Source organism: Sphingomonas sp. CFBP8993, from assembly GCF_034044895.1.
GTDB lineage: Bacteria > Pseudomonadota > Alphaproteobacteria > Sphingomonadales > Sphingomonadaceae > Sphingomonas.
The window spans coordinates 1-57,671 of the sequence record NZ_JAXCWU010000008.1 but is presented as its reverse complement, the minus strand read 5'-3'; the positions used below and the strand labels follow the sequence as shown (position 1 = coordinate 57,671).

The 57,671-nt window shown below is 63.3% G+C and carries 51 protein-coding genes and 2 pseudogenes (1 of these 53 running past the window's edge); 36 read left to right on the top strand and 17 right to left on the bottom strand.

Annotation, left to right across the window (positions count from 1 at the left end):
- The 4 genes from SOM26_RS16030 to SOM26_RS16015 form a co-directional block, all read left to right on the top strand.
- Positions 1-881, top strand: the 3' portion of a protein-coding gene (locus SOM26_RS16030; RefSeq protein WP_320453720.1) for a LysR family transcriptional regulator. It extends 58 nt beyond the left edge of the window; only the last 881 of its 939 coding nucleotides appear in the window; its start codon lies beyond the left edge, outside the window; the stop codon is at positions 879-881.
- Between the two features lie 226 nt (positions 882-1,107).
- Positions 1,108-1,737: an OmpW/AlkL family protein gene (locus tag SOM26_RS16025; protein WP_320453719.1), complete on the top strand. Its 630-nt coding sequence runs from the start codon at positions 1,108-1,110 to the stop codon at positions 1,735-1,737.
- Between the two features lie 29 nt (positions 1,738-1,766).
- Positions 1,767-2,552, top strand: a complete 786-nt coding sequence (locus tag SOM26_RS16020; RefSeq protein WP_320453718.1) for an alpha/beta fold hydrolase — start codon at positions 1,767-1,769, stop codon at positions 2,550-2,552.
- An 18-nt stretch (positions 2,553-2,570) separates the two neighbouring features.
- Positions 2,571-3,770 (top strand): FAD-dependent monooxygenase, encoded by a 1,200-nt coding sequence (locus SOM26_RS16015; RefSeq protein ID WP_320453717.1) that lies wholly within the window; start codon positions 2,571-2,573, stop codon positions 3,768-3,770.
- Positions 3,771-3,895: 125 nt separating this feature from the next.
- Here SOM26_RS16015 and SOM26_RS16010 read toward each other — a convergent pair whose 3' ends face one another.
- Complete coding sequence (locus SOM26_RS16010; RefSeq protein WP_320453716.1) at positions 3,896-4,303, bottom strand: GntR family transcriptional regulator; 408 nt, start codon at positions 4,301-4,303, stop codon at positions 3,896-3,898.
- Positions 4,304-4,409: 106 nt separating this feature from the next.
- Here SOM26_RS16010 and SOM26_RS16005 point away from each other — a divergent pair, with 106 nt between their 5' ends.
- Positions 4,410-5,252: a PhzF family protein gene (locus tag SOM26_RS16005; protein WP_320453786.1), complete on the top strand. Its 843-nt coding sequence runs from the start codon at positions 4,410-4,412 to the stop codon at positions 5,250-5,252.
- Entirely contained in the window at positions 5,252-5,857 is a 606-nt protein-coding gene (locus SOM26_RS16000) for a DJ-1/PfpI family protein (RefSeq protein ID WP_320453715.1), read from the top strand. The genes SOM26_RS16005 and SOM26_RS16000 overlap by 1 nt, the downstream gene beginning before the upstream one ends.
- A 39-nt stretch (positions 5,858-5,896) precedes the next feature.
- On the opposite strand, the gene SOM26_RS15995 is transcribed toward SOM26_RS16000, so the two are convergent.
- On the bottom strand, positions 5,897-6,928 hold the full coding sequence (locus SOM26_RS15995) for a zinc-binding alcohol dehydrogenase family protein (RefSeq protein WP_320453714.1): 1,032 nt from the start codon (positions 6,926-6,928) through the stop codon (positions 5,897-5,899).
- A 100-nt stretch (positions 6,929-7,028) separates the two neighbouring features.
- Here SOM26_RS15995 and SOM26_RS15990 point away from each other — a divergent pair, with 100 nt between their 5' ends.
- From SOM26_RS15990 to SOM26_RS15965, 6 genes are all read left to right on the top strand, one after another.
- Complete coding sequence (locus SOM26_RS15990; protein ID WP_184110653.1) at positions 7,029-7,376, top strand: winged helix-turn-helix transcriptional regulator; 348 nt, start codon at positions 7,029-7,031, stop codon at positions 7,374-7,376.
- Positions 7,377-7,532: 156 nt separating this feature from the next.
- Complete coding sequence (gene dinB, locus SOM26_RS15985; RefSeq protein WP_320453713.1) at positions 7,533-8,615, top strand: DNA polymerase IV; 1,083 nt, start codon at positions 7,533-7,535, stop codon at positions 8,613-8,615.
- Positions 8,615-9,175: an alpha-ketoglutarate-dependent dioxygenase AlkB gene (locus SOM26_RS15980; RefSeq protein ID WP_320453785.1), complete on the top strand. Its 561-nt coding sequence runs from the start codon at positions 8,615-8,617 to the stop codon at positions 9,173-9,175. Before dinB ends, SOM26_RS15980 begins: the two co-directional genes overlap by 1 nt.
- A gap of 148 nt (positions 9,176-9,323) precedes the next feature.
- Positions 9,324-12,167, top strand: a complete 2,844-nt coding sequence (locus SOM26_RS15975) for a class I SAM-dependent DNA methyltransferase (protein ID WP_320453712.1) — start codon at positions 9,324-9,326, stop codon at positions 12,165-12,167.
- Complete coding sequence (locus tag SOM26_RS15970; RefSeq protein WP_320453711.1) at positions 12,164-13,219, top strand: endonuclease NucS domain-containing protein; 1,056 nt, start codon at positions 12,164-12,166, stop codon at positions 13,217-13,219. Before SOM26_RS15975 ends, SOM26_RS15970 begins: the two co-directional genes overlap by 4 nt.
- Positions 13,216-15,303 (top strand): DEAD/DEAH box helicase, encoded by a 2,088-nt coding sequence (locus SOM26_RS15965; RefSeq protein ID WP_320453710.1) that lies wholly within the window; start codon positions 13,216-13,218, stop codon positions 15,301-15,303. The genes SOM26_RS15970 and SOM26_RS15965 overlap by 4 nt, the downstream gene beginning before the upstream one ends.
- On the opposite strand, the gene SOM26_RS15960 is transcribed toward SOM26_RS15965, so the two are convergent.
- Entirely contained in the window at positions 15,293-15,553 is a 261-nt protein-coding gene (locus tag SOM26_RS15960) for a hypothetical protein (RefSeq protein ID WP_320453709.1), read from the bottom strand. The genes SOM26_RS15965 and SOM26_RS15960 overlap by 11 nt on opposite strands.
- Between SOM26_RS15960 and SOM26_RS15955 the strand changes: the two genes are divergently transcribed.
- The 3 genes from SOM26_RS15955 to SOM26_RS15945 all read left to right on the top strand — a co-directional run bounded on the left by SOM26_RS15955 (position 15,542) and on the right by SOM26_RS15945 (position 19,171).
- The gene (locus SOM26_RS15955; protein WP_320453708.1) at positions 15,542-16,504 is read left to right on the top strand and encodes a GIY-YIG nuclease family protein; all 963 of its coding nucleotides are present in this window, start codon (positions 15,542-15,544) and stop codon (positions 16,502-16,504) included. The genes SOM26_RS15960 and SOM26_RS15955 overlap by 12 nt on opposite strands.
- A gap of 372 nt (positions 16,505-16,876) precedes the next feature.
- Complete coding sequence (locus SOM26_RS15950; RefSeq protein ID WP_320453707.1) at positions 16,877-18,073, top strand: hypothetical protein; 1,197 nt, start codon at positions 16,877-16,879, stop codon at positions 18,071-18,073.
- Positions 18,074-19,171, top strand: coding sequence for a hypothetical protein (locus tag SOM26_RS15945; RefSeq protein WP_320453706.1), 1,098 nt, complete (start codon positions 18,074-18,076; stop codon positions 19,169-19,171).
- A 1,126-nt stretch (positions 19,172-20,297) separates the two neighbouring features.
- Here the strand turns inward: SOM26_RS15945 and SOM26_RS15940 are convergent.
- A protein-coding gene (locus SOM26_RS15940; protein ID WP_320453705.1) for an IS3 family transposase occupies positions 20,298-21,397 on the bottom strand; the annotation gives its coding sequence in 2 pieces (ribosomal slippage) (positions 20,298-21,136 and positions 21,136-21,397; 1,101 coding nt in all).
- 115 nt (positions 21,398-21,512) lie between these two features.
- Here SOM26_RS15940 and SOM26_RS15935 point away from each other — a divergent pair.
- Positions 21,513-22,658 (top strand): annotated as a pseudogene (locus tag SOM26_RS15935) (IS3 family transposase).
- A gap of 100 nt (positions 22,659-22,758) precedes the next feature.
- Here the strand turns inward: SOM26_RS15935 and SOM26_RS15930 are convergent.
- Entirely contained in the window at positions 22,759-23,400 is a 642-nt protein-coding gene (locus SOM26_RS15930) for a TetR/AcrR family transcriptional regulator (protein ID WP_320453704.1), read from the bottom strand.
- Between the two features lie 162 nt (positions 23,401-23,562).
- On the opposite strand from SOM26_RS15930, the gene SOM26_RS15925 reads away from it, so the two are divergent.
- The 12 genes from SOM26_RS15925 (at position 23,563) to SOM26_RS15870 (ending at position 36,166) form a co-directional block, all read left to right on the top strand.
- The gene (locus tag SOM26_RS15925) at positions 23,563-24,744 is read left to right on the top strand and encodes an amine dehydrogenase large subunit (protein ID WP_320453703.1); all 1,182 of its coding nucleotides are present in this window, start codon (positions 23,563-23,565) and stop codon (positions 24,742-24,744) included.
- Positions 24,741-25,229 carry a MauE/DoxX family redox-associated membrane protein gene (locus SOM26_RS15920; protein WP_320453702.1) on the top strand — a complete coding sequence of 163 codons (489 nt, stop codon included), beginning with the start codon at positions 24,741-24,743 and terminating at the stop codon, positions 25,227-25,229. The genes SOM26_RS15925 and SOM26_RS15920 overlap by 4 nt, the downstream gene beginning before the upstream one ends.
- Positions 25,229-25,816 carry a redoxin family protein gene (locus tag SOM26_RS15915; protein ID WP_320453701.1) on the top strand — a complete coding sequence of 196 codons (588 nt, stop codon included), beginning with the start codon at positions 25,229-25,231 and terminating at the stop codon, positions 25,814-25,816. The genes SOM26_RS15920 and SOM26_RS15915 overlap by 1 nt, the downstream gene beginning before the upstream one ends.
- Before the next feature lie 3 nt (positions 25,817-25,819).
- Positions 25,820-26,368 (top strand): methylamine dehydrogenase light chain, encoded by a 549-nt coding sequence (locus tag SOM26_RS15910; RefSeq protein WP_320453700.1) that lies wholly within the window; start codon positions 25,820-25,822, stop codon positions 26,366-26,368.
- Positions 26,365-26,814, top strand: coding sequence for a c-type cytochrome (locus tag SOM26_RS15905; RefSeq protein WP_320453699.1), 450 nt, complete (start codon positions 26,365-26,367; stop codon positions 26,812-26,814). Before SOM26_RS15910 ends, SOM26_RS15905 begins: the two co-directional genes overlap by 4 nt.
- Positions 26,811-27,290 carry a cytochrome C gene (locus SOM26_RS15900; RefSeq protein WP_320453698.1) on the top strand — a complete coding sequence of 160 codons (480 nt, stop codon included), beginning with the start codon at positions 26,811-26,813 and terminating at the stop codon, positions 27,288-27,290. Before SOM26_RS15905 ends, SOM26_RS15900 begins: the two co-directional genes overlap by 4 nt.
- Before the next feature lie 63 nt (positions 27,291-27,353).
- Entirely contained in the window at positions 27,354-29,549 is a 2,196-nt protein-coding gene (locus SOM26_RS15895) for a TonB-dependent receptor (RefSeq protein WP_320453697.1), read from the top strand.
- A 37-nt stretch (positions 29,550-29,586) separates the two neighbouring features.
- Positions 29,587-30,990: an aldehyde dehydrogenase family protein gene (locus SOM26_RS15890; protein ID WP_320453696.1), complete on the top strand. Its 1,404-nt coding sequence runs from the start codon at positions 29,587-29,589 to the stop codon at positions 30,988-30,990.
- Positions 30,987-32,669 carry an AMP-binding protein gene (locus tag SOM26_RS15885; RefSeq protein WP_320453695.1) on the top strand — a complete coding sequence of 561 codons (1,683 nt, stop codon included), beginning with the start codon at positions 30,987-30,989 and terminating at the stop codon, positions 32,667-32,669. Before SOM26_RS15890 ends, SOM26_RS15885 begins: the two co-directional genes overlap by 4 nt.
- Before the next feature lie 389 nt (positions 32,670-33,058).
- Entirely contained in the window at positions 33,059-33,838 is a 780-nt protein-coding gene (locus SOM26_RS15880; RefSeq protein ID WP_320453694.1) for a response regulator, read from the top strand.
- Positions 33,822-35,171 (top strand): ATP-binding protein, encoded by a 1,350-nt coding sequence (locus SOM26_RS15875; RefSeq protein WP_320453693.1) that lies wholly within the window; start codon positions 33,822-33,824, stop codon positions 35,169-35,171. The genes SOM26_RS15880 and SOM26_RS15875 overlap by 17 nt, the downstream gene beginning before the upstream one ends.
- Positions 35,172-35,260: 89 nt before the next feature.
- Positions 35,261-36,166, top strand: a complete 906-nt coding sequence (locus tag SOM26_RS15870) for an intradiol ring-cleavage dioxygenase (protein WP_320453692.1) — start codon at positions 35,261-35,263, stop codon at positions 36,164-36,166.
- Positions 36,167-36,296: 130 nt separating this feature from the next.
- Here the strand turns inward: SOM26_RS15870 and SOM26_RS15865 are convergent, their stop codons facing one another.
- Positions 36,297-37,331 carry a cellulase family glycosylhydrolase gene (locus SOM26_RS15865; RefSeq protein WP_320453784.1) on the bottom strand — a complete coding sequence of 345 codons (1,035 nt, stop codon included), beginning with the start codon at positions 37,329-37,331 and terminating at the stop codon, positions 36,297-36,299.
- A 64-nt stretch (positions 37,332-37,395) separates the two neighbouring features.
- Between SOM26_RS15865 and SOM26_RS15860 the strand changes: the two genes are divergently transcribed.
- A protein-coding gene (locus SOM26_RS15860; protein WP_320453691.1) for an IS5 family transposase occupies positions 37,396-38,153 on the top strand; the annotation gives its coding sequence in 2 pieces (ribosomal slippage) (positions 37,396-37,729 and positions 37,729-38,153; 759 coding nt in all).
- Between the two features lie 122 nt (positions 38,154-38,275).
- Here SOM26_RS15860 and SOM26_RS15855 read toward each other — a convergent pair.
- Positions 38,276-39,506, bottom strand: a pseudogene (locus SOM26_RS15855) (IS3 family transposase).
- A gap of 397 nt (positions 39,507-39,903) precedes the next feature.
- On the bottom strand, positions 39,904-42,375 hold the full coding sequence (locus SOM26_RS15850; RefSeq protein ID WP_320453690.1) for a TonB-dependent receptor domain-containing protein: 2,472 nt from the start codon (positions 42,373-42,375) through the stop codon (positions 39,904-39,906).
- A 457-nt stretch (positions 42,376-42,832) separates the two neighbouring features.
- On the opposite strand from SOM26_RS15850, the gene SOM26_RS15845 reads away from it, so the two are divergent.
- Both SOM26_RS15845 and SOM26_RS15840 read left to right on the top strand, forming a co-directional pair.
- The gene (locus tag SOM26_RS15845) at positions 42,833-43,168 is read left to right on the top strand and encodes a hypothetical protein (RefSeq protein ID WP_320453689.1); all 336 of its coding nucleotides are present in this window, start codon (positions 42,833-42,835) and stop codon (positions 43,166-43,168) included.
- 125 nt (positions 43,169-43,293) lie between these two features.
- Complete coding sequence (locus SOM26_RS15840) at positions 43,294-43,551, top strand: hypothetical protein (RefSeq protein ID WP_320453688.1); 258 nt, start codon at positions 43,294-43,296, stop codon at positions 43,549-43,551.
- A gap of 63 nt (positions 43,552-43,614) precedes the next feature.
- Here the strand turns inward: SOM26_RS15840 and SOM26_RS15835 are convergent, their stop codons facing one another.
- The 4 genes from SOM26_RS15835 to SOM26_RS15820 form a co-directional block, all read right to left on the bottom strand.
- Entirely contained in the window at positions 43,615-44,220 is a 606-nt protein-coding gene (locus tag SOM26_RS15835) for a DedA family protein (RefSeq protein WP_320453687.1), read from the bottom strand.
- Positions 44,217-44,603, bottom strand: coding sequence for a hypothetical protein (locus SOM26_RS15830; protein WP_320453686.1), 387 nt, complete (start codon positions 44,601-44,603; stop codon positions 44,217-44,219). The genes SOM26_RS15835 and SOM26_RS15830 overlap by 4 nt, the downstream gene beginning before the upstream one ends.
- A gap of 135 nt (positions 44,604-44,738) precedes the next feature.
- Positions 44,739-45,137: a VOC family protein gene (locus SOM26_RS15825; protein WP_320453685.1), complete on the bottom strand. Its 399-nt coding sequence runs from the start codon at positions 45,135-45,137 to the stop codon at positions 44,739-44,741.
- 160 nt (positions 45,138-45,297) lie between these two features.
- Positions 45,298-48,852: a hydantoinase B/oxoprolinase family protein gene (locus tag SOM26_RS15820; RefSeq protein WP_320453684.1), complete on the bottom strand. Its 3,555-nt coding sequence runs from the start codon at positions 48,850-48,852 to the stop codon at positions 45,298-45,300.
- Between the two features lie 95 nt (positions 48,853-48,947).
- On the opposite strand from SOM26_RS15820, the gene SOM26_RS15815 reads away from it, so the two are divergent.
- Genes SOM26_RS15815 through SOM26_RS15800 form a run of 4 tightly spaced genes read left to right on the top strand, consistent with a single transcriptional unit; the run spans position 48,948 to position 52,083 of the window.
- Complete coding sequence (locus tag SOM26_RS15815) at positions 48,948-49,457, top strand: winged helix DNA-binding protein (protein ID WP_320453683.1); 510 nt, start codon at positions 48,948-48,950, stop codon at positions 49,455-49,457.
- A gap of 15 nt (positions 49,458-49,472) precedes the next feature.
- The gene (locus tag SOM26_RS15810; protein WP_320453682.1) at positions 49,473-50,141 is read left to right on the top strand and encodes a DUF969 domain-containing protein; all 669 of its coding nucleotides are present in this window, start codon (positions 49,473-49,475) and stop codon (positions 50,139-50,141) included.
- Entirely contained in the window at positions 50,138-51,100 is a 963-nt protein-coding gene (locus SOM26_RS15805; protein WP_320453681.1) for a 5-oxoproline transporter, DUF979 family subunit, read from the top strand. Before SOM26_RS15810 ends, SOM26_RS15805 begins: the two co-directional genes overlap by 4 nt.
- Positions 51,097-52,083: a DUF2891 domain-containing protein gene (locus SOM26_RS15800; RefSeq protein ID WP_320453680.1), complete on the top strand. Its 987-nt coding sequence runs from the start codon at positions 51,097-51,099 to the stop codon at positions 52,081-52,083. The genes SOM26_RS15805 and SOM26_RS15800 overlap by 4 nt, the downstream gene beginning before the upstream one ends.
- A 341-nt stretch (positions 52,084-52,424) precedes the next feature.
- Here SOM26_RS15800 and SOM26_RS15795 read toward each other — a convergent pair whose 3' ends face one another.
- The 3 genes from SOM26_RS15795 to SOM26_RS15785 form a co-directional block, all read right to left on the bottom strand.
- Complete coding sequence (locus SOM26_RS15795) at positions 52,425-53,462, bottom strand: sensor histidine kinase (protein WP_320453679.1); 1,038 nt, start codon at positions 53,460-53,462, stop codon at positions 52,425-52,427.
- A gap of 110 nt (positions 53,463-53,572) precedes the next feature.
- Complete coding sequence (locus tag SOM26_RS15790; protein ID WP_320453678.1) at positions 53,573-54,700, bottom strand: metallophosphoesterase; 1,128 nt, start codon at positions 54,698-54,700, stop codon at positions 53,573-53,575.
- 146 nt (positions 54,701-54,846) lie between these two features.
- Entirely contained in the window at positions 54,847-55,581 is a 735-nt protein-coding gene (locus tag SOM26_RS15785) for an SDR family oxidoreductase (RefSeq protein WP_320453677.1), read from the bottom strand.
- 131 nt (positions 55,582-55,712) lie between these two features.
- Between SOM26_RS15785 and SOM26_RS15780 the strand changes: the two genes are divergently transcribed.
- A complete protein-coding gene (locus tag SOM26_RS15780) occupies positions 55,713-56,024 on the top strand; it encodes an ArsR/SmtB family transcription factor (RefSeq protein ID WP_320453783.1) in 312 nt (103 codons plus the stop codon).
- Between the two features lie 28 nt (positions 56,025-56,052).
- Here SOM26_RS15780 and SOM26_RS15775 read toward each other — a convergent pair whose 3' ends face one another.
- The gene (locus SOM26_RS15775) at positions 56,053-56,949 is read right to left on the bottom strand and encodes a polysaccharide deacetylase family protein (protein WP_320453676.1); all 897 of its coding nucleotides are present in this window, start codon (positions 56,947-56,949) and stop codon (positions 56,053-56,055) included.
- A gap of 42 nt (positions 56,950-56,991) precedes the next feature.
- A complete protein-coding gene (locus SOM26_RS17630; protein ID WP_414712078.1) occupies positions 56,992-57,162 on the bottom strand; it encodes a hydroxyisourate hydrolase in 171 nt (56 codons plus the stop codon).
- Between the last annotated feature and the right edge of the window lie 509 nt (positions 57,163-57,671).

Sequence of the window (57,671 nt, the reverse complement as noted above, 5' to 3'; positions counted from 1 at the left end):
GTGCCGCCGAGCGTCTCCACATCGCGCAACCGCCGCTCAGCCGCCAGATCCAGCAGATCGAGGAGCGGGTCGGCGCGACCCTGATCGATCGCTCGGCCAAGCCGCTGCGGCTGACGCCGATCGGCCATCTCGTCTATGACCAGGCGATCAGCATCCTGGCGCGCATGGCCGATATGGATGCGATGATCGCGAAAGCCGTAGTGTCGCAGCAGCGGCGGTTCGCGATCGGCTTCGTCGCCTCCACCATCTATTCGCGCCTCCCCGCGATCATCCGGGCCTATCGGGAGGCGATGCCCTCGGTTGACCTGTCGCTGATCGAGGGCGGCACGCTGTCGCAGATCGCTGCGCTGAAGGACGGGCGGATCGATGTCGGCTTCGGGCGAATCCGGTTCGAGGATGACGCCGTGGCGCGGGTGGTGCTGCGCGAGGAGCCGTTGATCGTCGCGCTTCCGGCCACGCATCCGCTGTCGGCGGGGGGCGGGGTGTCCCTGGCGTCGCTGGCGACCGACCCGTTGATCCTGTATCCCAACGCCCCGCGGCCCAGCTATGCCGATCAGGTCGTCGGCCATTTCCGCGACCTTGGTGTGACCCCGGTGATCGCGCACGAGGTCAGTGAGTTGCAGATCGCGATCGGGCTGGTCGCGGCCGGGGAGGGGGTCTGCATCGTCCCGGCCTCGGTTCGCCGGTCGCGGGTCGACGGCGTCCGCTATCGCCCGCTGGTCGAACCGGTCGCATCGCCGATCATCATGAGCTTTCGCAAGGACGACCGCTCGCCCGAACTGGTCGCCATGGCGGCGGTGATTCGCGAGCGGTACGGCGCCTGGGATTATCCCGTGCCCGACGCGATCCTGCGGATGACCGGGGGCGGCGAAGAGGCGTGATCCGGCCAACCTTTTGGGTATGGCCATCATATGGAGTTGGTGTTGGACGCACGATGCGCGCCCCGACATTCTGCCCCTCACGAAAGCGAAGTCGCTTCGGGACAAGTCGCACGACAGATAGCGACGGCAGATGGAGAGGAAGCGGAAAATGGCTTCAATACCATATGGATATACGCGAGCCTTGCGAAAGGGCGGGGTGCTCGCCGGTGTTGCGGGATTGTGCCTGATGCTGCCGAGCGTGGCGCAGGCCCAGCAGTCGCAGGACGGCAAGGAGCGGCGATTCTATGTCCGGCTCGGCGCGGCGCGTGTCATGTTCGACGAAAAGGCCGATGTGAAGCTCGCCGGGCAGCCGCTGCCGGGCGCCAACGCCACCGCGTCGAACAACAACGGCGTCAGCCTCGATATCGGCTATTTCCTGACCTCCAACGTGTCGGTCGCGGCGACCGTCGGCGTGCCGCCGACCAGTACGCTGACCGCATCGGGAACGCTGGCGGGGGCGGGCACGCTGGGTAAGGTGACCTATGGTCCTGGCCTCTACAGCGTGCGTTATCATTTCGGGCGTCCGGGCGGGGTGCGGCCTTATATCGGCGGCGGGCTGAACTGGACGATCATCTTCAAGACCGAAGACGGCGTGCTGAAGGATTTCCGCACCAGCAATACCGTCGGTCCCGCGATCACGGGCGGCATCGATGTGCCGCTCAACGAGCGGATCGGTGTGTTCGGCGCGGCCAGCAAGGTCTGGACCAGCACCAACGCCCGCTTCCGGCTCGGCACGCCGAACGGCTTCGTGCCGGGTACGGCGCGCGTCCAGCTCAATCCCCTCATCGCGCAGGTCGGCCTGCAATATCGCTTCTGATCTCTTCGGCTCGAACAGGAAGACATGTCATGACCGTCACCGATATCATCCTGATCCATGGCGCCTGGAATCGCGGCGCCTGCTATGACGCGGTCGTTCCGCTTCTCGAGGCGCGCGGCTACCGCGTCCATGCGCCCGACCTGACCGGCCATACGCCCGGCGATGGCGGCCATTTGTCGGTCGTCGACATGGAGCATTATACCCGCCCCGTCGCTGACATCCTGGCACGGGCCGAGGGGCAGTCGATCCTTCTGGGCCACAGCATGGGCGGTGCATCCATCTCGTGGCTGGCGCACCACCATCCCGACAAGGTGGCCGGGCTGATCTACCTGACCGCGTTCCTGACCGCGCCCGGTGTTACGCCGGAAACCTTCGTCCTGCCCGGCGAGCCCAACCGGGGCACGCCGCACGCGCTGGACCTGATCCAGCCGGTCGACGAGGGACGTGGGCTACAGGCGGATTTCTCGCGACTGGAACGGTTCCGCGAAGTTTTCATGGGCGATTATCCCGGCGAGGGAATGCCGCCTGCCGAACAGTTCATCCAGACCCAGTCGACCGTGCCCTTCGGTACGCCCAATCCGATGGAGGGCCGCGCGCTGGAGATCCCACGCCTCTATATCGAGGCGCTGGACGATGTCGGGATTCCGATCGCCGTGCAGCGTCAGATGCAGAAGGAGTTCCCCGGTCCTGTCACGGTCGTGTCGCTCCCGGCCAGCCATGCCCCCTATTACTCGATGCCCGAACGGCTGGCCGAGGCGATCGCCGATTTCGCCGATGCCCCGGCTGGGTATCGCCAGACGGCGACGGCCGCGTAAGGACCACGGAGGCTATCCATGAAGATCGCGATCATCGGCGCCGGTATCGGCGGATTGACCCTCGCGCTGGCGCTGCGGGCGCGAGGGATCGAGGCGACGCTGTACGAACAGGCGGCGGAACTGAGCGAGATCGGCGCGGCGGTCGCCCTGTCGGCCAATGCCACCCGTGAGCTGCAAAGGCTGGGCCTGATCGATCAGCTGGAGCGGACGGGGGTCGAGCCGACCGAGCTGATCTACCGCGACGGGCTGTCCGGTGATCGCCTGGCGGACCATGCGGTGCGCAAAGGTGGTGCCTATCGCGATCGTTTCGGCGCGCCCTATCTCGGCATCCACCGCGCCGATCTACAGACGACGCTGGGCCGCGCGGTCGGGGCGGAGCATATTCACCTGGCGCATCGGCTGGAGCGGATCGAGACGGTGGGCGAACGGGTGGCGCTCCACTTCGTCGGACGCGATCCCGTCGAGGCCGATATCGTCGTGGGTGCCGACGGTGTGCGCTCCATCACCCGGCAATGGGTCGGCGGACAGCCGCTGCGCTACTCCGGGACGAGCGCGTTTCGCGGCATCGTGCCGGTCGAGCGGCTGGACGCTTTGCCCGATCCCCAGGCGATTCAGTTCTGGATCGGCCAGGATGCCCATCTGCTGCATTATGCGATCGGCAGCGATGGCGGTCACGTTAACTTCTTCGCGGTGGTGGAGGGCCCCACCGCTTGGTCCGGTAGCGCCGGGACGGTGCCGATCGAGCCGGGTGAGGCGGTGGCCGCCTTCGCCGGCTGGCACCCGGCCGTCCGGCAAATGGTCGCGGCGGGCGATGTGGAGCGTCGCTGGGGCCTGTTCGTCGCGCCGCCGCTTCGCCATTGGCATCGCGGGCCGGTCGTGCTGATCGGCGATGCCGTCCATGCGATGCTGCCGCATCACGGACAGGGCGCGAATACGACCATCGAGGATGCCATTACCTTGGCCACGATGCTCGATGGACTGACGTCATCCAACCGCGACGCGCGCTTTGCCGCCTATCAGAAGGAACGCGCGCTGCGCACCCGCCTCATCCAGCGCAGTTCATGGGACGCCAATCGCGCGCTCCATACCGATGCGGGCCTTCCCGATGCGACCCGGCACCGCGCCATGCACCACTTCCCTGAACGCTATGGCTGGATTCACAAGTTCGATGCGTCCGCGCATTTGTCGAGTGGCCCAGCCGTCCGTGCGATGCGCTAGCGACGGCATCCGCCGCCGCTTTGTCAAACCGGCGGCGGATTTCCATGGCGAATGAGCATGGGAAAGACAGGCTGTCAGGGGAACCCGGTTCGTTGATGGATTTGAAGCGAACCCCTGCATCGCTCCTAATTGCTTCGACGGGCGCGCCCGAGGCTGTGTGTCAGTCCACTTCTCGTGTGATCGGATAGCCAGCCGCATCCCGGCATCAGTTCGTGCCGCCGCTCGCCCAGCGACTGGCGCAGCATCCAGAGCGGGTCGACCTCGCGCTCCTTTGTGCTGGCGAGCCGATCCAGCGCCAGTGGCGCCAAGGGCGCGGCAACATAAAAGCCCGACCCAGGTCGTGATCGGATCGCTCCTTCGGCGGCGAGGCGATCATAGGCCTCGACCACCGTCGAGCGCGCGACGCCGCTCGTCTCGGCCATGGCGCGGATAGACGGCAGCCGTGCGCCTGGCGTCAGCGCGCGACTATCGATCCGGTCGCGGATCGCGCGGACCACCATGCCGGTGCGGGTTTCGTCGGGGGCGCTCGCCATCGTACTGCCAATCTCACCAATACAGTTCGGCATGATCGTACCGATGTGTATCTTTCAGCGCCAGTCGTCGCGCGTTACGACCAGCCATCAGCAACAGGAGATGCTCGTGACCCGCCCCTTCCGCCTGATCGACGTGTTCGGCACCGATCCGCTGACCGGCAATCCGCTGGCCGTCATCGCCGATGCCGAGGGTCTGACGACGGACGAGATGCAGGCGATCGCAAGCTGGCTGAACTTCTCGGAAACGACGTTCCTGCTGCCGCCGACCGATCCATCGGCTGACTATCGCGTGCGCATTTTCACCATGGCGCACGAACTGCCCTTCGCCGGTCACCCGACCTTGGGGAGCGCTCATGCGTGGGCGGAAGCGGGCGGGCAACCGAAGCAGGACGGCGTGATCGTGCAGGAATGCGGCGTCGGGCTGGTCACGATCCGGCGCGATGGCGACCAGCTTGCTTTTGCCGCGCCACCGCTGCTGCGCGGGGGTACGCCAACCGAGGCGGAGATCGCTCAGGTCGTTGAGTTGCTGCGGATCGACCGCGCGGCGATCGTCGACGCCGCCTGGGCGGACAATGGCCCCGGCTGGATCGCGGTCATGCTGGAGTCTGCGGAGGCAGTGCTGGCGGTCGAACCGGCGCGGTACCACCCCGACCATATCGACATCGGGATCGTCGGCCCGCATGCGCCCGGCAGCGAGGTCGCGTTCGAACTGCGCGCGCTCTTCACCGACGCGCATGGCGGGCTGATCGAGGACCCGGTCACCGGCAGCCTCAACGCCTCGGTCGGCCAGTGGCTGTTCGCCAGCGGTCGGGCCAGCGGCAGCTATGTCGCCGCCCAGGGCACGCGCCTCAAACGGAGCGGGCGCATCCATGTCTCGCAGGACGAGGCCGGGCAGGTCTGGGTCGCCGGCGCGACGCGGACTTTATTCTCCGGCCGGACGCAAGGGTGATGCAGGTCGCGGTCTTGACCTTCGACGGCTTCAACGAACTGGATTCGTTCGTGGCCGCTGCGATCATCAACCGGCTGCGCCCGCATGGCTGGGCCGCGCACATCACGGCGCCGACCGAGACGGTGACGTCGTTGAACGGCGTCACCGTCCATCGCCAACGGCCGCTCGCATTCCTCGAGGAGGCGGATGCGGTGCTGGTCGGCAGCGGTGTCCGCACGCATGAGATTGCCACCGATCCGGCGATGCTCGCCCGGCTTCGTCTCGATCGGACGCGGCAGTTGATCGCGGCGCAATGTTCGGGGACGCTGTTGTTGGCCAGGCTCGGCCTGATCGGTGATTTGCCCGCGTGCACCGACCTCACCACCAAGCCATGGGTGGTGGAGGCCGGTGTTACCGTCATCGACGCACCGTTCGCCGCTCATGGCAATGTCGCGACGGCGGGCGGTTGTCTTGCCGCGCCCTATCTCGCCGCATGGCTGATCGCGCGCGGAGGCGAGCCCGAACTGGCGCGCGAGGCCCTTCATTACGTCGCGCCGGTCGGCGAGAAGGCACGCTTCGTCGACCATGCCATGGCGATCGTCGCGGGCGAGTTGGCATTCGCCTGACCCGCCTGCGCGCGCATTTCGTAGGAACCCGCGTCGAGCTTACGCCTGCGGGCTGGCCCAGCCTTCGAGGACGATCTTGCCCCGCGTGGTGGCGCTCTCGATGCGGCGGTGCGCTTCGATCAGGTTAGCGGCGTTGATCGGCGAGAGCGTGTCGGTCGCCGTGGTGCGAATGCGCCCTTCGTCCACCAGTTCGGCCACCGCGTCCAACAGTCGACCCTGCTCGCCGACGTCCGGTGTGTCGAAGAGCGACCGGGTGAACATCAATTCCCAATGGACCGACACCGCCTTGCGCTTGAAGGCGACGATGTCGAGGATGGCGGGATCGTCGATCAGCGCGAAGCGCCCCTGCGGCGCGATCAGCTCGGCGATATCGGCCAGATGGCGATCGGTATGGGTGGTCGAGAAGACGAAGGCGGGCGCGCCGATCTCCAGCGCGGCGATCTGCGGTGCCATCGGCCGGGAATGATCGATGACATGATGCGCGCCTAGGTCACGCACCCAGTTCTGCGTCTCGGCGCGCGAGGCGGTGGCGATCACGGTCAGGTCGGTGCGGGCCCGCGCGATCTGGATCGCCGCGGAACCGACGCCGCCCGCGCCGCCGATGATCAGGATGGCGCGGGCACCGCCGGCTGGCTGGTCGTCGACCTCCAACCGATCGAACAGAGTTTCCCAGGCCGTGATGGCCGTCAGTGGCAGCGCCGCCGCCTCCGCGAAGCCGATGCTGCGGGGGCGATGGCCGACGATCCGCTCGTCGACCAGCTGATATTCCGCATTGCTGCCGTCGCGCATCAGGTCGCCCGCATAGAAGACCTCGTCACCCACCTTGAAGCGGGTGGCCTCCGGGCCGACCGCTTCGACCACGCCCGCCGCATCCCAGCCGAGAATGCGCTCGTCACGGCCGTCGAATGGCGCAGCGCCGGTGCGAACCTTCGCGTCGACGGGGTTCACCGAGATGGCCCGAACTGCGACCAGAATGTCGCGCCCGGTCGGAACGGGTTGCGGCAGTTCGACCTCGACAAGGGCTTCGTCTCGGTCAATCGGGCCGGGCTGGCGATAGGCTATGGCGCGCATGGGTCTTGCTCCTTCTGCTGACGCACGCGAGATAGAGACGGTGTCAGCTTTTGTCGTAGGCACAAAAAACGCTCATAGTGTCGAAAAGGATACCGTTCCGATGGCGAAAGCCCGCCACTCCCGCCTTGATTGTACCCCGGGCTGCGCCGTCGAGGCGGCGGTGAGCCTTATCGACGGCAAGTGGAAGGCGGTGATTCTCTACCATCTGCAGGACGGACGCACGCGCTTCAACGAATTGCGCCGCCGTGTCGGTGACGTGACGCCGCGCATGCTGACCAACCAACTGCGCGAGCTGGAGGCCGATGGCCTGATCGAGCGCGAGGTCTTCGCTCAGGTGCCGCCGCGCGTCGAATACAGCCTGTCGGATCGTGGACGATCCCTGTCGCCGATCATCGCGGCGCTGAAGGCTTGGGGCGATGCGAATATGGACCTCTTCGCGCGGCGGTGATCATCCGGCTGATGCGGCGGCGACGTTCGCGGCGTCGCTCGAACGGCGTCGTGCCCGGATCTACGCCAAGAGATGGGCAGGTGGGGCAAGCGACGGGTTTTCAACGTTTTTGCACATTATGTTCACATCCTGTTCTGCATGCGTTAAAAGGTGCGCATGGCGGTGCGTAAGATCATTCACGTCGACATGGACGCCTTCTTCGCCTCGGTGGAGCAGCGTGACGATCCGTCGCTGCGCGGCAAGCCGGTTGCGGTCGGTCATGCCGCCGCGCGGGGCGTGGTCGCGGCGGCCAGCTACGAGGCGCGCACGTTCGGCGTTCGCTCCGCTTTGCCCTCGGTCACCGCGCTGCGTCGCTGTCCCGACCTGATCTTCGTGCCGCCCCGCTTCGAAGTGTACCGCGACGTCTCGCGCCAGATCCATGACGTGTTCGCGCGCTATACCGACCTGATCCAGCCCTTGTCGCTCGACGAGGCCTATCTCGACGTCACCGCGAACAAGCGCGGCCTGGAAACCGCATGGCTGACCGCCAAGGCGATCCGCGCCGATATTCTCGCAGAGACCGGCCTGACCGCATCGGCGGGCATCTCGTACAACAAGTTCCTGGCCAAACTCGCCTCGGATCATCGAAAGCCCAACGGCCAGTTCGCGGTCACGCCGGATATGGGTGCCGCTTGGGTCGAGACGCTGCCCGTCAGCCGCTTCCACGGCGTCGGACCGGTGACGGCGGAGAAGATGAAGCGGCTGGGGATCGAGACCGGGGCTGATCTGCGCGCCAAGTCGCTGGCGTTCCTGCAGCAACATTTCGGCAGTTCCGCCGAATGGTATCACGCCATCGCGCGCGGGGAAGACGACCGTCCGGTCAATCCGAACCGCGTGCGCAAGTCGTCGGGGTCAGAAACGACGTTCAACCGCGACCTGACCGAACCCGGGGAGATTGAGGCCGGCGTACTGAAGATGGCGGACGATGTCTGGGACTGGTGCGAGGGACGGCAAGCCTTTGGCCGCACCGTCACGGTGAAGGTCAAATACGCTGACTTCCATCAGATCACCCGGCGGCGCAGCCAGCCCGTGGCGGTCATCAGTCGCGAAGGCCTCCACCACGCCGCGCTCGACCTGATCAGGTCGGTCCTGCCGACCCCGAAGGGGATACGACTGGTCGGCGTAACGGTATCGAACTTCGTCGAGGCCGGGGCAGCGGCGCCGACCGAATTGCCGATCTTCGCGGAGGCGGCGGCGTGATGCTCGACCTCTTTGACGCGCCGCTACTGGCGGGGCTCGCCACGCGGGCGAACCTGATCACGGCGGACGAGGAGCGCATGCTGATAGAGCGGATCGACGCGACCGATCTCGAACCGTTCCGCTTTCAGGGCTGGACGGGCAAGCGGCTGACAACGTCCTTCGGATGGAGCTACGACTTCAAGGTCGGGCGCCCGAAGGATGCGCCGCCCATGCCGGACTGGCTCGTACCTATTCGCGACAGGGCGGCCGATTTCGCCGGCCTCGCGCCCGAGGCGCTGATCCAAGCGCTGCTCATCCGCTACGACCCAGGCGCCGGGATTGGCTGGCATCGCGACCGGCCGATCTACGGCCATGTGCTCGGCATCTCCCTCGGCGAACCGGCGACGATGCGCTTCCGGCGGCGGCGCGCCGATGGCTTCGACCGGGTGTCGGTGCCGCTTGACCCGCGTGGCGGCTATCACATGAGCGGACCTGCCCGCCACGATTGGGAGCACAGCATCGCTCCAATGGAACGGCCGCGCTGGTCGATCACCTTTCGGAGTCTAGCGGAGAATCGGTGAGCAGGGACGAGCGCACTCGCGCTATGGGGATCGGTGCATCGATTTGGCCGCAATGACAGGCGATGACTATCGCACTGACCTATCCTATCGTCCGCCCGATGAATCAGTCCCGCCAGTGCGGGCCAGCCTGTTGGACCTGACGAACCGAATGAACGCCGTCGAAATTGAAGAAGCCGTATCCGACCTCGTCCAACAGCCGTTCGACGCCGCCGAATTCCCGTTCCAGTTTATCACTGCGTTCGGCGCCAAGAAGGCGACCGTCGACCGCCTGCGCGCGACGAAGAACGGCACCAACCAGTCGGATGTCGGCGGCGTCCTGCAGCGGAACAACATCCATATCGGCATCGCCCCCGTCGGACAGGTCGGCGCGATGCTCGCAACCTTACGCGCCAGTCCCAAGACCATCAGCGCGAAGGCCAAGTTCCTCCTCGCCACCGATGGCGAGACGGTGGAGGCCGAGGATCTGGTCGGCGGCGACGTCATCGCCTGTTCTTACGCCGACCTGCCGCGCCATTTCGCGACCTTCCTGCCGCTGGCGGGCATCTCCACGGTCAAGGAGATCAAGAACAACCCCATCGACGTCAAGGCGACGGGGCGGCTCAACAAGCTGTATGTCGAGCTGCTGAAGGACAATCCGGACTGGGCGACCGAGGAGCGGCGGCATGAGCTGAACCAGTTCATGGCGCGGCTGATCTTCTGCTTCTTCGCCGAGGATACCGGCATCTTCCGCGAGAACCAGTTCACCGCCACCATCACCCAGATGAGCCATGCCGGGCACGGCACCGGCGAGGAGCAATGGGGCAACACGCACGAGGTGCTGACCGAGCTGTTCCGCGCGATGGATACGCCAGTCACGCATGAGGGCAATCTCGACGACCGCTATCGCCGCGCGGCGGGCATCCGGCCCTATGCGGACGTCTTTCCCTACGTGAACGGCGGCCTGTTCACCGGCGCGACCGAGAGTCCGCGCTTCAGCCGCACCGCGCGCGCCTATCTGCTGCGCGCGGGCGAGCTCGACTGGAAGGAAATCAACCCGGACATCTTCGGATCGATGATCCAGGCCGTCGCCGACGATGGCGAGCGCGGCGAGCTCGGGATGCACTATACCAGCGTGCCCAACATCCTGAAGGTGCTGAACCCGCTGTTCCTCGATGGCTTGCGCGAGCAGCTGGAGGCGGCGGGCGACAGCCGCCAGAAACTGCGCAACCTGCGGCGGCGGCTGGGGAGCATCCGTGTGTTCGACCCGGCGTGCGGATCGGGCAATTTCCTGGTCATCGCGTACAAGGAGATGCGGGCGATCGAGGCGGTGATCGTCGAGCGGCTGGGTGGCGAGGCCAATCTGAAGCTGGATGAGCGGCGCAGCGTCATCCCCTTGAGCAACTTCTATGGCATCGAGATCAAGGGCTTCGCCGCCGAGATCGCCCGCCTCGCGCTGCTGATCGCCGAGTTCCAGGCGGACTGCCTGTACCTCAGCCAGCAGGAAGCCCGTGCGATGGTGTTGCCGCTGCATAAGACGGGGCAGATCACGGTGGGGAATGCCTTGCGGCGGGATTGGTTAGAGGTGTGTCCGCCGGTCCGCGTGGGGAGCGGTGCAGAGCAAGATTTGGGTGGGCCGACCGGGCGGCTGGCGCTGGAGGCAAACGGGTTGGGAGAGGTCGCGGGGGTTGAAACATATATCTGCGGCAATCCGCCCTATCTCGGCAGCACTTGGCAAACCGCAAGCCAAAAGGCGGACCTAGAGGCAATCTTCGGCAGTCGAACCGATCTCTGGAAGTCACTAGACTATGTCGCGGGCTGGTTCATGAAGGCCGCCGACTTCGGCACAAAAACGACCGCGGCTAGCGCCTTCGTAAGCACCAATTCTATCTGCCAAGGTCAGCAGGTACCTATCCTGTGGCCCCTCATCTTTGCAACCGGCCGATCGATCGCCTTTGCACATACGTCTTTCAAGTGGGCCAATTTGGCGAGCCACAATGCGGGTGTGACTGTCGTCATCGTCGGCTTGGCCGAAGAGCGTAAAGGTGCTATTCTTTTCGCGATAGACGACAATGGTATTGTCACTACCAAGGCGGCGGGCCACATCAACGCCTACCTTGTTGACGGTCCTGATGTTGTTGTCGAGAAGTCATCATCGCCAATCAGCGGTCTCGCGCCGATGGATTTCGGCAGCAAACCGGTAGATGGTGGGCATCTTCTGCTGGACTCCAAGGAGGTCGCCTCACTGAGCCTTACCCCGGATGAGCAGGCGCGTTTCATTCGCTGCCTCTACGGCTCGTTCGAGTTCATCAACGGCGTCATCCGTTACGCTATCTGGATCAGCGACGCAGACGAGAAAGAAGCTCGCCTGATCCCGACCTTGGTGGAACGCTTTGCCAAAGTGTCGGAAATGCGCGCCGGGAGTTCCAAGTCTCGGACAAGAGACGGTGCTCGCTGGCCTTACCGATTCGATGAAAGGCGGCAGAGCGGACGCGAGCAATTGATAGTTGTGCCAGCAATAAGCTCGGAAAATAGAGATTACCTGCCCTGTGGAGTTCTTCCATCTGGTGCGATCATAAACAACAAGTGCTATGCGCTTTATGATGCACCCGTGTGGAATATGGCTTTAGTCGTATCTCGGATGCACTGGGTCTGGATCGCCACCGTCTGCATGCGCATGCGCACCGACTTCTCTTACTCTAACACCCTTGGCTGGAACACATTCCCGGTACCCAAGCTCACCGGGCAGGACAAGGCCAACCTCACCCGCACGGCCGAGAACATCCTGCTCACGCGCGAGGCGCATTTCCCCGCGACCATCGCGGACCTCTACGACCCCGACGCCATGCCGGACGACCTGCGCCGCGCGCATGACGAAAATGACGAGGTGCTGGAGCGCATCTATATCGGCCGCCGCTTCCGCAACGATACCGAGCGGCTGGAAAAGCTGTTCGACCTCTACACCAAGATGACGGCGAACCAGCCGAAACCGAAGAAGGGCAAAAAAGCCGCATGACCCGCCTGTTCCGCATCACCGAAACCGGGTTGGTCGAAAGCCGCCGCAAGCCGCTCGATCTGGAAAGCCGGATCGAGGATTGGGTGGCGCGCGACCTCAGCCTTGTCGGCGTCGACGGCTTCGTCATTGGCCGCCAGGTCGCGACCGATCACGGCACGCGCATCGACCTGCTGGCGATGGACGAGGACGGCAACCTCATCATCATCGAACTGAAGCGTGACCGATCCCCCCGCGACATCGTCGGGCAGGTGCTCGACTATGCGTCCTGGGTGCGACACCTGACGACCAAGGACGTGCATGATCTCGTCCGCGCCGCCACCGGCCGTTCGCTGCCGGACTTGTACCGCGATCGTTACGGGAAGGCGGTGCCGGAAACGCTCAACGCTTCGCACCAGATGATCGTGGTCGCGAGCGAGGTCGACGAGGCAACCAAGCGGATCATCGAATATCTGTCCGAAGAACATGACGTCGGCATCAACGCCAGCTTCTTCAACATTTTCGGCGACCAGGGCCACGAATGGCTGACCACCGACAGCCTGCTCGACCAGGAAGAGGTGAAGGACCGCGCCGTCAAGAAGGCGAGGGCGCCGTGGTCGGGGTTTTATTATGTCACCGGCGGGGCGGAGGAGGATCGGCCGTGGGAAGAGCTGCGCCGCTACGGCTTTTTCACCGCCTGTGGTGGCCGCCGCTACAGCAATGCACTGGACCGGCTCGAAATCGGGGCACCTATCTTCTATTACCAGAAGAATAGGGGGTATTTGGGCTACGGGCTGGTGACGACCGCCAAGATGCCGGCGGCGGAGTTCAGGCTTGCGTCCGGTGATCTTCTTCCTGACGTGCTGCCCAGCGGATATGTGACCGATTATGCCGATGATCCCGACATCGCGTCCTATGTCGTCGGCGTAGATTGGAAGAGGACATTCGATCGCGACGAAGCCCGATGGTTTTCGGGGATTTTCGCCAACCAGAACGTCGTCTGCAAAATCTATGACCAGCAAACCGCCGATTTCCTGCGCGAGCAATTCGGCGTGACGCATGAGGAAAGTGAATGACCGATCACCGCCCCATTCCGGCCGTGCGTCTCGTCACCGGCCAGACCGGCGCATCCTCGAGCGCCAACGAACTGGGCATGCGGCCGATGCAGGCGCGCGCCTATGCGCATCGCGGCGAGCAGTATCTGCTGATCAAGTCGCCGCCCGCGTCGGGCAAATCCCGCGCGTTGATGTTCATCGCGCTCGATAAGCTGCACAACCAGGGCGTCAAACAGGCGATTATCGTGGTCCCGGAGCGCTCGATCGGCGGCAGCTTCGCCGACGAGCCGTTGTCGGCACACGGCTTCTGGGCCGACTGGACGGTGAAGCCGCACTGGAACCTGTGCAACACGCCCGGCGCCGACGACGTGAAGGTCGCCAAGTCGAAGGTGAAGGCGGTCGGCGAATTCTTGGCCAGCGACGACACGGTGCTGGTCTGCACCCACGCCACCTTCCGCTTCGCGATCGACGAGCTGGGGATCGCAGCGTTCGACGGGCGTCTGATCGCGGTGGACGAGTTCCACCACGTCTCGGCGAACCCGGAGAACCGGCTGGGTGCGCAACTGGGCCAGCTGATCGCGCGCGACAAGGTCCATCTGGTCGCGATGACCGGCAGCTATTTCCGCGGCGACGCGGTCGCGGTGCTGTCGGCGGAGGACGAAGCGAAGTTCACCACCGTCACCTACACCTATTACGAGCAGCTCAACGGCTATCGCTATCTGAAGACGCTCGACATCGCGTACAGCTTCTACACCGGGCGCTATATCGACAAGATCAACGATCTGCTCGACCCGGCGGTGAAGACGATCGTCCATATCCCCAGCGTCAACAGCCGCGAAAGCACCAAGGACAAGCATCGCGAGGTCGAGGAGATCATGGATCACCTCGGGCGATGGAAGGGCACCGACGCGCAAACCGGCTTCCACCTGATCGAGACGGCGGCGGGCGCGACGATCAAGGTCGCCGATCTGGTCGACGACGATCCCGCCAAGCGCGACCGCGTGGCGGCGGCCTTGAAAAGCCCGGAGGCGCGGAGCAATCGTGACCATGTCGACGTCATCATCGCGCTGGGCATGGCGAAGGAGGGGTTCGACTGGATCTGGTGCGAACATGCGCTGACCGTCGGCTATCGCTCCAGCCTGACCGAGATCATCCAGATCATCGGCCGCGCCACCCGCGACGCGCCGGGCAAGACGGTCGCACGCTTCACCAACCTGATCGCCGAACCCGCCGCCGCCGACGACGTGGTGGCCGAGGCGGTCAACGACACGTTGAAGGCGATCGCGGCTAGCCTGCTGATGGAGCAGGTGCTGGCGCCCCGCTTCGAGTTCACGCCGAAGGACGTCGGGGCGAAGGACGGGTTCGATTATGGTCCCGACGGGTATCAGGAAGGTCGCACCAATGTCGGCTTCAACGAGGAACGCGGCCAGTTCCACTTCGAACTGAAGGACCTAGTGCTGCCCAGCTCGACCGAGGGCAAGCGCATCTGCGCCGACGACATCAACGAGGTCATCACCAGCTTCATCCAGGACAAGCAGGCGATCGAACGCGGGCTGTTCGACCCGGAGGTGGTCCCGGAGGAACTGACCCAGGTCCGCATGGGCAAGATCGTCCGCGATCGCTATCCCGACCTTAGCGAAACCGATCAGGAGGCGATCCGCCAGCACGCCATCGCCGCGCTCAACATCACCCAGCAGGCGGCGAAGATCGTCACCGAGACGGCGAGCGATGACGGCAGCGGCGAGCTGAAGGCGAACACTTCGTTCGTCGATGGCGTGCGCAAGTTCATGAATGTGCGCGAGCTAGACATCGACCTGATCGATCGGATCAACCCGTTCGAGGCCGCCTATGCGATCCTCGCCAAGGCGATGAACGAGGGCGCGCTACGCCAGGTGCAGGCCGCGATCTCGGCGCGCAAGACCACGCTGACCGAGGAAGAGGCGCGCGCCTTCGCGATCCGTGCCGTCCAGTGGAAGCGCGAACGCGGTCGCGCGCCCGAGGCGACATCGCAAGACCCGTGGGAGCGCCAGCTGGCGGAGGGCGTCGCCGCCTTCGCCCGCTTCCGCGCGAAAGCCCAGGCCGCGGAGGCCGCCGTTAATGGCTGACATGACCGACGACGATATCCTTGCCGAACTCGGCGTCGACCTGACCCCCAAGAAGGTCCGCGCCCGCACCCCGCGCGAGGAACGGATCATAGCCGGCTTCGAGGATATCGTCCGCTTCCATGACGAACACGGCCGCGTCCCCCAGCATGGCGAGGGCCGCGACATCTTCGAGCGGCTCTACGCGGTGCGCCTCGACCGGCTCCGCGCGCAGGCCGAATGCCGCGAACTGCTGGCGGATATGGACGTGCATGGCCTGCTGGACGGCGCGAACAATGCCGATGCGATTGACGATTTGGACGACAGCGCGCTGCTGGCCGAACTGGGGATCGAGCCCGATGCGTCGAACGACATCACCCAGCTGCGCAACGTCCGCTCCAACGCCGATCGCCAGGCCGCCGAAGAGGTCGCCAGCGCCAAACGCTGCGCGGACTTCGTGACCTTCAAGCCACTGTTCGACCAAGCCCAGGCTGATCTCGACGCAGGCGTCCGCACCACGCGGCCCTTCGTCCGCGATCTCGGCATGTCGAAAGCCGATATCAAACCTGGCGAGTTTTTCATCGTCGGCGGGCAGATCGCCTATGTCGCGAGCATGGGCGAACCGATCGCGGCGCCCAACGGCGACACCGATGCCCGCCTACGCGTCATCTATTCCAACGGTACCGAAAGCGACCTGTTGCTCCGCTCGCTTCAACGCGCGCTGTACAAGGACGAGGGCGGTCGTCGATTCACCGAGCCGACCGCTGGGCCGCTGTTCGATAACGCCGCGAAGGCCGAGGTCGAACCCGACCACCTGCCGACCGGCACGCTCTATGTCCTGCGCAGCCGCTCGACGCACCCGACCATCGCCGCGCACCGCGATCTCGTCCACAAGATCGGCATCACCGGTGGATCGGTCGAGGCGCGCATCGCTAATGCCTCAAACGACGCCACCTATCTGCTCGATGATGTAGACGTGATCGCTACGTACAAATTGTTCGATATCAATCGACCTCGCTTGGAAGCATTGATCCACCGTGTTCTCGAAACGGTTCGCTTCGACATCGAGATACCGGATCGTTTCGGCAAGTTGGTCCGACCGCGCGAATGGTTTCTCGTGCCACTACCTATCATCGATCAGATTGTTGAGCGGATAATGGATGGAACTCTCGCGAACGTCAGTTATGATCCTAAGACGGCTTTGCTCGTCCCGACATCGGGATAGTCCGATCAGCGAGCAATAAATTCTATGTTCGTAACTGGACTTTCTGCAGGTACTCGTTCCGTGTGCTGGAACGAGTTAGCCGCCATCGCTGTGTGACACAGTCGAAAGGCATTTTGCGACCACAATGCGCCGTTTGTGGGAAGGCGCGGGAACGTCGGCTTGCGCCGCAACCCGCCGTTCGGCGGACGTCAACCTGCCAGTCTGCAACGCGCCCATTCCGGCCGCTCATCATTCCTTTTGACGCATCCAACATCGGACGTCCGGCTGCACCGCCGTCTTCAGGATCGCGCCGTCTAATCACCTTGCGCGATTCATAGAATGCGTGTTTGATGAGGCTCAAATTTGTACCCGCTCTAAGGTGTCGGAGAATTTATGCCCCTGGATGTGTTAGGGCTTACCCGCGATCTGCGATCCAATACGCCGGTCGTTTATTGCCAAATGGACATCCCCCAGTATCTCGAGATTGTTGGCGAAGATTTTGGAAATTTCACAATCCAGCGCCGTCGCGAATCCCATAAGGCTTACCAAAGGCTGTCGCACGATATCCGTAATGGCGCACTTCTCCCGTCCATCACGCTTGCTGTGAAACCGGAATTTGTTAGAGAGATCATCCCTATCCTCGCGGATAAGGATCGTACGGCGGAAGCACTGGTTCTGCCTGGCCGGGTTGATATCCTAGACGGATTGCAACGCACCTACATCATGCACGATCTTAAAGAAGCCGAGCACCAGTTCAGTGAAGATCAGAAGATTCTCGTCGAATTCTGGCTAGAAGATGATATAAAGAAATTAATTTATCGAATAATCGTTTTAAATGCTGGTCAGAAGCCTATGTCAATTAGGCATCAGGTAGAGCTCTTATTTATGTCGTTGAAGACATCTATTGAGAGCGAGATTGACGATCTTCAGATATATACTGAGAGAGATACAACCCGGCGTCGTCGTTCGCGAAAATTTCCTTTGAACGTGGTCGTGTCAGCCTATCAGGCCCACATAACCGCGTCATCGGAATCGCAAAAAGAGAATATCATTGCTAATAAGATGCAAATAGAAGCAGCGCTTGACGCGTCTGAGCAAGATATATCTGAGCAATTCCAATCATTCATCAAATATCTGAAGATTTATGCTCGTTTGGACGATCAAGTATTTCGAGTTTATCAAGGTGACGTGGGCGAAGATCCACTTGAAGACCCGATTGATCAGGTTGAAGTTGTTTCCGCTGTGAAGCCTTCGCGCAATGTGCATTGGTTGGCAACAGAAAATGTTTTCGTCTCTTTTTTCGCTGCTGCTGCGCAATTTACATCAAGTGAGTTGCCGGAAAATGTGGCCCTGAAAGCCGAGCGGCTAGATAAAGCGCTTGAAAAGCTATGTGCGAAAATGAGTGAGGCAGAGCCAGGGACTGACCCTCTGGACCTTGATGTGTTTGATCGCCTTCGGATGGGCAACAATCCTCGGAAGGTCAACGTCGGCGCTGCCACGAGAAAATTGCTCGTAAATGGTTTCAAAGAATTTTTCCGCGATGAGGGTGACAGCTCCTTAGGGCGCGCGTGGCAACTCGCCTCCGAATAAATGACTGTTGATGAGATCATTGAAGCTGTGCTCCTTGAGCACATTGGTCCGCACGAGGGTTTTCGTGTCAACAATCCGCGAGAGATCAACGGTTATTTGGCAATTGATCAATTTGCCATTTTACCAATCGCCGCAGTTTCCAGCGGGGTTTCGCAAGAAACGGACTTGGAGGTTATCGATTCCGCAGGGGGTTCACTCGGAACCCTCTGCTTTTCTCGATCTCTTGGCAACATTTCGATAGCCGAATTAACTATTTGGCAGTTTGTCGCTTTTTTAAGCGATGCAGAGCCCACAGAAATTTTAGATAGCCATTATAGTTTTAAGAGGGACTATCTTGTTCTTGAAATTGATATGCTGGATGACTATTTGAATAATTATATTTTGTCTGCCCCTATTTGGGGCAAGTTCAGTCATTTTCCAGTCGATAACCTCGAGCACGTTACTACTGTCGATAAAATAGTAGCAGTTCCGGGCATAAAAATTGCATCCCCGTACCATCAACAAACGCTGAACCGCTATTTGTATGCGAACAATCCATTTGAGAGGTTTTTGCGAATATATCACAGCATAGAACTTCTCTTTGACTACGTTTTAGTAAAAAAGATAAAAGCATTAGATGATAATATATTTGGATTTAGTCAAATATATTCAGACTTTGGGCGCACGGAAATTGATCGTCTTCGGGGGATAATTAGGGAATTTTGCGGAAATGCCTCTTCAATCGCTTCAATATTAGAGAATTCGTCACGTTTTTATTATGATAGAGAAGACATCTTTTTTAAATATAGCAAAAGCGCGAACCCCTTTGGAGATTCAGAAAAATGGGAGAAGCTGACTGAATGTTTAGATGGGTCATCGCTAAATGCTTCGACTTCAAAGCAAAAAAAGCTAATAAGTAAAGAAGATCTTTTTCCAACAATGGTTTTTGACTTGGCTGCTTATTGGATTTATAGAATAAGGTGTTCTATTGCTCATAATCGGGTCGGAGAATTTGTATTTGAGGATCGGCATAGAAACTTTGTCGCAGAGTTCGCTGAGCCATTGATTTTAGAAATTGCAAAGCAAGTCTTCGCTAGCCCTAATTTTGCGGCTTTATAGATTCAAATGCTTGCCGTGCACAAATGCTTGCTGGACGGTTTGGCAAGCATTGTGCAGCAGAGAAGACAATCTGAACGACTACTTGCGGAAATACTCCATCCAGAGCGGACCGCCCCCTACCAGTCAGGGTTGCTCATTCCGGTGACGATCGTTCCGGAACCCCAGAGGTCCGCTTCGACCGAAATATGCCGTTCCTCAGCATGATCTCGGGTGGCGGGTTTGTCCCAACATCGGCCACGTCAAGGGGAATACGATGATCGAGATCTATCGCTCGCCTGCTCAGGCATCACGCCTTGAGCAATGCGTCGGGGCATGTCGCACAGCTATGGCTGACCCGCGAACTGCGACGATCGTCAAGCACGACTACGGCTTGAGGTATCGCCAAGTCGACAAGCCCGTTTGATGGCCTTGCCACGCTGTACCCCTTCTTGTACCCATCACTGTGCAACCCGCCGACAGACGGGGTGAGCGTCGACGCAAAATCAATAGCTTAGCGCACGGAAAAAATTGGTCAGGAATCCTGTCTCCCCGACCATTTCCAAAAAACCGCAGTTTTTCACCGTTTTTTGAGGACCGAGTCGACGCTCTACATAGCACATTCACGTAGCAGTCTAGCCGCCTAAATTTGATGCGCTAAAATCGGCATCGCTCCGCCAACAGTCTATTGAACCGTAGGTCAACCGGGCGTCTGCTAGCATAGGCATCCGCTTGCGGTGAAGCACGATTGAGGTGCCCTGGCTCATGCAAACGCCATTGCGCATCCGGGTATGGTCAAGCGTTCGCCAATTTCGTGCTCAACGTAGGCATTCAGTCTGACGCAACCCTATGACAAGATGCCTCGTGTATAAAACGCGCGGGCGACTTTGACTGGCGAGTATCCTCCGGTAGCTAGGCGATGCCTGGCACTAGTACAAAGGGGTGCCAAATTTGCCACGTGTTAATGGGAGTTCCAGTTAGCTGGGCCCAGCGATCCATATTGGCTAGAAATGCTTGGCCAGTAACGCTACCTTATTCTGCACTGACGTCCCCCCTGTTTTTTCATCCATCTTGAGTGAGAGTTTTCCGGCCCTTGAGCCTCACCCCATCTTAGGTCCGGTCTTTATGAGAAAACCGGCTCTCTTTTTCATCAGGGCAGGCATGCCTGCCCTGATGAAAAAGCGCGCTCCATCGGGGTCTGGTTGCCGAGGGAGCTATGCGGACGGTGCTCGTTGTAATCGCGCCGCCACGCCTCACATTTTATCCGTGCGTCGTCCAAGCTCAAGAACCAGTATGCGTTGAGGCATTCGGCCCGCACCCGGCCGTTGAACGCCTCCGCGAACGCATTGTCGGTTGGCTTTCCAGGCCTGCTAAAGTCCAGCACCACGTCATGCTGGTGTGCCCACAGGTCGAGATCCTTCGAGATGAATTCCGGGCCATTATCCAGACGAATGCGCTTGGGACGACCATGTACCGCGGCAATGCGCTCAAGCGTCTCGACCACGTCAGAGCCGTGGTAGCTCGTCCGTACGTCGAGCGCTGGCGACACACGGGTGAAGTTGTCGACGATCGACAGCACGCGGATCTTGCGCCCGTCGGACAGCTGGTCCGATAGAAAATCCATCGACCAGCACTCGTTGGGCGCCGTCGCTGGCGTCCGGTCATCGCGCAGCTTCGCCTTCACCTTGCGCTTGGGCGTCTTGTTGCGCAGCTGCAGCCCGAGTTCGCGATACAGCCGATGAGTGCGCTTGTGGTTGATCTCCCAGCCCTCCCGTCGGAGAAGCACATGGATGCGTCGATACCCGTAGCGAACACGGGTCGCAGCCAACTCCTTGATCCGCATCTTGAGGCCGGCCTGATCGAGGCGGCGGGACTGATAGCGCTGGGTCGATCGATTGATCGGAAACGCGCTACAGGCTCGCCGTTCGCTGACCTGGTAGCTCGCCTGCAAATAGCCGACGATCTCCCGGGCTCGACCAGGCCCTACATTTTTCGGCGGATGACGTCCTGCAGCATCTCCTTGTCCAGGCTGAGGTTAGCCACCAGCCGCTTCAGCCGGACGTTCTCCTCCTCCAGCACCTTCAGGCGTTTCATCTCCGACGGCATCAGCCCTCCGTATTTACTACGCCATCGGTAGTAGGTCTGGATTGATATGCCGGCCTTCCGGCACACTTCCTCGACGGTTGTTCCATCCTCGGCCTGCTTGAGTATGAACGCTATCTGCTGCTCGCTGAACCTCGACTTCTTCATTGGCGGATTCCCTCGTCCGGCACCTGCCAAACCTAACCGGGAATTTCTCACAAAAAACGGACCAATCCGGAGGGCTCAGGTCACCCTTTGAAGCCTGCGGTCAAGAAGCTGGGACATGAAAAAGTCGAGGTACACGGAAGAGCAGATTGCGTTTGCGCTGAAGCAAGCGGAGATGGGCACGGCCGGTGGCCGAGGTCATCCGCCGCATGGGCGTGTCGGAGCAGACGTTCTACCGCTGGAAGAAGGTGTATGGCGGGCTGGGCGTCGGTGAGCTGCGGCGGGTCAAGCAGCTCGAGGACGAGGATCGCAAGCTCAAGCAGCTCGTTGCGGATCTGAGCCTGGACAAGCATATCCTGCAGGACGTGCCCGCAAAAAAGCTCTGACGCCTGGGCGACGGCGCGAGATCGTCGCGCACGTCCAGGCGTCCCACGGCGTCAGCGAGCGGCGCAGTTGCCTCGCGCTGGGTGTCGACCGCTCGTCGGTGCGATACGTGTCGCACAAGCCGGACCAGGCGCCGCTGCGGCTGCGCATCCACGATCTGGCGGCGACACGGGTGCGCTACGGCTATTTCCGGATCTACATCCTGCTGCGCAGGGAGGGCTGGCTGGTGAACCACAAGCGCGTCTATCGGCTTTACCGGGAAGGCGGGCTGAGCCTCCGGTTCAAACGTCCCCGTCGCAACGTCAGCGCTGCAAACCGCGAGCGCCAGCCAGCAGCTTCGGGCCCTAACGAGATGTGGTCGATGGACTTTGTCTCGGATGCCTTGTTCGATGGCCGAAGGCTGCGGGCGTTGACGGTGGTCGACGCGTTCACCCGCGAGGCGCTGGCGATCGATGTCGACCAGGGCATCAAGGGTGAGCGGGTCGTGGCGACAATGACGCGGATCTCGGCGATACGCAGTGCGCCCAAGACCATCCGGGTCGACAACGGTCGGGAGTTCATCTCGAAAGCATTGGATCGGTGGGGGTACGAGAACGGCGTCACGCTCGACTTCTCGCGACCGGGCAAACCGACCGACAACGCCTTCGTGGAGTCGTTCAATGGCCGCCTGCGTGACGTGTAACCGCATGCGGTTACACTGAACAGCCACTGGTTCCTGTCACTGGCGGACGCAAGAACCAAGATCGAGGCCTGGCGTCGAGACTATAACGAGAGACGTCCTCACACGGCGCTTGGCTGGCTGACGCCAGCCGAATATGCTGCATCCGCCGGGGTTAACCCCGGCGGATGCAGTCCGGAAGCTCGCATCACACCCGGATGAAAAATCGGGGGACCGTCAGCAGTCGCCGGCTTCTACCTTCGTCCACTTCAGTCCAAATACAAGTTGACCGTAGCCTATTCTAAAGGTGGACCCAAAACAATCATCCCCGTTTGAAGTTGCGGACAAGGCCGGTGAATGCCTGCACCGATACTTCGGTCAGACAGGCCATTCGTGACGCGAATGGTTTCTCATGGCCTACGAAGATCGTTGCTCCTTCCATCGCGGACGAAATGAACAGCGTGAGCGCTTCTTGCTCGTCAGATGACAAGTCGGGGCGGAGTTCGTTGATTATCTCGAACAGTGGCTTGCGCGCTCTTCTGTAAAGTTCATGCAACCGCTCAAGCACGAACGGGTCGTGGTTCGTCAGGGCCCACAGCTCGGGGAACAATCGCGTCGTTTTCTTGGTGCCGATGTCGTCCAGTATGAGCAGGCAATATTGCCTCAGCCTGGCTTCCGGCTCGAGATCCGGACGCCGCACGACGGCGTCGAATGCGATCTCGTAGCTGGTGATGACCGCATCGAGCAGCTCGCGCACCAAGTCCTCGCGCGTCCGATAGTGATAGGTGAGATTGCCGAATTTCATCCCGCAGATGAGCGCGACTCGGCGCATGGACATCGCGCGATAGCCCTCGTCGATGAGGATCGACAGCGCCGCGCGCAATATGATCTCTCGTGTCTCGCGGCCCTTGGAATAGCCACCATCGCGCTCCGGAACGACAAAGTCGGCGACGACCGCGTGCACTGTATCTGACTGTTTCAAGGCAATTACTTCCCCAGCAGAAACCCTAACATAACAGCATTCCGAAAATAGGTCACTTGGCATATTTAGGTCAATTGACAAGATTGATCCCTCCTCGTCATTATTTCACCAATGCCGAGCAATCGGCGGATTGAGGGGGACTCAATGAAAGTGTTCGTCCGTCTGTTGGCGACAGCGATTGGCTTCGCAACGCTTCCGGTCCATGCCGTGGTGCAAGCCCAATCCTTTCCAAGGCCGCTGCCCGAGGAATCCATCCCAAGCGTTACGCCGCTGCCGGCGCAATGGCCGAAAAGCTGGGTTCTCATCAACGATCTGCACTTCAACTCACTCGTCGACGGGCGCGTGGTCGTTGTCGATACCGCCTCGGCCGACCAACCGCTGAAAGGGATCATCCGCGCGGCGCAGTTTGCCAACATGCTGATCTCCAAGAAGCGCGGCGAGATACTTACAAGCGAAACCTTTTATTCTCGACTGACGCGTGGCGACCGCACCGACGCGATCACCGTCTGGAACATGGCCGATCTCCAGCCGAAGGGTGAGATCGTGCTGCCGTCCGGCAAGCGCCAGCAGTCGGTGACCTATCCGAACCTGTTCCAGTTCACCAACAACGACAAATGGGCGCTCGTCGCCAACTTCACGCCGGCCCAATCGGTTAGCGTTGTCGATCTCGACGGCCGAAAGGTGCTGAACGAGATCGACCTGCCGGGCTGTTCCCAGATCTATCCGACGGGCGAGCGCGGCTTTTCCAGCCTGTGCGCCGACGGTTCGATCTTCTCGGCGACGCTGGACGATCAAGGCAAGGTCGCGACCTCCAAGACCATCAAGGCGGTGCAGGACATCGACCGTCAGCCGCTGTTCAGCGCGCCGGCGATGGTCGGCAAGACGGCGTGGTTCGTCAGCCTGTACGGCATGCTGCAGGGCTTCGATCTGTCCGGGCCGGTAGCGCGACCAATTCCCGGCGCGTTCAGCGTCGGCGCGGCGCCGGGCGGCGCACCCGAATGGCGCCCGGGCGGATGGCAAGTCATCAACGCTGACGGAGCGGGGCGACTCTACGTCCTGATGACTCCCGCCGGCAAGGAAGGAAGTCATAAGGACGGCGGCACCGAGGTGTGGGTGATCGACCCCGCAACGAAGTCACGGGTCGCGCGCTATCCGCTCAAGGGTCAGTCGATCGCCATCGCCATCACCCGTGAGGAGCGGCCGCATATGGTGCTGTCGCGCGCCGATGGCGTGATCGACATCTATGATGCGGCCGATGGTAGTTTCGTGCGCACGCTCGGCGCGACGGTGGCGTTCAACCCGATCGTCATCACCCCGGTGCAATGATGGCGCCGCTCACCCTTTTCATTGCGCTGGTTCTGGCCATCTCCGCTGCGCACAAGGCCCATTCTCCGGCGCGGCTGAGCAACGCTGCCGCGCGACTGGCGGGCGTCTCCCCGCCGATCGGCCAATTGTTGCTGGTGCTGGCCGGTGCGATCGAGGCGGTCGCCGCCCTGTGCCTGACGATCCCCGGTATGGGGTCGGTCGGTGCCGCGATCGCCGCTGCCGTGTGGGCCACGTACGCGATGGCGCTGTGGCGTCGGCGAGGAGAAGTGCTCGATTGCGGCTGCGACCTGGTAAACCGGCCACGGGCGGTCGATGCGGGACAGATACTTCGGGCCGCGCTGATGGCGACAATCGCTCTCGCCCTGGTGGCTTGGCCCTCCACCCTGTCGCTGGAAGCGCTGATCCCCGCGTTCGCCCTCCTCGCGCTGTACGTCGGCGCGTCTGAAATCCTTGCCATTCCCCGTCCCGCCTGGAGGAAAGCCTGATGTTATCGCAATTGCTGTTGTGGACGGCGGTGATCGTCGAAGGGCTGCTGATCGCCGCCCTGGCACGCCAAGTCGGCATCCTGCATGAACGGATCGCCCCCGCCGGCGCGCTGACGCTGCACCAGAAGGTGGACGTGGGCGACGTGGCGACGCCGATGACCGTCGTCACCACTGATGGCCAACCGCTGGAAGTGGGTGGCCGGCGCGATGGGCGCAGCCAGCTTCTGTTCTTCGCATCGCCCGACTGTCCGGTGTGCAAATCGCTGTTGCCGGTCGTGCGCTCGGCAGCACGCGCCGAACGCAGTTGGCTCGACGTCGTGATCGCCGGCGACGGTGCGAAGGCGGGCTATATGCGTCTGGCGAAGGACCACGGGCTGACCGATCTGCCGCTGGTCCTGTCCGAAGCGCTAGGCCGGGCATTCGGCGTCGCCAAGCTCCCTTACGCCGTGCTGCTGGACGAAGAGGGCCGCGTCGCCTCGCTCGGCCTCGTCAACAATCGCGAGCATCTCGAAAGCCTGTTCGTCGCCAAGGAGCATGGCGTCGCGTCGATCCAGGACTTTCTTTCCCGCCGCCAGAAGGAGGCCTGATCGATGGCCGGTTTCGACAAGATCACCGAAGGCCTCACCCGCTCCATCGCACGCGGCACCTCGCGTCGCAGCCTGCTGGCGACACTGGGTGCGGGCATCACGGGAGCTGGCCTTCTGCCGGTCCTGCCCGTCGCGCGAGCATCGACCCATCCGGCCGGGGCCGCACGCCCGCCGGTCACGTCCGGCCTGGCGCAGGATCCCGGTGACCGGACGAGTTGCGACTATTGGCGTTATTGTGCCATCGACGGCTTCCTGTGCACCTGCTGCGGCGGATCGGTGAACGTCTGTCCACCGGGAACCGAGATGTCGCCGATCACGTGGATCGGCACCTGCACCAATCCCGCCGACAATCGCGCTTATGTCATCAGCTACAATGATTGCTGCGGCGTAACGTCGTGCGGTCAGTGCCTGTGCAATCGCAATGAGGGCGACCGGCCGCAAGTCCGCACCCAGTCAAACAACGACTACAACTGGTGCCTGGGGACGGAAAGCAGCGTCTACAACTGCTCGACCGCCATCGTGGTCGGCGTCGCGCTGGAGCAACCGAAGTGAGGGCGCAGGCGCTGGCAATCTTGGCGCTGCTGCCCGCCACCGCTGTCGCGGCTCAGGATGGTCGAAGTATCTTCAACCGCTGCGCTGCCTGTCACACCGCCACGGGGGCGGGCGTGCCGGGTGCCTATCCGCCGCTGCGCGGCGAGGTCCGTACATTAGCGGCAAAGCCGGCCGGACGGCGCTATCTGGTACTCGCGGTCGTAAAGGGGCTTTCCGGACCGTTGACGGTCGAGGGCAAGACGTACCGCAACTTCATGCCGGCACAGGGCGGGCTGGACAATGCGGCGGTGGCAGCGGTGCTCAACCATGTCGGCACCGCCATCGCGACGGCCGGACCGCCCTTCAAGCCGTTCACCCCCGCCGAGGTCGCCGGCTACAAGGCCGGAGCGGGTTCGATGACCGGGGCAGATGTCGCCAAGCTGCACGGCGCGATAACCGGCAAGTGACATTTCGCTGGGCCTTGCTGCTTCCAGGCTTCACCGCAGCATTGGTCGGAGCGGCGGGTCTGGCCCGTCAATCGGGACCGATGCGTGGAGTAGCGGATGCGGCACAGGCACGCGTCGACTACCAGCTAAAGTGCCAAGGTTGCCACCGCATCGATGGTGGCGGTGACGATCGCAGCAACCCACCGATGCGAGATATGGTGGCCCGTTTCCTGACCGTGCCCGGCGGGCGGGAGTTTCTCGCCCGGGTACCCGGCGTCGCCACCGTCGACCTCGACGATCAACGTCTCGCCAACCTCGTCAACTGGACGATCTACACATTTGATCCGCAGCACGTTCCCAAAGACTTCCGGCCTTACACGTCGGTGGAACTTGGGCGGCTGCGACAAAACCCTCTCCTCCTCGAACGCGCCGAAACGAGAGCGCGTCTGGTGGCGAGGCTCACACTCGCAGGAAGACATGGGGACATCATGAAATAGGGGGATTCTATAGTGGAGATGTATCTGCTTTCCCGAGCCGGCACGGTCGCGCTCGCTGCTTCCATGGCACTCGCGGCGTCACCGGTATCCGCGCAAACGGCACCGGATGCCACCGTTTCCCGAACCACCAAGACGGATTCGTCCCCGACAGGCGAAATCATCGTCACGGCGTCCAAGCGATACGAAAGCCTGCAGTCGGTGCCGATCTCGATCTCTGCCATCGGCGGCGACACCCTGGCGAAATCGCACACGACGCGGATAGATGACCTCACCAGCAAGGTCGCCAATCTCCAGATGACCGGCATCGTCGGCGACAATACGCCGATCTTCAGCCTGCGTGGCGTCTCGATGTCGGATTACAGCCTCAACCAGTCCAGCCCGGTCGCGACCTATTATGACGAGGTCTACAAGGGCAATTTCGCATTCCTGGGCGTCGCGATGTACGATCTGGAGCGGATCGAGGTGCTGCGCGGGCCACAGGGTACGCTGTACGGCAAGAACACCACCGGCGGCGCGGTCAATATCATCAGCCACAATGCGACGCTGGGGGAGAATAGCGGCTACCTCAACCTCGGCTATGGCAACTACAACCGCGTGGACGCGAACGGCGCGATCAACCTCGCCCTGGGCGCCAACGCCGCGCTACGGGTTGCCGGCACCTATTCCCGTGCCGATGGCTGGTTCAGAAATGTGCTTCCCGGCTTTCCCGACCTCAATTCGACGCGGGAGTTCGCCTTTCGCGGCACCTTGCGATGGGACCCGAGCGACAGGCTGAAGCTGGTGCTCCGCGGTTCGGTCAGCCAGCAGACTCCGCAGAATTACGGCATCTACGCCCAGAACGCGGACCAGTCGCGCATCGGCGGGCTCGACCGATATCAGATCGCCTCCGACGTCGCGGTCCGTCGCATCGCGCGCACGCAAGCGGTGTCGCTAACCGCCAATTACGAACTGACCGATACGCTGGCGTTGACCAGCATCACCTCTTACGATCACGGCACCCTCTTCTTCACCGAGGATACCGACGGCCAGGCGAGCAAGACGCTCGAAATACCCTATGGGGATCGTGCCAACCAGTTCGCACAGGATCTGCGGCTGACCAGCAGCAACGCAGGCCCCTTCGATTTCATTCTCGGGCTTTATTACAATCGCGAGAAGGTGTTCAACAGCACGTCCTTCAACATATTCAACGATGTCGATCTGACCGGCGACGGCAGGATCAACTCTGCCGATTGCGCGGCCGGAGTCGCCGCGGCCAATTTCGTCGCCTGCCAGGTGCGAAATCGTTTCGACCAGCTGAAGAAGAGCTTTGCGGCCTATACCGACCTCAAATTCAGAGTCACCGACGCCGTGACGTTGCGCGGCGGGCTTCGCTATACGCATGATACCGGTCGGCAGACCGGCTTCCGCTCCGATGCCTATGGCGTCGACGACGTTCTGGTGGCGAACCTGATCCCGCTCACCTCGGCTGCGTTTGCCACCGACAATCTCTCCGGCAAGATCGGCCTCGACTACAAGCTGGCCGATGGCAATCTCCTCTATGCCAGCGTCAATCGCGGCTATCGCGCGCCGAGCTTTAATGCGCAGGCCTTTTTCCAGCCGAACGAAGTGTCGGTGGCCAAGGACGAACGGATCACCGCTTACGAAGTCGGCGCCAAGACACGCCTGTTCGGCCGCCGCGCCACGCTCAATCTCGCGGCCTTCTACTACGACTATCGCAACCAGCAATTCATCAACGTTGATCCGGCGACTGCCGCGCAGATGCTGCTCAACATTCCAAGATCGCGCATCTTCGGTGGAGAAGCCGAATTCAATGCGCGCATTGCCGATGGTTTCCAGCTCCGCGCTGGCCTTGGCCTGCTTTCGACCAAGATCATCGACGGCAGCGTCAGCGGCAGGAACGTCAACGGCAACAAGCTTGCGAACGCGCCGTCCTTAACCTTCAATCTCGGGCCGGACATCACGCTGGCGCGTGGCGATTTCGGGACGATCAGCGTTCACCCCTCGGTCTCGTATCAGTCGAGCCAGTTCTTCGAGGTCATCAATCAGCCGATCCTGAGGCAGAAAGGCTATGCGCTACTCGATGCCCATCTCGATTACGAAAACGCCAACGGAAAATTCTCTGCGTCGGTATGGACGAAGAATGCGGCGCAGCAATTCTACTTCACGTCGCGCGTCGACCTGCTGGCGGGCTTCGGATTCATCTACAATCACATCGGCAATCCGCGCACCTATGGTGTGACGCTGGGCTATAAGTTTTAAAAAATATAACTTCAAATTGGAGAGGATGGAGATGGTCATGGTGGATTGCCAAATGCTGATCGGCGGCAAATTGGTCGATGCGGCGAAGCGTCTGGACGTCGTCAACCCCGCGACGGGCCAGACGTTCGCCACCGTGCCGCACGCCAGCGTCGCCGATGCCGATGCCGCGATCGCCGCGGCCCGCGCTGCGCAGCCGGCCTGGGCAGCGCGTCCGCTGGCGGAGCGCCGTGCCGCGCTCGTCGCGCTCGCCGATGCGATCGCGTCCCATGGTGACGAACTCAGCCGGCTGCTGACGATGGAACAAGGCAAGCCGCTGGCCGAGGCCAAGGGTGAGGTCGCATGGACCGAGGGCTATCTGCGTCATTACGCGACGCTGGAACTGCCCGATCGGATCATCCAGGACGATGCGAGCGGCTATATCGCCGTCCGGCACCAGCCGCTCGGGGTCGTCGTCGGGATCATCGCCTGGAACTTCCCGCTGCTGGTGGCGTGCTGGAAGATCGGCCCCGCCGTGCTGGCCGGAAACGCCATCGTCCTCAAACCGGCGCCGACCACCCCCGTGACGGCACTCCGGCTGGGCGAGATCGCGAAGGACATCTTCCCCGCCGGTATCGTCAACATCATCACCGACGACAATGATCTGGGACCACATCTGACCGCCCATCCCGATGTGGCCAAGGTCGGTTTCACCGGCTCGACCGCCACCGGCAAGCGGATCGCGGCCAACAGCGCCGAGACGCTCAAGCGCCTCACGCTGGAACTCGGCGGCAACGACGCGGCGATCGTGCTGGCGGACGTCGATGTCCGCGAGACGGCGCGTGGCATCTTCGACAGCGCCTTCCTCAACTGCGGCCAGGTCTGCCTCGCGGTGAAGCGGGCCTATGTCCATGCCGACATCTACGATGCGATGTGCGCCGAGCTGGTGCGCCTCGCCCAAGAGGCGGTGGTGGGCGACGGACTGGAACAGGGGGCGACCATCGGCCCGATCCAGAACCGGGCCCAGTTCGAGAAAGTGAAGGGTTTCCTCGACGCGGCCCGTGGCGAAGGCACGATCGTCGCCGGCGGCAATGCCATGGAACGCGCCGGCTATTTCATCGAGCCGACGATCGTCCGCGACGTGACCGATGGCGCCAGGATCGTCGATGAGGAGCAGTTCGGTCCGATCCTGCCCGTGATCCGTTTCGACGATGTCGACGACGTGATCGCACGCGTCAACGCCTCCGACTACGGCCTCGGCGGCTCGGTGTGGAGCGGCGACGTCGATCGCGCGACGGCCATCGCCGGCCGGATCGCCGCGGGGCAGGTATGGGTGAACCAACATATCGCGATCGGCCCGCACATCCCGATGGCGGGCTTCAAGCAGTCGGGTCTCGGTGCGGAGCAATCGGTCGAGGGGCTGGCGGAGTACACGCAACTCCAGGTCGTGAACGTCAAGCGATGAGCGGCCTGTCGATCGCGTGCGGTCCGACCGACACGCCGCTGTTGGAGATCACCATCGGCGACGCGCTGCGCGACGCGGCGGACCGGTGGGGTGACCGGCTGGCGCTGGTTTCGCGCCATCAGGCGATCCGCTGGACATGGGCCGCGTTCGACGCCGAGGTCGATCGCATCGCGTCCGGCTTGCTCGCGAGGGACGTCAAGGCGGGCGAACGGGTCGGGATCTGGGCCCCCAATTGCGCCGAATGGGCCGTCATCCAGTTCGCCACGGCCCGGATCGGCGCGATCCTTGTGAACATCAACCCGGCGTATCGAATCAGCGAGGTCGAATATGCGCTGAACAAGGTCGGCTGCTCGGTGCTGGTCACCGCGGCGCGCTTCAAGAGCAGCGACTATCTTGCGATGCTACGGGAACTGGGGCCGACCAAGCTGCCGGATCTGCGGCTGATCGTTACGCTTGGCGATCAGCCGCATGACGGCTTCATGCCGTGGGCCGATCTTGGCGTCACGACAAATCAAAAGGCCCTCGCGGTGGCGGCGGCGGGGCTCGATGCCGACGATGCGATCAACATCCAGTTCACCAGCGGTACGACTGGCCTGCCCAAGGGCGCGACACTTACGCACCGCAACATCCTCAACAACGGCTATTTCACCGCCCGCACGCTGCGCCTGACGCCGGATGACCGGATCGCCGTGCCAGTGCCGCTATATCACTGCTTCGGGATGGTTCTCGCCAATCTTGCGGCGGTCACGAGCGGCGCGGCCCTGATCTATCCCGGGGAAAGCTTCGATCCCGGTGAGGTGCTGAAGGCTGTAGCGGCAGAGCGCTGCACCACGCTGTACGGCGTGCCGACGATGTTCATCAACATCCTCAACCACCCCGATCTCGCGACCACCGATACCACGTCGTTACGCACCGGCATCCTCGCCGGCGCGCCCTGTCCGCTCCCCACCATGCGGGAAGTGATGGAGCGCCTCAACATGCGCGAGGTCACGATCGGCTACGGAATGACCGAGACCAGCCCGCTCACCACCCAGACCGCCACCGACGACCCGATCGAGGAGCGCGTGGGGTCGGTCGGTCGCGTGCATCCCCATGCGCAGGCTAAGATCGTCGGCCCTGACGGTGCGCCCCTTCCTTATGGACAACAAGGCGAATATTGCTCGCGCGGCTATGCGGTGATGCGCGGCTATTGGAACGATCCGGAACGGACCGCCGAGGCGATCGATGCCGACGGCTGGATGCACTCAGGCGACCTGGCGACGATGGATGCACGCGGCTATGTCCGCATCACCGGCCGCATCAAGGACATGATTATCCGCGGCGGGGAGAACATTTATCCCCGCGAGATCGAGGAGTTCCTGCTCGGGCATGTCGCGATCGCCGATGCACAGGTGTTCGGCGTGACCGATGCGATCTACGGCGAGGCTGTCTGTGCCTGGATCATCCCGCGCCCCGGCGTTCCACTCACGCCGGAGGACGTGATGGCATATTGCACGGGGCAGATCGCCCACTACAAACTGCCGCGCCACATCCGGATCGTCGACGGCTTCACGATGACGGTGACCGGCAAGGCCCAGAAATTCGCGATGCGCCGTATCATGGAAGCGGAACTTCAGACGACAGCCGACGTCGCGTCTGCCACTCCAGCGCCATCTGTGTCGCGAGGAAGCGGCGGATGAAACAGTCATCGCCTCTTCGTGGGGGCGGCGGCCGCGATTTCGCCTCATGATCTATCCGGTCGAGACGGGCGGATCGGCGATCGATGCCACGTGACGTGAACAGACGCAGCATCGGCGGCTACCTCAAACCTGAACGAATGTCGGATGTTAGGAAGCGTGGGAGGGGCTGCAAATAATTGCTTATAGGTCTGCAGACGGGAAGGGCAGCGTTCGCCATGCAGCACCTTGCGGGGGTGCTCGCCGGAACCCGCCCCAAATAGCAATGCAACGACATGCTGGCGGGTAAGAGCCGCCAGAGTCGCCCTTTGGTCACACGGGCTCCCGTTTTGCCGATGTTGCAGCTCCGCAATGCGAGCGATACACCGGTGAGGCAAATCGTTATGATGCAGATGACCGTGCTTTCTGAACCGATCGAGACCGTGGACCTCGAAACCCGTCTTCTTATCGTCGACGACGATCCCGGCATCCGCGAGCTGACCGCGGCATTTCTTGTCGACCACGGCTATGTCGTCGACGTCGCCGAGGATGCCGCAGCGATGCGTGCGGCACTGGTGCAGCAGGCTTATGCGCTGATCGTTCTCGACGTGATGATGCCGGGCGAGGACGGGCTGTCTGTCCTGCGCAGCCTGGATCGCGCGACCGCGCCGCCCGTAATCATCCTGTCGGTGATCGGCGAAGAGGTCGACCGTATCGTCGGGCTGGAGATGGGGGCCGACGATTACATCGCCAAGCCCGCCAACCCGCGTGAGCTGCTTGCCCGCATCCGTTCGGTCCTGCGCCGTAACCAGCCACGGCCGGAGACGATCGCTTCGGCCCCCGTGGCAGCTTCGGCATCGTGGGTGCGCCCGTATCTGCGCTTCGCCGGCTGGCGGCTGGATCCGCTGGGACGACAATTGTTCGACCCCGACGACGTCATCATCAATCTGTCCGACGGCGAGTTTCGCTTGTTGATTGTCTTGGTCGAGCATGCCCGCCGCGTCCTGACGCGCGACTTTTTGCTCGATCAGTCGCGCGGGGCCAATGCCGAGCATTTCGACCGCGCGATCGACGTGCAGATCAGCCGTCTGCGCCGCAAGCTGCAACGATCCGATGGGCGGGGCGGCGACGATCTCGTCCGCACCGTGCGCAACGAAGGCTATATGTTCACGGCCGATGTCGAGCGTCGCTGACCGGCGAGGCGACCGACGGGGCGCGTCGATCGCACGGCCGATCTTCCTGCTGGTCATCGTCTCCGTCCTGCTGGCGACGGCGATTTCGTTCGTGGTCACCTTTTCAGGGCCGCCGCCCTTCGATTTCCCCCGCAGCCTGCGGTCGATCGCGATGACGCTGAAAGGGAAGGGGCCGCCGCCTTTCGGTCATGGCGTCCCGCCGCCCGGTGCGGGGCAGGCGTTCGAAGACCATGGTCCCGGACCGGGGGCGCTGCGGCGTCGACAGGAACCATCCGCACCCATGGCTCGTAGCGGGGAGGTCGCCGATCCCACGGCACGACGTCGTCTCGCGGCGGAGTTGGGCGTGTCGCCCGCCGATATCCTGGCCTTTACAGAAACCGCGGGCAAAACCGAGCGTGATGCCTTTGTCGGCAGCTACACCTTCGCCTGGCACGAGGGGGCCGGGTGGTGGGTCGTGCGTAGTGATGTCCCGCCCTATCTGACGCGCTGGCATGTTCGCACTCTGCTAGCGATGCTCGTGGCGATCCTGCTACTATCCCTGCCGGCATGGAGCATCGCCCGGGCCTTGACCCGCCCCTTGCGGCTTCTCGCCGCCGCCGCCGATCAAGCGGGCACCGGTGCCGCATTGCCCGCGTTGCCGGATGGCAGTCGCGAGGTGCGCGATCTGGCTCGTGCGGTGACTACGATGCATGCCCGTCTCGCCCATTATGCCGAGGCGCGGACGGCGATGCTGGCGGGGATCGCGCATGACCTGGGTACGCCGCTTTCGCGTCTCGCCTTTCGCGTCGAGCAATTGCCCGAAGGCGCGCGCGTGCGTGCCGCCGCCGATATCGACGAGATGCGCGCGATGATCGCCGCCACGCTCGCCTTTACGCGTGACGATGCGGTCCAGACAGAGGCGAGCCGCCTTGATCTTGCCAGCCTGCTCGACAGTCTGGTTCAGGACATGGCCGATGCCGGTCAGCCTGTGACGCTGATGCCCGGCCCGCGTGCGATCGTGCGCGGGGATTCGGCGGCTTTGCGACGACTCTTTTCCAACCTGATCGAGAATGCGGTCCGCTACGGCGAGTGCGCGAGGGTTGGCTGGGAAATGGAGGACGGAAATGTCAACGTGTGGGTGGTGGACGACGGCCCGGGCATCGATCCGGCGCAGGCGGAACGGCTATTCCAGCCCTTCGTGCGCGGCGATCCTTCGCGCAACCGCGCGACCGGTGGCACCGGGCTGGGACTCGCCATCGCCCGGTCGATCGCGACGCGGCATGGCGGCGCGGCGACGCTGGAAAATGGCACCGGTGGGGCGGTGGCCCGCGTCGTGCTCCCGCTGGCGGGCTGACACACGCTGCAACATTATCGCGGCGACCTGACATAACCGGGCAACCCGGCACGCCGACATCCTCTCTCCGTTCAATGGAGTATGAGAGCATGTCCGGCCGCCATCATGACCACGCCCACAGTCTCGCCGACGATCTGAAGGTCATGGAGACGATGATGGCGCGTCGTCGCGCCCTGAAGTGGTTTGCCGGCGCGGGCACCGCCGCAATGGTTGCGGGTTGTGGTGGCAGCGACGCTGCGTCAGGTAGTGTCGCGGTCGTCAGCGGCGCCACCGCCAGCGCCACGCCGACGCCCACACCGACCGCGACACCCACGCCGACCGCTAGCAGCACGACCATGACGTGCATCGCCGACCCGGCCGAAACCGCCGGTCCCTATCCCGGCGATGGCACCAACACCGCTTCGGGAGCGACGTCCAATGTCCTCAATGTGAGCGGCGTCGTGCGCAGCGACATCCGACCGAGCTTCATTTCGACCACCACGGTCGCGACCGGCGTGCTGGTCAAGATCACGCTGACCCTGGTCGACGTCAACGCTACCTGCGCACCGCTTGCCGGGTATGCGGTCTATCTGTGGCAATGCGACCGCCAGGGGCTCTACTCGCTCTATACCGCCCCGGCGGAAAGCTATCTGCGCGGCGTCCAGGTTACCGATGCCAATGGCCAAGTCACCTTCACCACCATCTTCCCCGGCTGTTACGAGGGGCGGTGGCCGCATATGCATTTCGAGGTCTTCTCCAGCCTCTCCAATGCGCTGAGCGGTCGCTATGCGGTCCTGACGTCGCAGATGGCGATGCCGAGCGCCATCTGCTCGACCGTCTATGCCGACGCCACCACCTATCCGTCGAGCGCCAGCAAGTTTGCGCGCATCACCTTGTCGAGCGACGGCATCTTCGGCGACAACACCGCTGCGCAGGTCGCCCAGCAGACACCGACGTTCAGCGGGAGCGTCGAGGCAGGCTATACCGCGACCGCACTGATTGGTATTGCTCGCTAGGGTACTGTCAAACTACCAGAATTCGGTTCGTTTGACCTTCGGGCTCTGGGGGCATCCCGAGCTCCATTGGTGTAAGCGAGAACGCACAAGAACTTGGAAAACCTTTATCCTTTCGGTGCCCAACTGCGTATCAGGTTGTGCCTGAGGTGCGCGACGAGGCCGCGATACAGTTCGACCAGGCCCTGGAAATTGAACAAGGCCGTCGCGACGATCGACGTACGCTGGCGGGGTGTCGGACCATCAACTGCCGGCCATAAGGCGACTTCCATTGCCCAAAACGCCCCCCGGACGTGATGTCGTAGCTGTTGGCCTCGCGACAATCGCCATTGGGTACCAGCCCCCAGGACCAGGCCAGCCAGCCGATCTGAGCCTTTTGCAACGCGGTCATCGCCCATCGATAGGGAGAAGGCTTGCAATCCCAGCCGGTCCCGGTCGGCCCTTCGCCGAGCAAGAAGGGGATATTGTCTCGTGTCACCTTCGCAATGATGGCGCGATACGGTTTTTTTCGCTGCTCCTCGGTTCCCACCCAATAACTGTGCGCCGAGACCATGATCGCATGGCGTGGATCGGCGCGCTGGAAGACGGGCCAACTGTCGAGCAGCATCGCATACTCCTTGCCCCAGTCGGTCCCGTCGATAATCAGCGGCGTGTCCACCCCTGCGGCACGGATACGTATGATCGCGTCCAGATAGCCCGCGATGAAGCGATCGCGGGATACGGTCTCGCCCGCCTCATTGGCGATGTTCACCAGCGTCCAGCGGCGGTTCCTGCGCAAGACGGCAACGATATCGGGTCGGGTCCAATAGCCGACGCAGACGCCCAATCTGTCCCATTTTCCCGTCGCCGCATGACATTCGACGATCGGGATAAGTCCGTTCGCCACCGCATGGGCCAGGATCGCGTCGAGCCTTTCCGCCGAATAGTCGGGCAGGGTGAAGATGCGGACGGCATTGGCGCCGGTGCGGGCGATTTCGGGCATGGTGCGCACGCCGGTGGGATCGGTCGAAATCGAGAACATCTCGTTGACGCCACGCAGGACCACCCGTTCCCCCGCTGCGGTGTAGAGGAAGCGACCGCGGATCGTCATCGTCCCGTCATTCGGCGGTAGAGGGGCGGCGGCGACCAGCATGGTGGTCAACACGGCGTGACCGAGCCGGCGTATCACATCAGGGTCAGGACCCATTGATGTGAGTGTCGCGATCTGATTCAGACTCCGTGAGGAGACTGCAATGAGCGACCTGTTTTGGCTGACGGACGAGCAAATGGAGCGGCTGCGTCCGTTCTTTCCCAAGAGCCATGGCAAGCCTCGGGTGGACGACCGGCGGGTGCTGAGCGGCATCGTGTTCGTCAACAAGAATGGGCTGCGCTGGCGTGATGCGCCGAGCGCTTACGGTCCGCCCAAGACGCTTTACAATCGGTGGAAGCGCTGGGGGGCGGCAGGCGTGTTCACGCGCATGATGGAGGGGTTGGCGACCGCAGGCGCGGAGCCAGCAACGGTCATGATCGACGCTACCTATTTGAAGGGGCACCGCACGGCATCGAGCCTGCGGGTTAAAAAGGGGATCTCGGCCGCCTGATCGGGCGCACGAAGGGCGGCATGAATACCAAGCTCCATGCCCTCGCCGATGCGAACGGACGCCCGCTGAGCTTCTTCATGACCGCGGGCCAGGTCAGCGACTACACTGGCGCGGCAGCACTGCTGGATGACCTGCCCAAGGCACAGTGGCTGCTTGGCGACCGCGGCTACGACGCCGACTGGTTCAGGGACGCCCTGCAGGCCAAGGGCATCCAGCCTTGCAGCCCGGGCCGCAAATCGCGCAACGAGCCCGTCAGGTACGACAAGCGCCGCTATCGCCGTCGCAGCCGCATCGAGATCATGTTCGGCCGCCTCAAAGACTGGCGACGCGTCGCTACCCGCTACGATCGCTGCCCAACCACCTTCTTCTCTGCCATCACCTTGCCAGCAACCGTCATCTTCTGGCTGTGATCAACGAGTCCTGACCCCAGCGATGATCGCAGCAGTTGACTCGGCCGTGTGCTCGGCCGCCAGTCGCAGCGCCGCGCTCAGGTCGTCCACCTGTGATCTGGCCCCTGTTTCACCGGACGGGTTCAGGTGAGTCCAGAAATCCGTGCGCGATGCTCGTGCGGCGAACGCATTTTGAGCCCTAAATGTGGGAGGCGCTGTAGTCCTCGATCCATCCGGCAAGCGAAGTCAACTCGGTGAGTACATCGGGGAGCGGCAAGACGCGGACGTAATCGCGTTTGAGGGTATGGACGAAGGCCGCCGAGCTGTCGTTGGATTGCAGGCCGCGAACAGGCGTGAAGCAGGATTTGAGGTCCAACTGTCGGGCTAAGATCCGTGTTTTGCTGGCGGTGTAGGCCGAGCCGTTTTCCAACAGCATCTTGACCGGTGTCGTCGCGCGCATGCCGCCGAAGCGGGTTTCCACGGCTTCCGACATGATGCCGCGCACGTTCAAGCCGCTAATGCCAGTTTCGGCACCGCGCGCCTGGCGATGATCTCGCGGTCATGGACATCGATGATGAAGGCGCTGCGCAGGACCTTGCTGTTTCAGCAGATGAACTCGAAGCCGTCCGAGCACTAGCGCAGGTTGGAACGCATCGCCACCACGACCCCGTCATGGCCATAGTCCGCCCGCTTGGTATAGCGCCGCGCCAGCAACAGGCGGTCGGCTGCCATGATGCGGTAGATGCGCTTGCGATTGACCGACGCCAGTCTTTCGGCGCTTTGCTGTCGGTTGAGGACCACAGCAATGCGGCGGTAGCGGTAAGTGGGCCGATGCGCGGCGATCTGGCGGATGCGGGACAGCAGATCGGCATCCTGGGCCTTGGAGTACGGCCCGCGGGTCCGGGTGCTGCCGGTCGGGCGGTCGTACACCGTCGAGCGCCCAACGCCGAGCGTGCTGGCGATCAGGTTCACCGGATACTCTCCGGCAGCGGTGAGTGCATGAGCAAGCTCGCATTTTTTCGGGCGCGAGCGCTCCAGTTCCTCCTTCAGTATCTCGACCTCGAGCGTCTTGCGCCCGAGCTGGCGCTCCAGTTCGCCGATGCGGGTTTCCATCTCGCGTACCTGGCGATGGCTGGTCACGTCATCGTCGCTGGTAGCCACGACGCTCCCGCCTTCCTGCATCAGCGGCCGCCAGCGTTACAGCAGGTTCGGCGCGACCCCGTTGCGGCGCGCCATCACCGATATGCTTTCGCGACCATCGAGCGTCTTTTCGACGATCCTCAGTTTCTCAGCCGTACTCCAGTGACGGCGCCGACTGCCGTCGGTGATGATCTCGGACACGGACATAAGCCTATATTCAGGGGATAGCGCCATGCTTTCTGCTTGGGCCAAAATCCGTCCGTTCAAAATAGGGGGCAGATCAACAAGCGCCTCGAAGCATCCCGCAGCAAGCCGTCGCCACCTCTGCTGGTAAACCACCGCTCAGGGCAGCGGGTTGTTGATCAGCCGTCGCCACGGTGCACCCGTCTTTAAGGTGTGGTGAAGGCTGTTGAACACCTCATGCTGGTTGCGTACCCGCTGCCCTGCAGCAGCGAGTACGGCGCGATCAGTGAGCAGTCCTCGTCGCTTACGTCAGACGGATAGGGCTTGCGGCAAATGCTCTTTCAGAGACGGATGGGTCGACTGCAATCATACGTCCACAACTGCCTCAAGTTGAGCGAAACAAAAATATGTGAGGGGCGCAGCTATTGGGCCGCGCCCCGTATCTTTGTCAAAAACCGACACGGACCGACAGCGAGGTCGTTCTCGCGTTGATCGTCCGCGCCCGTACGATGCCATTCGCCGGGATCACGCCATCCTCGGCCTCGGTAAAGCCCAAAGCGTTGAACAGGTTGTTGCTGTTCAGCGAAACCAGGATGCGGTCGGTGGCGCGGAACTGCACGAAGGCGTTGACCACCGTATAGCCGGGCAGCTTCAGCTGGTTGGTATCCTGCGCGTAGCTGCTGGTCGTGCCGATCACGTTAGCGCCGATCGTGACGCGGTTCAGATCGACCTGCGGCGTCGCCTGGAAGATCAGCCGGGCCTGGCGACGCGGGGTGTTGCCGACCACGCCGGGGTTGAGTGCGTCGCTGACGATCTTGGCATCGGTCCAGGTGGCCCCGCCGGTCATGTTGAACGGGCCGACGCTATACGCCCCGTCCAGCTCCAGGCCATAGGCGCGGTACTCGCGGTCGATGAAGACCTGGCGCGTCGCCTCGTAATTCTGCTCCTCGGTCCGCGCCCAGAAGCCGGTCAGGTTCACGTACATGCCGTTCTGGCGATACTTCAGGCCCAGTTCGGCCTGGCGCACATAATCGACCGCGGTGTCGCGGTTGATCAGATGGCCGTCGGTGGTGCTGACCGCCGGGCCGAACAACAGCCGGTCGGCATTGGCGCGCGCGCCCCGGCTATAGCGGACGAACATCGCGAACGGCTCCGACACGCGGAAATTCAGGCCCGATGAGTAAGACAGATAGTGCCAGCTATAATCGACCGGCGCCGGGCTGGTCAGCGGGATCACCGCCACGCGCTGCTCGGCTGCGGAGATCACGCCGTCTCCGTTCATGTCGCGCGCCGTGGTGCCGACGCGCCCGCCGCCCAGATCCGACCCGAAGATCGACCCTTGCGCATTGCCGAAGTCGTAGCGGATGCTGGCGCCCAGCGCGAACCGCCCGATCTTGTAGTTCAGCGAGCCGAACGGCGCATTGACGTTATAGTCGACCCGGTAGCTGCGACGGCAGCACCCGCCAAAATAATCCGCCCCGAATGCGTAATATCCATTTTGGGTCTGCGCCACGCCTGCGGCATTATACACATTGACCAACGCCGCACGCCCGTCGCCGCGCACGTCCATCAATGTCGAGGTCCACAGCCAGTCGGTGTCGACCGTCTGCCGCGACTTGTAGAAGCCGGCGGTGGTGGTCAGCTCGCCCTTGCCGATGTCATAGACGCGACTGGCGCGCAGATCGTTGGTGACATTGTCGAGGCTGTTGAGCTTGGTGTCGAACACGACGACGCGGGCGAGCAGGCCGTTGCCGTTCAGCCCTGACAGGTTCGTGATCGCCTGTCCGCTGTTCGGTCCGCTGGCATAGCGCAGCGTCGCGCCGGCACCGCCCAGCGCGGTCGCGGTCGCCGCCGCGCTATCGACCGCCGAGGGGAAGTTCGAGATGAACCGGCCCGAGACATCGGCATAGCGGAACCGGTCGGTCACGGTCCATCCCGACACGTCGAAGCGCGTTTCCACCCCGAACGCGTTGACCACCGGATGCTGGCCGTCGCGAATATCGTCGACTACCGGATTGTTCTGCCCGTCCAGCGTCACGTTGCTGGTGTTATAGCGCGACAGCAGGGCGTCGCGGGCGATGTTGAAGCCGGGGATGCTTTCGTAGCGCGGATCGGCGTTGGTGCCGGTCACGCGCACGGGATTGGGCAGATAGGCCGCCGACCGATCGTTCAGGAACTTGCCGTAGAAGCGGATATAGCCGCCGCTGAACTCCTTGGTGATGTTCAGCTTGATCTGGCCGCCCTTGGTGCCGTCATAGCCGACGCGGCGCGGCCCTTCACCCTGATGATAGAAACCGCCGACATGGAAGCGCAGCGTGTCGGTGAGCTTGGCGCCGTAATCGAAGTCGAGCCGATACTCGCCGTAATCCAGTCCGGCGGTCGCCATGATCGCGCCGCCCGGCACGTCGCCGGTCTTGGAGATCATGTTGATGACCCCGCCCGGCGAATTGGACGAGAAGGTCGAGGCGGAGCCGCCGCGAATGGCGTCGACCGACGACACGTTCATATCGGCACGCAGGAAGATGTCGGCATTGCCGAAGGTGATGTCGCCGAATTCGAGCACCGGCAGCCCGTCTTCCTGCAACTGCAGGAACTTGGCACCGCCCGACGCGATCGGCAGGCCGCGGATCGAGATATTGGCGTTGCCGTCGCCGCCCGAGCTTTCCGAGCGGATGCCGGGGATGTTGCGGAAGATTTCGGCGGTCGAGCGCGGTGCCGCCTTCAGGATCTCGGCCGCGCCGAGCGAGCTGGTCGAGATGGCGCTGTCCAGACGATCGCGCCCGCGCGCGACGGCTGTAACGACGACATCCTTGTTGGCCGTATTCTTCTCGACGGCCTTGTCATCGGTCCGCTTGTCAGCCGGCGTGGTTTGCGCCTGGGCTTGTACCGGAACCGTCAGTACGAATGGAATGCCCGACATGATTAGCTTTTGAAGAAGCACGTGATCCCCCGTTTTTTTTATCGGGGGACCCAATACCAACCAAGGCTTTGCAAACGATTAAAGTGACTTCGTTCCAGCCTTGATTTATGCTGCATGGATGCAGCGGATATAAATGCCTTCAAAGAAGACATGCTAACCAACGCTTCGTCAGTCATGACGGAAGTTCTAGGTCGGTAGTATGCCCGTCGGGGGGAGGGCAATTCGCCCGCCATCACCACTATGCGCGTGCACATGATCATGTTCGTTACGCCACAGCCGCAGCACCGGGAGAGCATGGGAACGGCGTCTCGTTAAGGCATCTGACGTAGCCATCCTGCGGGGCTTCTCGGGCGCGGTATCGTGCCGTTCGAGTGGAGGCTCCTGCGCCCAGCTTTCCATATGATGCCGCCGTTCGCTTTGCTACAGGCCACGGCAATCGAGGCAGTTAGATCGAGTTATGGCCAGACGTTCGAAATACGATCCCTATGATCACCTTCCCCAGGAAGACGAGGTTCCGGCTGAGCCGACGCCATGCTGGCTGTGCGGTCGGCCGACGGGCAAGACCATTGTCTGGCACCATCCTGTCCCCAAAAGCCGCGGTGGCCGCGACGTCGTGCCGATGCATCCGATCTGCCAGCAGACGCTGACCGCCAATTTCACCAACTCCGAGTTGCAGCGGCATGGCATGAATGTCGCTGGCCTGCTCGACAATCCGAACGTGCGGAAGTTCGTGGACTGGGTGGCGAAGAAGGATCCGGACTTCACCGCGACCATCACCAAGAAGCAGCGCTGATACCGGCCGGTCGATCGCCCCGACCGAAATACAAATCAAAAAACGTCCGGCATCGGATCGACGGACATGGGCGGCTTTACGAGCCGAAACACGGGTGCCGTCATGGCACCGAATGGAAGGATGAAATGACAGAAATTGCAGGAACCGGCGAGTATGTTATCGATCGGGTGCAGCAGATCGTCCGGCAGCATGTTCCCGGTGCGACTTGTGCGTTGCTGGACTATGGCAAGCGGGTCGGATGCGGGGAACTTGACGACAGCGGCAAGCTTCACGAATTGCGGTGGCTGCGGCGCGAACTAGACGACGATCGGGTCGCTGAGGATGCCGAGCGTCTGGCAAGCATGATCGCCGAGGCCAATCGGCATGGTCTGGCGGACGGTTAAGTCCGATCGGCCGCGCCTTCGCGTCCGACCGACACGGCGTGCATTCGCCGGATGGCTCGGCCGTTATTCCGTGTCTCCGGAGGCCGTCTGGGAGCGGCCGAAAAGCTTCCAGCCGAGCAATATGGCCGCGAGCAGGCCGACGATCACCCATGTCAGGTTCCCGAGCAGGCTTGCGATCGTCTGAACCTGGTCGCTGAAGGCGCGACCGAGAGAGACGTAGATCAACAACCACAGGACTTCGCCCGCAATGTCGAGGACGATGAACCGCACCCAGGGATAATTCGTCAGCCCGCTGGTGACGTTGATCCACGGCCCCAGCGGTCCGATGAGCCACCGGCTGAAAAAAATGCCCCAGCCCGCCCATTTGCGCGAATGGGCCTCGGCCTTCTCGACCTTGTCCGCCCCGCCGATGCGTTGCGTGACCGCCGCGAGCAAAGGTCGCCCGCCATATCGCCCGAAGGCATAACCGATCTGATCGCCGACAATGGCCCCGGCCGAACCGGCGAAGATCACCGGCCAGAACGACAATTCCCCCTGCGCGACGAACGAGCCCATGGCGACCAATGTCAGCGAGCTGGGAAACGGCATACCCGCCGCGGCCAGCACCATCGCGACGAAAAGCGCTGGCAGCCCGTAGGTCGTCAGCAGTTCGAGCAGTTGGTCGGTCATCGGGCGGACGACGATGATCGCGATGGCATGATCGGTTGCGGGGGTGGGCCCGGCGGAGGGTAGGGGGGCCGCACATGCACGATCGCATAGGTCAGTCGTGCCTCGATCTGCGTCATCGACAGTCCGCTGTCGCGCGAGATCCGGGCCAGCGGCCGCCGGTCCGGGTGCGGCGGCAGGCCCAACGCGGCATGAAGCACATGAGGGGGCACGTGATAGGAATGGGCGACATAGCCGATCGTCATCCACGGCTCGATCGGTTCGTCGCGGTGCGCATTCCAATAGATGGCATCGCTGACTGTTCGAACCGCGTGATAGCCGGTGAAGGCCACGATCGCGACGAACAAGGCGATCAGGGCTTTTCGCCAAGTTCGGTTGCGGGTCATGATGGAGCGTTACGCCTGACGGATGCGGCGATCAACGTCCCAACGTCTGGCCATCTGCATCCTCTTGGAACCGCGTTGCTGCCCGTTCAGAATGAGAACGGGCAGCGCCGGCAGGCCGATATCGGATAAGCCTGATTACTTAGGGAAGTGAATCCCGCACAGCTTGTTGCCATCGGGATCACGGACATAAGCGAGTTCGATCGTGCCCATGCTGGCGGTGTTCCGCGGTCCGGGCGGAGCCTCGATCGAGGTGCCGCCATGGGCGACCGCGACGTCGTGAAACCGCTTCACCTGTTCCGGCGAGTCGCACGCAAATGCAACGGTGCTGCCGTTCGCGATGGTCGCCGGCTCGTCGTTGATCGGCTGGCTGACGATGAAGTTGGTCCCGTTGCCATTGTTGTAGATCAGCCGGATATGGCCGCTGTCGGCGATATTTCGTGTCGGTTCGCCGACGCCCAGGGTGCCAAGCACCGTGTCATAGAAGCGCTTCGATCGCTCGATGTCGTTCGATCCGACCATCGTGTGAAACAGCATATTTTTCTCTCCTGTTCGGGACATCGTCGAAACGAATCGAAACCGCATTCGGACCATGTATTTTTCACGAGCGATAATCCGGTTCGAGTACATCGCTGCGGCGATCGGCACCCCCTTAGCCGCGAAAGGTTCCAGCCTCGCCTTACGGGATCATGCGGCGTTATCCGTCCGCCGAGAGGCCGAAGCCGCCACCGCCAGGGGTCTGGATGGTCAGGCAGTCGCCTGCCTCCAGCGCCACCTGATCGACACCGGCCAGGCCATGGCTGGTCCCATCGGCCCGTTGGACATGCTGGACCCCGGTCGAACCATCGCCACCCCCGGCAAGGCCGAACGGGGCGATCGTCCGGCGGGATGCGACGATCGTCGCCGTCATCGCCTCCAGCGCAGTGATCGACCGGATAACCCCGTCACCGCCCCGCGTTGCGCCTTGGCCTCCCGATCCACGGCGGATCGCGAAACGGTCGAGGCGGACGGGATAGCGGAGTTCGAGGATTTCGGGATCGGTGATCCGCGTGTTGGTCATGTGCGTATGCACCGCCGACGCGCCGTCAAAGCCCGGCCCGGCTCCGGCACCGCCGCAGATCGTCTCGTAATATTGATAGCGCTCGTTGCCGAACAGGAAGTTGTTCATCGTCCCCTGCGCCGCCGCGCACGCGCCCAGCGCCCCGAGCAGCGCATTGCAGACCGCTTGGCTGACCTCGGTATTGCCCGCGACGACCGCGCTGCCACGCGGCGGCGACAGGAAGGAGCCATCGGGAATGACGATGGTCAGCGGCGCCAGACAGCCTTCATTGAGCGGCAGGTCAGCGCCGACCAGACAGCGAAAGGCATAGAGGATCACCGCGCGCGTGACCGCAGGGGGCGCATTGAAATTGCCAGGGCTGGCTGGGCCGGTGCCGGTGAAGTCGATCGTGGCGCTGCGGGTCACCGCGTCGACCGTGACGCGGACCTTCAGCGGGGTGGCGTCGTCCATCGTATAATCGAACGACCCGTCGGTCAGGCGGGACAGCACGCCGCGGATGCTTTCCTCGGCATGGTCCATGACATGGCCGATATAGGCGTCCACCATCGGCCATCCGCGCGCGGCGATCAGGGCGTTCAGCTCGGCGATGCCGGTGGCGTTGGCCGCCAGCTGCGCCTTGATGTCGGCGACATTGGTATCCGGGCTGCGCGCCGGATAGGGTGCATCGGCGAGCAGGCGGCGAAACGCCTCTTCGCGGAAGGTGCCGCCATCGACCAGCAGGAAGTCGTCGATCACCACGCCTTCGTCCGTCAGCGTCCTGGACTGGGGCGGCGTCGATCCGGGGGTGAGGCCCCCGATATCGGCATGATGGCCACGATTGGCGACGAAGAGGCGGATTGCCTTGCCTGCATCGTCGAAGACGGGTGCGATGACCGTCACGTCGGGCAGGTGGGTGCCGCCGTTGAACGGGTTGTTGAGCGCGACGACATCTCCGGGCTTCAGCGTCGCGCCCCGGCTGGCGATCACCGCGCGCAAGCTTTCGCCCATGGCGCCCAGATGGACGGGCACATGCGGCGCATTGGCGATCAACCGCCCCGCCGCGTCGAACAGTGCGCATGAAAAGTCGAGCCGTTCCTTCATGTTGACGCTGCTGGATGTGTTGCGCAGCACCACGCCCATGCGTTCGGCAATGCCCATGAACTGGGTGTTGAACAGCTCGAGCTGAACCGGATCGGCAATCGCCGGGTCGGGTTCGGCGCGGGCCGCAGCCCCGCTGTGATGGAGCATCAGCGCGCCGCCGTCATCGACCTCCAGGGTCCAGCCTGGTTCGACCATCGTCGTGGCGATGGCTTCGCGGATCAGCGCCGGGCCGGTGATGCGATCACCGGGCCGCAGGTCGGCGCGGTCGTGGATCGGCGTCGTATGTTCGGCACCACCGGTCCAGACGGTGACGGTCGCGATCGGGGCGGGCAGGGGGCCGTGCCGGGGGGCAAGCCGTGGCGGGGCAACTGGTGCGCCGGGCAGGTTCGCCTCGACCAGCAGGCTGTCGACGACGATGTCGCGGTCCGGGCTGACGAAGCCGAAACGGGTCTGGTGCGCGGCCTCGAACGCGTCGCGCATTACGCTATCATCGCCCAAGGGGACGCCCAGCGCGGTATCCGTCCCCGCATAGCGCAGGTTGACGGTGGCGACCCGCTCGGCCCCCGCCCCGACCTCCGCCTCGGCGGCCTCGCCTAGCGCGTCCGCGATGTCGCCGAGCGGCGTGCCGAGCGGTCGTTCGACCGAGCGCTGGCGAATGGCGATCCGGTCGGCGAGACCCATGCCATAGGCGGAGAGCACCCCGGCCAGCGGATGGATCAGCACCCGGTACATGCCCAGCGTCTCGGCGACGCGACATGCATGCTGTCCGCCTGCGCCGCCGAAGCATTGCAGCGTGAAGCCGGAGACATCCTCGCCGCGCTCCAGCGCGACACGCTTGATCGCGGCGGCCATCTGCGCGACCGCCACCTCAATAAAGCCCTCCGCGATCCGACGCGGGTCCGTGATGCCGGTCTGCGCGACGAGTGCGGCAAAGCCGCGCGCGGTGGCCTCGGCATCCAGCGGCTCGTCACCGTTCGGCCCGAACACCGCCGGGAAATGCGTCGGTTGGATCTTGCCGACCAGGACATTGGCATCGGTGACGGTCAGCGGTCCGCCGCGACGATAACAGGCGGGGCCGGGATTGGCGCCCGCGCTGTCGGGGCCGACGCGGAAGCGTGCGCCGTCATAGTGCAGGATCGATCCGCCACCGGCCGCGATCGTGTCGATCGCCATCATCGGTACGCGCATTTCCACGCCAGCCACCTCGGCATCCAGCACACGCTCGAACCGCCCGGCATAGAGGGTGACGTCGGTCGAGGTGCCGCCCATGTCGAACCCGATCACACGGTCGATCCCGGTCGCCTCCGCCGTGCGCGCCGCCGCCACGACACCACCGGCCGGTCCGGACAGGATCGCGTCCTTGCCCTGGAACGCCGCCGCCTCGGCCAGACCACCGTTCGACTGCATGAAGTGCAGCGGCACGCCGTCGAGGGCGCCTGCAACCCGGTCGACATAGCGGCGCAACACCGGCGACAGATAGGCATCGACGACGCTGGTCCGCCCGCGCGAGACGAGGCCGATCAGCGGGCTGACCGCATGGCTGGCGGACACCTGCGCAAAGCCTGCCGCGCGGGCGAGTTCGGCGACACGCACTTCGGTGGAGGGGTGCGCCCAGCTATGGGTGAGCGCGATCGCCACCGCTTCGAACCCCTCCGCGCGTTTGGCGGCCAGGGCCTCGGCCGTCGTCGCTTCGTCGAGCGGCACGACGATATTTCCGTCGCGGTCGATGCGGCCGCCAATCTCGATCACCGCATCATAAAGCGGCACCGGAAGCCGGATATCCAGGTCGAACAGGCGCGGTCGCGCCTGGTTGCCGATCGCGAGCAGGTCGGCAAAGCCCCGGTCGACCACCAGCAGCGTGCGGGCGCCCTTGCGTTCGAGCAGCGCGTTGGTCGCGACGGTCGTGCCCATCTTGACCTCCGCGATCATGTCGGTGGGCAGGGGGGCATCGTCGGCCAGGCCCAGCAGCTGGCGGATACCCGCCACCGCCGCATCGTCGTAGCGTTCGGGATTGTCGCTGAGCAGCTTGGTAGTCGTGATCGCCCCATCCGGTGCCCGCGCGACGATGTCGGTGAAGGTGCCGCCACGATCAATCCAGAACGACCAGCGCATCGCATAAGCCTTGTATGTAATTTATCGACGAATCATCGTGTACATGTTGACAGATTGGCTGGCCAGCGCGATCGTCGGTCGGGACTGGAGGGCATATGGCTAATGAACGGCGCGCGATCGTATCGTCGGCGCACCTTGCCGATGGTTCGGTGCCCGCGCTCTCGGAGCTGGAGTTCAGCCTGACGCTGGCGGCCGCCGCCTATCAGCGCTGGATGGCCCGCTGCGCTGCCGCGACCGGCCTGGCGCTTGCGCCGCTCGAGGTATTGATCCTCCACACCGTCCGTCATCGCGATCGGCCCAAGCGTATCGCCGACATCGCGCTGGTCCTCGACATCGAGGACACGCACCTGGTCACCTACGCCATCCGCAAGCTGGAAAAGGCCGGGCTGATAGCGACCCATCGCGAGGGCAAGGAGAAGCTGTTGCTGGCGACCGAGGCGGGACGCGACTTTTGCACAGGGTATCGCGATATTCGCGAGCATGTGCTGGCCGCCGCTGTCGATGCGGACGGCCCCGATGCCGAGGCGCTGTCGGCGGCCGCCGCCCTGCTGCGTCGGCTGTCGGGCCATTACAACCAGGCGGCGCGCGCCGCCGCGACGCTGTAGGGAAGGGGCGACGCGATGCTGGTTCTGTCGGGGATCGCGATCATCGTCATCGGCTTTGCGCTGGGCGTAAATCCGCTGCTGGTCGTGACGATTGCCGCCTTCGCCAGCGCGGCGGCGGCGGGCCACGGGCCGGTCGAAGTCGTGGCGATGATCGGCAAGGCTTTCGTCTCCAGCCGGTTCATGGCCGTCGCCTGGCTGGCGCTGCCGACCATCGGACTTCTCGAACGGGCGGGCTTGCGCGACCATGCGCGCGCGCTGGTCGGGCGGTTGCGCGGGGCGACGGTCGGGCGTGTCTTGCTGGGGTATCTGGCGGTGCGCCAGGTGACCGCTGCGTTGGGCCTCAACGCGCTGGGCGGGCATGTCCAGATGGTCCGCCCGATCGTGGCGCCGATGGTCGAAGGCGTCGCGGCGCGTGATGGCGACCCCGCGCTCGACCCCGACTTGCGCGACGATATCCGTGCGCAGGCGGCGGCGGTCGACAATATCGGCCTGTTCTTCGGCGAGGACGTGTTCATCGCGATCGGCTCGATCCTGTTGATCCGTGCGGTGCTGGAGCAGGAGGGGGTCGTGGTCGCGCCACTGGATGTCGCGCTATGGGCGATCCCGACCGCGATCATGGCATTTATCGTCCATGGCATCCGGTTGCTGCTGCTTGATCGCCGTTTAAAGGCGCGGTGCCGATGATCGGGCTGGATGCGCTGGGCTTTGCGGCGGCGGCCCTGCCTGCGGCCGTCGCGGCGCATCATGCGCTGGACCGGGTCTCGCCGACGCGGTGGCGCAATGCGGCGTTCTGGGGCGTGTTCGCGGTCCTGCTGGGGCCGGGCGTCTGGCTTCCCGATCTGGTGGCCGGGATGCTGGTGCTGGTTCTCGTCGGCCTTGCGACCTGGGGGCTGCGTCCCTCGGCCATCGCATCCAATGACGCGGGGCTCGCTCGCGCCGGGGCTGCACGGCTGGGCCATCGCCTGTTCGTGCCCGCGCTCGCCCTGCCGGCCGTGACGCTGGCGGGAACGTTGCTGATCCCCGATGGCATCATCGCCGGTATGCCGGTGATCGATCCCAAACAGGTTTCGCTTGTCGCGCTGGCGGTCGGTGCCGTGGTCGCCCTGGGCCTCGCTATCCTGCTGACCCGCCCGCCGGGCGGTGCCGCGGTGGCGGAGGGGCGGCGACTATCGGATGCGATCGGATGGGCGATGGTCCTGCCGCAGATGCTGGCGGCGCTGGGCGGGGTCTTTGCAATGGCGGGGGTCGGGACCGTTGTGGCGGACGGCGTGACCGGTGTCGTGGCGCTGGATACGCCGCTGGCCGCGACCCTGGCCTATTGCATCGGCATGGCCCTGTTCACGATTGTGATGGGCAATGCCTTTGCCGCCTTTCCGATCATGACCGCCGGGATCGGATTGCCGATCGTCATCCACCGCTTCGGCGGAGATCCGGCGGCGGTCGCGGCCCTGGGCATGCTGTCCGGTTTTTGCGGGACGCTGATGACGCCGATGGCAGCCAACTTCAACATCGTGCCCGCCGCCGTCCTGGAACTGCGCGACCGGTTCGGCGTGATCCGCGTCCAGTGGCCGACCGCGTTGATCCTGCTCGTCTTCAACATCATCGTCCTGACGCTCTGCGCCTTCCCCGGAAAGACAGCATGACCCCCGATCTCGCCAGCCGTTTCGCCCGTATCGCCCTGGGCCATGTGACCCGCGAATATCCGCACAAGGCGGACCATGTGATGACCAGCGATGCGGATGCCTATGTGCCGCGCGTCGCGCATCCGATCTTCTACGGCAGCTATGACTGGCATAGCTGCGTCCATGGATATTGGCTGCTGGCACGGCTGCGCCACCGCTTTCCTGCCCTTGGCGAAGCGGCCGAGATCGACGCGCTGTTTGCCGAGGCGTTCACGCCCGAAAAGGTCGAGGTCGAATGCGCCTATCTCGATCGGCCCGCGTCGCGAGGGTTCGAGCGGCCCTATGGCTGGGCCTGGTTGATGATGCTGGCGAGCGAACTGACCGTCTCGGGCAGCCCGCATGCCGCCACCCTGCGGCCGCTGGCGGAAGCCTTTGCGACGCGGTGGCACGATTTCCTGCCGCTCTTGACCTATCCGGTGCGGGTCGGGATGCATGCCAATACCGCCTTCGCGCTGGTCCTGACCGACCGCTATGCGCGGGTGGCAGGCGACGATGCGATGCGCGCCACGATGACCGATTGTGCCCGCCGCTGGTATGGCAAGGACCGCGCCGCCCAGGCATGGGAGCCGAGTGGGCAGGACTTCCTGTCCCCGGTGCTGGTGGAGGCGATGGCGATGCAGCGCCTGCTGCCCGCCGACGCGTTTGGCGACTGGTTTGCTGGCTTCCTGCCGGACTTGACCAGAGGCCAGCCAGCGGCGCTCCTGACCCCGGCCGAGGTCAGCGACCGCAGCGACGGACAGATCGCGCATCTCGACGGCCTGAACCTCAGCCGTGCCTGGGCGATGCGGGCGTTGGCCCAGACGCTGCCGCCGGCGCTCACCGCCATATTGGAGGAGTCCGCCGCCCGGCACATGGACGCCGCCTTGGAGGCTGTGTCCGGCGACTATATGGGCGAGCACTGGCTGGCCAGTTTCGCGACGCTCGCACTGACCGGCCTGGACTGATCGGACAGTGGGGCGGGGTGAACCCGCCCCACTGCCACGGGCTTAGTATTTTACACGCAGGCGGGTGTAGTAGAAGCCGCCGTTGCGCGGATAGACCTGTCCATCGGCGGTGCCGCCGGTGATCGGACAGATCGGTATGGTCGCGGTGGGGGCGAGCCGATCGTCAGCGTAAGGTTATGTGCGAAGGTATAGCCGATCTCCAGGTCCGCGGCGCTGACGATGAACGGCGAGGTCATGCCGATTACGGATATCATGCGCAGCGGATGCAGCAGCTTCGATTGGTCCTCGTTAGGCGTATCGGGACAACGGCTCGACGCCTGGTTTCGAGCCACGATCGTTTCTCACCCCCCCGCGTCAGCCGATCCATCCCGACCACTATTGTCGGGCAGGACCAAGCGCAGGATGGTCCCGGCCGAGGGCCGGTTTTCGATGCTGAGCTGCGCCCCGATCTGCCGCGCGAGGCTGGCCACAAGCTTCAGGCCCAGGCTTTCCGAGCGAGCGAGGGCGAATTCCGGCGGCAGTCCGGCCCCGTCGTCGATGACGCAAAGCTCGGTCGTCCCGTCCCGGCGGGTAAGGTTCACGACGACCGTGCCGAATTCCTTGCCCGCAAAGCCATGCTCCATCGCGTTGGCGATACCCTCCGCCATGATGAGGGCGAGCGGGATCGCGGCATCGGGGGGCAGAAGGATGCCGGAAACCGCGTCGATCCGGTGGCTGATACCCGGCCTGGCATCGGCCGCGAACAGGTCGGCCATCAGGTCGCGCAGGAATATGTCCAGCGGCACCTGCTCGCCACTGGTCGAATAAAGCTGTCGCTGGATACGCCCGATCAGTTGCAGCTTCTTGGACGCATCGGTCAGGATCATGCGGGCGATCGGATCGGTGACCTGTCTCTGTTGCAGCGACAGCATGGCACCGACCATCTGGATATTGTTGGACACCCGGTGCTGGAGCTCGTTGAACAAAAGCTCCGTGCGCTCGGCCAGGCGCCGTTGCCCGGCCGCCAGGCGCGCCGTCCGCCGATACGCGCGCTGCATCGCGTCGATCAGGCTGATATCGACGGCAACGACGAAGGTGTAGAAGCCGATCGCGACAAGCGTCCGCCCCGACAGGTCGAAGGTGTGGATCGGTGGAATGAAGAAATACCAGGCGAGTATCCCGCAGACCACGGCCGAAACCACGCCCGGACCGCGGCCGAACAGGAACGAGGTGAGGATGACCGCAGGAAAGAATGTCAGGTACGGAAAGCCGGGCGGGAAGGCCGAATGAAGCATCCAGCGTATCCACCAGGCGATAGCGCAGAGCAACAGGCTCAGCGCATAGGCCAAGGCCCGGTGTTCCTGAAGGAGCGGCAACTGCCCCAGAACCCGACGCTTCATTCTCAATCCCCCTAAAGCGTCCCCGTGCGTCTTCCCTCCTGCGCGATCATGCGGCGGGTTGCAAATTCCTGATTATAAAGTCGGATTGCCGACGATGCGCTGGCCCCGATTTACGGCATCGGCCGCAGCGTGAACCGCGTGATCTCGGACGGTACGCCCAGTCGCAGCGCGAAGCCCGGCCACAGGCCGGTGCCGTTGCTGACATAGAGCGTCATGTCACCCACGGCGTAACGACCCGACACGAACCCGGCATTGCCGCGAGCCACAAGCCGGTCGAGCCCACGGATCATGCCCCCATGGGTATGGCCGGACAGCTGAAGCGCAATGCCCTGCGCGGCGGCATCACGCGCCTTGCCGGGCTGGTGGTCGAGAAGGATGACCGGCGCATCGCCGGGGACGTTGCGGAGCGCGAGGGTCAGGTCGGGTCCGGCCTGGCCGACGCTGGGTGCCGAGAGGTCGGTCACTCCGGCGATGACCAGCCGATCGCCACCGCGTTCGACGACCGCATGGGCATTGGTCAGCATGCGGAACCCCATGCCCGACAGGTGCCGCATCCACGCATCATAATCGAAGAAATATTCGTGATTGCCCGGAATGGCATAGACCCCGTCGGGCGCGCGCAGGCGGCGCAACGGCTCCACGTCGTCCCGGCGCATATCGACCGATCCGTCGATGAAATCGCCGGTCACGACAATCAGGTCGGCTCCGGCGTCGTTGCTCCGCTCGACGACCGCGTGCGCCCATTCGGCGGTAAACAGGCGGCTGATGTGCAGATCGGTCAGTTGGATGATCCGATAGCCGTTGAACGCTGGCGGAAGGTCGCGGATCGCGACCGTCACGTCCCGGACCGGTGGCACGCGCAAGGCATTGGCCACCCCAAGCGCGGCCAACCCGGCCGCCAGCGCGGCGATGGCGTAACGCAGCGTCGCTGGTTCGCGGATCGCCTGTCGACGAACGAGCATCGTCACCAGCGCCCCCAGATCGACCACCAGCTGGAACACCGCGAGCAACGCCAGCGCGCCGAACGCCCAGTTGAACAGGATCACGACCGGGCGGGAGAACTCCGGCGCGAAGACCGACCCGGACGAGAAGCGGCTCCACAAATGGAATTGCGAGGCGGCCAGCATCAGCAGCCCAACGGGGATCTTGGCCCAGATGGGCACCGGCAAGGGCGACAGCCAGCGAGCCAGGACGATCAGCGCGGGGACAGCAAAGACGAGATTGAAGATGGGGAACACTCCGGCTTGGGCTTCCGATGCCGCCTGTAAACGTAGCGGACGCCATGCGTGTCCGCCCCATGCCATGCGCGAGCCGCCACGGACACTATCATGGGGGGAGCCCGACGCGCGGCCCCTCCCATAGAGAGGAAGGGGCCGCCTACGACTTACGCCGTCACACCGCCGTCGATATTGAGCGTCGTGCCGGTAATGTAGCTGGCGTCCGGCCCGGCAAGGAACGCGACCGCGCCCGCCACTTCCTCGACCTTGCCATAGCGACCGAGCGGGATGGCGCCCAGGACCTGGGTCGCGAACTCGCTGTCGGCGGGGTTCATGTCGGTGTCGATCGGACCGGGCTGGATCGTGTTGACCAGGATGTTGCGCGGGGCGAGGTCCTTGGCCCAGCCGCGCGCCAGCGCCGCCACGGCTGCTTTGGTCGCGCTATAGATGGTGGTCGCAGGGAAGGCCATTTCGCCCGAGATGCTGCCGATCAGGATGATCCGCCCGCCATCGCGAAGATGCGGCAGGGCGGCGCGCGTGCCTACGTGCAGACCCTTCACGTTGACGCCGAACTGGCGATCGAAGGTGTCGTCGCTATCCTCGGCCAGGGTAGAGAATTCGGCGATCCCGGCATTGTGGACCAGGATATCGATCCCGCCGAGCGCGGCGGCGCCCTGTTCGACACCACCACGCTGGGAGTCCGGATCAGCGGCATCGGCCTGAAAGGCGAAGGCGGTGCCGCCGGCACGCTCGATCGCCGCGATGGTGGCGTCGGCTGCGGCCGTGTTGCCCGCATAGGTGATCGCGACAGTCGCGCCATCGGCCGCCAACCGCTTGGCGATGGCCGCTCCGATGCCGCGCGATCCACCGGTGACGAGCGCTTTTTTGCCTGCAAGCGACATGTATATTCTCCAAGACATAGGGCCCGCGATCACGGCATCGTGCGCTGTCGGCAGGCAGGAGATGGGGTTAGGCTTTAATAGTTCAATAATGCCGAACTATTAAAATGGCGCGTCTGCCCTATATCGGCTTCATGCCCCGTTTCACCCATCCCCGGCTGGAGGACGTTCCCCTCGATCTGGCGCTGCACGCGCTGGCCGATTCCAATCGCCTGGCGATGGTGGCACGGCTGGCCGCGACCGAACGGCTGAGTTGCACCGATGCAGCACCGTGCGACTCCATCCCCAAGAGCACGCTGTCCAATCACCTCAAGCTGTTGCGCGCTGCGGGGCTGATCGAGACGAGGCAGGCGGGGCGCGAGATGATCAATACGCTGCGCCGTGATGAATTTGACCAGCGCTTTCCGGGGCTGCTCGACGCGGTGCTTGCCAACCGGCCAGGCTGATCACCGGCCGACGGCGAGGCACGGAGCATCAGACGTCTGGATGTCCCAGAGCGGCGACATGTTCGGCCACGGCACCCGCCGTCGTCCACCAGATGCGCGGGTCGTCCGCCTCCCGCAGTCGGGTCAGAACGCGTTCCAGATGCAGTGCGCGGTGCGGCTGCCCCATGATATAGGGATGGAGGGCAATACCCAGGACCGATGGTCGGCGATCGCACTCGCTCAGCAGTTGTTCGACATTGTCCTCGATCATGCCTGCAAAGGTCACCGCCTCCTGCTGGCGGGCTATGATCGAAGGAATGTCGTTGATCTCCTGCGAATAGGGGATCGACAGGATGCCCTTGCCGCTGCGGGTTCTCAGTCGCGTCGGCTGGTCATCATGTGCCCAGTCGAGGACATAATCGAATCCGGCCTCCGCCAGCAGATCGGGCGTCCGGTGGCTTTCGGAAATCCAGGGACCCAGCCAGCCGCGCGGGCGAACACCGATCCCGGCGAACGCCTCGAGCACGTTGGCGATCATCGCACGCTCCTCGTCCTCGCTCTGCTCCCCCTCGGCCTCCGCATTGCTATGCCCGTGCGCGGCGATTTCGTCGCCCCGATCCCGGCATGCCTCGGCAAGCCCCGGACACTGGCTGATGATCGCGGCGTTGACGAGCGCGGTGGTCCGCAGTTCGAGCCGGTCGAACATCTCCCTGAACCGCCACGCGCCGACCCGATTGCCATAGTCACGCCAGGCGAAGTTCATGACGTCCGGTTCGGTCTTGGACGGCGCCAGCGTCGCTCCCAGTCCCTCGCCGAACGCGAAGACTTCGTGGTTCACGCCCAGATAGATCGCCAGACGGCGGTTCTCGGGCCACGAATAGTCGGCGCGCCCGACGATCGGCCGATAGTCGTAGCGCCCATGGTGCGATAGCGTGGCCACCGTCATACGGTTTCCTCCACGCGAAGTGACGGCATGTGTCCCGCTTTTTCACACCCAGATGGCGCAGCGGGAAAGCGGGTGACGGGGCGTCCGGGGCCTGCTGCCCTGATAGGTCGAGTAGCCATAGGGGCCGACAACGACCCGCACATGATAATGGCTCATCTCGTTCGTGCCCCGGACTGTAAGCGAGCTTTTACAGAATAAGGTCGACGCCGACACGGCGGGAATAGCCGAGCCTCTGAATTGCGGCCCGCAGGCACCGGTGTCGAAGGACGCTGCTGATCGATGGGCGGGGGCAGGGGGCTGCGCTGACCGTATGACAGCCTCCGAGGTCGGCGAGCTGGGGAAGTTAGGGGGAGTGTGTGACGATGTTTTGGAGGAAAAGTGTCATTGGTGTGAAAAATGTTGTTGACGGGAATCGGGTGTCCGCCTAGAGGGGTTTCACCGCAGCGGTGGTCGCAACGACTGACCGGTGCAGCTACGACAGACTGGCGCGCTGGAAGCCCTGGGAACGGGGTGGTAAGGTGTTGCCGGTGATTTGTTGTCGGCTCTTTGACATTGTGATTTAGATGAAGGGACATGCGGGCGGCGGCTTGGCGGTTGTTCTGGGCATTCAAGGTGCTCGGAGATCGTTAATAAGCAATAAGCCAGTTCGTATGTCTCGTTACATATCCACTTGAATATGTGATGTGCAGGAATTGGCTCCTTGAAGTGAGCGGTTTTCGGTT

Bases quoted from the DNA above. Each gene is read 5' to 3' on its own strand.
- SOM26_RS16025 (WP_320453719.1), top strand. From the start codon at position 1,108: ATGCTGCCGAGCGTGGCGCAGGCCCAGCAGTCGCAGGACGGCAAGGAG.
- SOM26_RS16020 (WP_320453718.1), top strand. From the start codon at position 1,767: ATGACCGTCACCGATATCATCCTGATCCATGGCGCCTGGAATCGCGGC.
- SOM26_RS16015 (WP_320453717.1), top strand. From the start codon at position 2,571: ATGAAGATCGCGATCATCGGCGCCGGTATCGGCGGATTGACCCTCGCG.
- SOM26_RS16010 (WP_320453716.1), bottom strand. From the start codon at position 4,303: ATGGCGAGCGCCCCCGACGAAACCCGCACCGGCATGGTGGTCCGCGCG.
- SOM26_RS16000 (WP_320453715.1), top strand. From the start codon at position 5,252: ATGCAGGTCGCGGTCTTGACCTTCGACGGCTTCAACGAACTGGATTCG.
- SOM26_RS15995 (WP_320453714.1), bottom strand. From the start codon at position 6,928: ATGCGCGCCATAGCCTATCGCCAGCCCGGCCCGATTGACCGAGACGAA.
- SOM26_RS15990 (WP_184110653.1), top strand. From the start codon at position 7,029: ATGGCGAAAGCCCGCCACTCCCGCCTTGATTGTACCCCGGGCTGCGCC.
- dinB (WP_320453713.1), top strand. From the start codon at position 7,533: ATGGCGGTGCGTAAGATCATTCACGTCGACATGGACGCCTTCTTCGCC.
- SOM26_RS15980 (WP_320453785.1), top strand. From the start codon at position 8,615: ATGCTCGACCTCTTTGACGCGCCGCTACTGGCGGGGCTCGCCACGCGG.
- SOM26_RS15975 (WP_320453712.1), top strand. From the start codon at position 9,324: ATGAACGCCGTCGAAATTGAAGAAGCCGTATCCGACCTCGTCCAACAG.
- SOM26_RS15970 (WP_320453711.1), top strand. From the start codon at position 12,164: ATGACCCGCCTGTTCCGCATCACCGAAACCGGGTTGGTCGAAAGCCGC.
- SOM26_RS15965 (WP_320453710.1), top strand. From the start codon at position 13,216: ATGACCGATCACCGCCCCATTCCGGCCGTGCGTCTCGTCACCGGCCAG.
- SOM26_RS15955 (WP_320453708.1), top strand. From the start codon at position 15,542: ATGGACGTGCATGGCCTGCTGGACGGCGCGAACAATGCCGATGCGATT.
- SOM26_RS15960 (WP_320453709.1), bottom strand. From the start codon at position 15,553: ATGCACGTCCATATCCGCCAGCAGTTCGCGGCATTCGGCCTGCGCGCG.
- SOM26_RS15950 (WP_320453707.1), top strand. From the start codon at position 16,877: ATGCCCCTGGATGTGTTAGGGCTTACCCGCGATCTGCGATCCAATACG.
- SOM26_RS15945 (WP_320453706.1), top strand. From the start codon at position 18,074: ATGACTGTTGATGAGATCATTGAAGCTGTGCTCCTTGAGCACATTGGT.
- SOM26_RS15925 (WP_320453703.1), top strand. From the start codon at position 23,563: ATGAAAGTGTTCGTCCGTCTGTTGGCGACAGCGATTGGCTTCGCAACG.
- SOM26_RS15920 (WP_320453702.1), top strand. From the start codon at position 24,741: ATGATGGCGCCGCTCACCCTTTTCATTGCGCTGGTTCTGGCCATCTCC.
- SOM26_RS15915 (WP_320453701.1), top strand. From the start codon at position 25,229: ATGTTATCGCAATTGCTGTTGTGGACGGCGGTGATCGTCGAAGGGCTG.
- SOM26_RS15910 (WP_320453700.1), top strand. From the start codon at position 25,820: ATGGCCGGTTTCGACAAGATCACCGAAGGCCTCACCCGCTCCATCGCA.
- SOM26_RS15895 (WP_320453697.1), top strand. From the start codon at position 27,354: ATGGCACTCGCGGCGTCACCGGTATCCGCGCAAACGGCACCGGATGCC.
- SOM26_RS15890 (WP_320453696.1), top strand. From the start codon at position 29,587: ATGGTGGATTGCCAAATGCTGATCGGCGGCAAATTGGTCGATGCGGCG.
- SOM26_RS15885 (WP_320453695.1), top strand. From the start codon at position 30,987: ATGAGCGGCCTGTCGATCGCGTGCGGTCCGACCGACACGCCGCTGTTG.
- SOM26_RS15880 (WP_320453694.1), top strand. From the start codon at position 33,059: ATGACCGTGCTTTCTGAACCGATCGAGACCGTGGACCTCGAAACCCGT.
- SOM26_RS15875 (WP_320453693.1), top strand. From the start codon at position 33,822: ATGTCGAGCGTCGCTGACCGGCGAGGCGACCGACGGGGCGCGTCGATC.
- SOM26_RS15870 (WP_320453692.1), top strand. From the start codon at position 35,261: ATGTCCGGCCGCCATCATGACCACGCCCACAGTCTCGCCGACGATCTG.
- SOM26_RS15850 (WP_320453690.1), bottom strand. From the start codon at position 42,375: ATGTCGGGCATTCCATTCGTACTGACGGTTCCGGTACAAGCCCAGGCG.
- SOM26_RS15845 (WP_320453689.1), top strand. From the start codon at position 42,833: ATGGCCAGACGTTCGAAATACGATCCCTATGATCACCTTCCCCAGGAA.
- SOM26_RS15840 (WP_320453688.1), top strand. From the start codon at position 43,294: ATGACAGAAATTGCAGGAACCGGCGAGTATGTTATCGATCGGGTGCAG.
- SOM26_RS15835 (WP_320453687.1), bottom strand. From the start codon at position 44,220: ATGACCGACCAACTGCTCGAACTGCTGACGACCTACGGGCTGCCAGCG.
- SOM26_RS15830 (WP_320453686.1), bottom strand. From the start codon at position 44,603: ATGACCCGCAACCGAACTTGGCGAAAAGCCCTGATCGCCTTGTTCGTC.
- SOM26_RS15825 (WP_320453685.1), bottom strand. From the start codon at position 45,137: ATGCTGTTTCACACGATGGTCGGATCGAACGACATCGAGCGATCGAAG.
- SOM26_RS15820 (WP_320453684.1), bottom strand. From the start codon at position 48,852: ATGCGCTGGTCGTTCTGGATTGATCGTGGCGGCACCTTCACCGACATC.
- SOM26_RS15815 (WP_320453683.1), top strand. From the start codon at position 48,948: ATGGCTAATGAACGGCGCGCGATCGTATCGTCGGCGCACCTTGCCGAT.
- SOM26_RS15810 (WP_320453682.1), top strand. From the start codon at position 49,473: ATGCTGGTTCTGTCGGGGATCGCGATCATCGTCATCGGCTTTGCGCTG.
- SOM26_RS15805 (WP_320453681.1), top strand. From the start codon at position 50,138: ATGATCGGGCTGGATGCGCTGGGCTTTGCGGCGGCGGCCCTGCCTGCG.
- SOM26_RS15800 (WP_320453680.1), top strand. From the start codon at position 51,097: ATGACCCCCGATCTCGCCAGCCGTTTCGCCCGTATCGCCCTGGGCCAT.
- SOM26_RS15795 (WP_320453679.1), bottom strand. From the start codon at position 53,462: ATGAAGCGTCGGGTTCTGGGGCAGTTGCCGCTCCTTCAGGAACACCGG.
- SOM26_RS15785 (WP_320453677.1), bottom strand. From the start codon at position 55,581: ATGTCGCTTGCAGGCAAAAAAGCGCTCGTCACCGGTGGATCGCGCGGC.
- SOM26_RS15780 (WP_320453783.1), top strand. From the start codon at position 55,713: ATGCCCCGTTTCACCCATCCCCGGCTGGAGGACGTTCCCCTCGATCTG.
- SOM26_RS15775 (WP_320453676.1), bottom strand. From the start codon at position 56,949: ATGACGGTGGCCACGCTATCGCACCATGGGCGCTACGACTATCGGCCG.